The following is a 57,671-nucleotide window of genomic DNA, read 5'->3' on the forward strand; positions in this document are numbered from 1 at the left end:
CTGTTGTGGCGCGCGATCGCACCTCTGACCCTGCGCCTGAGCGTTCTGGAGTGGCGACAAAAGACTTTTTGTCGTTTAAATCCATGCTTCGACAGGCTGTGTCAAATTCTGCAAACCCGTCAGATTGAAGACTTTTTGCATCAACCATAAAACCCTCGCGATCCCGTTTTCTGAGCAGTTGCATTTTAGTAGACCTCCCTGAGATTAGTTGTTTCTTCTGTTTTGGAATTGATAACGGCGAGGCCAGTGATTGCCAAACCTGCAATTAGGAATCGAAACCCCATTGCCCGCCCTCCAACAAAGACTTTCGACCTCAAAAGCCACTGCTCCGCAAAATATCGTGATTAATGATTTGTGATTGGCGAGCCTCGGCCAACCTGCCGCCTGCCTGAAAGCGAGTTCTAATAGTCCTCCTTTCCGAGCGCCTGCTTTCGGGTTTGGCGAACAGACTCTATTTTGGTGAGGGGTCTTACCCATCATTTTGCTATTATCTCCGATCGGCGGTAGTTTGCAAGGGTAAGGATAACTACACAGCCGAATTGCCCAAATCGCAAAACTTACTTGCTGTCTGTAGTTTCACGCTTCACCTGTACTAAAATAGATTTAAATCATTACTCAATCTTTACAAAAACGCCACCAGCTTTGCAAGTTTTTTAAACAAAGATGGGGCGGCTCAAAAGAATCTAAAATATAACAGCGATTGAGGTTAGTTTATGCTTGTACCCCTCGGCTTCGGTCAGCGATCAATAGTTACTTCTCTCGGCAGAATGGTCTACTACACTGCTGAAAAAATGCCTTGGATGGGGTTGCCGACCTCAACTTCGGAAAATCAACCAAACTTAGTATTTTTTCACGGTTTTGGTGGCGGGTCGAGTGCCTATGAATGGTCGAAAGTTTATCCGGCTTTTGCGGCAGAATATCGAATTTTAGCACCTGATTTAATCGGTTGGGGGCGATCGGAACATCCGGCAAGAAATTATCAGGTAGAAGATTATATCACAACTTTGATCGAATTTCTCGAAAAAACTTGTGGCAGTCCGACAGAGGTGATTGCTTCTTCGCTAACAGGGGCGATCGCGATTCGAGCTGCGATCGCACGGCCGGATCTGTTCAAATCCCTAATTTTGACCATACCCAGCGGTTTGTCGGACTTCGGACAAGATTACGGCAGCAGTTTCTTCGCTAAGCTAGTCAACACGCCGATTTTAGATCGCTTGCTCTACAGTACCGGAATCGCCACAGACGGCGGCATCCGTAGCTTCCTAGAACAACGACAATTTGCCGATTCGCGTCGCGTTTACCAAGAAATTGTAGATGCTTACCTCGCATCTGCTTTGGAACCAAATGCAGAATATGCCGCCCTGTCTTTTGTGCGGGGAGATTTGTGCTTTGATTTGTCGCTGTACATTACTCAGCTAACAACACCGACAGCGATTATTTGGGGAGAAAAATCGCAGTTTACCGGACCCGATATCGGCCAGCGGTTGGCCAACCTCAACCCCGAAGCAATCAAAGTTTTTCAACCTCTGGAAAATGTAGGTTTGACTCCGCAGTTAGAACTTCCCGCTGTCACGATTGGCTTAATTCGGCAATATTTAAAGTTGCTTTCAGAAGGGTGAAGAAGTTCGGCAACGGATTTTTTAACGGATGCAAACGGATGTCACGGATAGAGGTTCCAGGTTCGAGGGAAGAAGGAAGATTAGTTCCCCACTACCCATAGATGTCAACTTAATCCTAAAGACCGCTGTATCTCTCGTTTATATCCAAATCTAGATCCCCCTAAATCCCCCTTAATAAGAGGGACTTTGACAATAATCTTGTCCCCCCTTTCTTAAGGGGGGCTAGGGGGGATCTAGACTATGCTATAAGCGAGATTTATCATGAATTTTAGTCTGAATTTGACACCAATGACCACTGAAAACTTTCAACTGTCAACTGACAACTGACTACTAATTATTCTTTGACTCGCACGTCGATAACGCTGGCGTTGAAAATGTACTTGTTGCCTTCAAGCTCTAGCGTAGTGCCAATTTTGACTTTCGTATTACCTAAAACCGGGCCATTTTCAGTAAGTTGACCTTTTCCCTCTAAGGTAAACATCATATTTTTGCTGAAGGCTTCTTCTTCTCTGGGATCGGGGAGAGCTTTCAGAGTGCCGTTGGGCTGAGGAACTGCTAGGGTTCTGGTGAGAGTTTTGACAGATTTGATGGTAATCTGACCGGATGGTTGATTGCGGATCACCACATTGATTTTATCGCCTGCTTTGAACAAATCTTGAACGTTTGTTCCTTTGAGACCGATCGCAATTGCATCAATTTCTACAGGTTTGACACTGGTGCCGACTTGGGCGACGGAACCGCCAGAAGTGCCGGGAAAGAAGAAGATTCCGACTGCAACTAGCAGTACGATTAGAGCGGCACCTACGTCTAGGATGCTGAGTTTGCCGAACAGCCGGCCTTGAGAATCCAAAATTTTCATAAATCGCCTATTATACTGATAGCGACAGGAGTATGTTTACAAGCTCAGGACTTACGCAGACATCGATGAAAAACAAATGCTGCTATTGCTGAGCTACCGCTGGCAATGACATACTTTATTGATGCGTAAGTCCTGAAGCTAAAAGATATTACCACAACGATCGCCCAAAATCCGCATGACTGGGGCACTTAACCCAGAAGGCTGTTAACGGCGGTTGGTTAGCCTTGGCTGGATCGCCCAAAAGCTGGTGGCGCCGTTCAAAATTGACAAAAAGCTAGAATAGCAACTAAGCAGCCTCAAATTACGTCTGCCTATTTAGTGACTTTTCGAGTTTTTCCTACAATTTTATCTAACTTCTGGCACGTATCACTCATGTTAAAAAGTTTTTGGTTGACTTGCCGGCGTACTTGCGGTCGAGGGATTTATCTGTTTCTGTCCCTGATTGTAGCTGCGGGTATCGGTGTGGTTTCCCCGGAACCGACTCAAGCATTTTCTTTGCCTGAACTGATTTTTCGGGGCATTCAAGTTATTCAATTGTCGAATATGTCCGATCGACAAGAGGTGGCTATTGGCCAACAAATTAATCAGCAGTTAACGAACAGCGAGTTTAAGATTGACCGCGATCGGGACACTACAGAATATATCAACCGCATCGGTCAACGACTCGCTCAAGAAAGCACTCGCCCGAATATTCCTTATACTTTTCAAGTCATTGACGACGACACGATTAATGCTTTTGCAACTATGGGCGGTTTTGTTTATGTAAATAAAGGCTTGATGGCAGCGGCGGACAATGAGGCAGAATTGGCAAGTGCGATCGCCCACGAAATCGCTCACATTAATGCTCGCCACGCGGTTAAACAAATGCGTCAAATGGCCATAGCTTCAGGTGTAGCTTCCGCCACTGGGCTCGATCGATCTCAGGCGGTTCAGATTGGGGTGGAACTGGCTTTGCGCCGTCCCCACAGCCGCCAAGCTGAGTATGAAGCCGATCAGTTGGGATTGCAAACTATGGGGCGAGCGGGCTACGCTCAATCTGGGATGGTTGATTTTATGAAAAAGTTGCTCGACAAACCTTCTCCTCCTAGCATTTTGAGCACTCACCCGGCAACTGGCGATCGCATTGCGGCTATTTCACAGGCTATCGATCCGGATCTTGCTAGCGGTGAAGGTTTGAATAATGAGGATTACAGGCTAGAAATCCGCAGACTTTTAGGTTCGTAGCAAATGTAAATCAGTCAGGCACTCTCTTATTTTCTCTTCTCTTTTCTTACTTCGCGATCTTCGCGTCTTCGCGGTTCGTTAAAAAATAAATCCAGTTATTAGGGTAAGTCAGCAGCAAGTTAATTTCGATTTAAGAGATCGGACTTAAGCTGACATACCCTACAAAGAAAACTTGATTTAACACTGCTGTTGAACAACAGAATCGATCGCAGGTTGCGAGGGTGCAATCGGCTGCGGCCTCAATTGCCTGACAACTTCGTCAAACGGTAAAATTCGGACTTGATTGTTAAATACATTTACTTGATAAACTCTGCGGTAGCTGAGGTCAAATCCTGTCAGCCAACCGCTTTTGGGATGATAAGCACCCGTGTCAATATCCAACCACCCTTCGCCCCTGACTAATTCGCCCGGTCTGACCCCATGAAAGGTAAAGGTAATCGTGTGACCGGTGATAATTAATTTATTGGGAAAATAGGGTTTCGACATCGTGTGAAATTCCCTGCGAATCCAACACAGTTGTTCGATCGACTGTTCATCGATCGACAGATGTGGGTCAACGCCGGCGTGAACCAGCCAGATGTCCCCTAAGTCCAAGTGCGTGGGGAGCGATCGCAGCCACTCTAAGTGTTTGTACGGCATCATCCCTGTATCTCTGTAGCTGGCTACTGTCGCATCGCCGCCACTGTAGAGCCAAGATTGCCACGCTCGCATATCCATCGGCGTCCCCGACAAAGCCTCCAGCATCAGTTGTTCGTGGTTGCCCAACAGAGTTTGGTATGGGCTTTGCTGCACAAAATCTAATACCTGAGCGCTTTTGGGGCCGCGATCGATTAAGTCTCCCAAAAAATAGACGCGATCGTTCGAGCTGGGGGCAAGTGCCTCTAGCAGGGTCATTAACCCGTCGTAATGCCCGTGTACGTCCCCGATAACAATGCGCCGGTGCTCCATTGTGTTTATCCGCTTCCCTGACTCAAAAGCCCCATCTCTAGCTTATAGCATCTGATTTTGCTGCTATTTGCCTCCCCTCTTTTACGGTGGAGGGGTGTCACCCATTATACTGCTTTGTATAAATGTCGTGTAAAGCTCGCCAGTGTCTGTTTGGGTAGCTACTGATAGAAACACAGGCAAGCTGTTAATTGTGGTTCTGCAACTGCTGTTAGTGAGTCAAAGCTTTGAGTTATTTCACGCTTTAGGGTGCATCAGCGATTAGACGACGGATTAAGTCGAAAATAATCCTAGCTGACACACCCTAAAAGACGATCGAGCCTTAACGATTGTCACTGAGTCAAAGCTTTGAGGAATGTCTGGAGTTCTGCCAAAAAACCTTTCTTTTTTACAGGTTTGGCAGGTGTGGAGGAGTCAGGATCGGCGCTTGGGAGAGAAGCGGCTAAAATGCGCTCTAAATCGTCTCCGACTGGTTTTTGGGCGGTTTCAGAAATTAGTTCGTATTCGTCGTTGGTTTCCAGCCACACTTGCCACGGTTGAGGGTAGCAGCGGAATAAAGCAGCAGTGTCTAGGGGTCTGATATAGTAGCAAGATTCAATTTTGCTGAGGAATCGATCGCGCAATTGGCGGCCCGCATAGCCTATACCTATGGTGGCAACATCTTCCAGGCGCGGGTTGAGTAGAATTACTGGGCGACCTGCAGCAGCTATGTAAATTTTTTCGACTTGGGCAACTTCTACGGCTGCTGGATTGATCAAAAGGAAAAGTTGATCTTCCGGTGCTATTTTATCTTCAACAGGGGTGCGACTGCTACCCAAATCAGTGACTTTAAAGGGTGTTTCTCCCCAGTCACGGCGCGCGAGGGCTGCCGCACCGGTGTCGGGAAAAAAGACTTTTACTCCGGGGTAGATTTCCTCAAATTCTGGGAGGAATTGTAAGGTGATAGACTGTGCTTGCAGGGCGATTTCTGGAAATACTAATTCGACTTGCAGTAGATTTTTGCCGTCCGAGAGGGCAGCGGCGGTGGCAATGCGGGATTGGGCGATCGCCTCGTTGAGATCCTTGGGCAGTTCTGTCATTAATCTTATTGTTTTTACTCGACTTCTCTCAATCTAATTTTACCTGAGATATTGCACCATTTTCAATTACCTGTTTAGGAACAGGCAAGATACCTGTTAAACAAGAAAATTCCCTCTTTCTGTAACAGGCATTTTGCCTGTTCTTGAGCATGGTGCAAGATGTAAGTTTTATTGCATTAAGCAACAAAAGCTAACACCGATACGGGCGAACCGGAACCTCCCAAAAGGCGCAATATTCCGATAACTAAAGTGATGTCAGCCGCAGGTAATAAGTCGAGATTTGCCAGATTTTCCAGCACTATTCGCTGCTGTTCCAATACCAATTTATTAACCGCAAAACTTTCATCTCGCCCAGTATCGACTCCGTGGGTGTCGGTTCCAATGCCCGCGATAGAGCGTTCTTCTAGCAAAAATTGAGTTGCTGCTTTGCCAAATCCGGGAAAGTGGCAAATTCCGCGATCGTCTCGGTTGAAAAATGCTCCCTGATTATCCCATTTTTCTTCCCAGCCAGTATACAATAAAACTAGATTTCCCGGTTCTATAAGTTTGTGCTGCCGTTCCCAAGTCAATATATCATCAATTGTTAAAGTGTAGTCGGGATTCGCAAGACTTTGCTCTCGGATGTCGATCGTAATTGCAGGGGAAACTAGCGACTGCGGGGAATAACTATCAATGCTGGCGCCTCCTGCATAAAAGCTGTTGGGTGCATTGATGTGAGTTGCGCTGTGTTCGCCCATCGAGAATTTTCGCAGGAAATACCCGTCTGTGTCTATTTGAGATACTGTGGCAATTTCTGTCGCTGGATCTCCGGGCCAGATGGGAATGTTGGGATGAATTACATGGGTTAAGTCTATAATGTGACTGTAGGCAATCGTTTTTAAGTTATGTGAGTTGAAGTTGTTTGTCATCAGGTTAAATATACCTATTATTTATTAAATACAGTTAAGTTTTTGACATTCTGCGCTCTCAATATAAAATCTAAAATCTAAAATTCGATTAGTCGATCGAGCGTTGCTTCCATAACATCCTTTGTTTGTCCGGAAACAGTATACACCAAAGCTTCTCGGTAAACTCTCCCGGCGGGGTGTAGCACACCGTTAGCAGCACCGCTAGAAACTGCAACCGCCGCGTGCCCGCAACGCACCGCTAAATCAATGGCTTGAGCTCGCAGCGCTAATTGTTCTGCTTTCGAGCTATGTTGAGATTGTTGGAAATTCTCTTTTAGGCGATCGAGCTTTTGCTCTAGTTTTTGGCAAGCCCCCGTTATAAAAGGCGAATTCTTAGCAGCCGCCGCTGCTGCAATTACCTCCAATCCCGCTCGAATACAGCCAAAAGTAGCCGGAACAAAATTCAGTATATTTTTGCTGTCGTTTTCCGAAATCCAGCCGACAGGTTTAACTGAAATTATTTCCGATTCATGCAGCAACCAATTATCGAGAGTGGCTGTCACAGTATTAGTCGAACTCATGGCGATTAACTGCATGATTTCGCTAAAAGCTATTTTCCCCGATTCGCGTTCAATGTTGGCAAAAGGCACTAAACCGAACACAGAGCGTTCGTCAGGAAGTACCGCCGCTACAATAAACTTTTGAAACAAGCCAAAACCTGTTACCCAAGGAACTTTTCCTGACAGTAAATAGCCTGCTTTTGTGGGAGTTGCGGTGACAGCAGGATTGCCCGATCGCCGCAAATGCGAAAACCCAATACCCAAGCGTAACTCTTTTTGGGAGATCGCGGGCAAGTATCTGCTTTTTAGCATTTCATTGTCGCTGTTGGCAAGCATTGCAGTTGCGCTGTGGTGCTGAGTTTGCAGGAAAGACAAAGCGCCGGAATATCGAGCCGTCAATTCTTGATATTGGTAAAAAATCTCCGGTGCAATTTCAGCGCCGCCCCATTTTTGGGGAACTCGCAACGCTAAGAGCGATCGATCTTCCAATCCCACAACTGCTGTTTTTAGCGCTTCCGAGTCGCTGTCGATAATTTCCGCGTGGGGTGCAACGCACTTTTGTAGGTAAGTTTTTGTACTGTTGAGAATTTCTTGCGAATCCATTTTTTATAATTATTTTATAGTGAGTTTTACCTTATTTGGAAAAGTTTCACTTCCTACGGATAGGGATCTATAAAAATCCAGTTACTACGATTTTTGCGACAACTCACGAAAAATCTACGAAGCAACCGAATTTATGAGGTAATTTTATAGTAATTTTTAGTCAAACTTGTGTGGGGCGGACATTAAATCTCGCCCCCAAACTAATTTATTTCCACACTTTCCAAGGAGCCTTCCCTTCATCCCAAAGTTCGTTTAAATACTTGTACTCTCGAAAAGTATCCATCGCAAAGAAGAAGCCCTCATGACGGTAAGCCATCAACTGTCCGTCTGCCGCCAAACGCTGCATCGGCTCTTGTTCTAAAATACAATCATCTCCCCCCAAATACTCAAATACCCGGCGGTTAAATATCATATATCCAACACTGATCCAGCCGTCGATTTGAGGTTTTTCAGTAAATTGAACTACGCGGCTATCGCTGTCTACCTCCAAAATTCCAAAGCGAGAAATCGGGCGAAATGTAGTGACAGTTGCCAGCTTCCCGTGAGATTTGTGAAAATCCATCAAGGCGTCAATATCGACATCAGCAACTCCATCGCCGTATGTCACCATGAAATTCTCGCGATCGATATATTTTTCTATCCGTTTTACCCGCCCTCCTGTCATGCTTGCGGCGCCAGTTTCAGCTAGTGTCACTTTAAAATCTTGTTCGAGATGTTCCTCGTGATAAGTGATGGTATGTTGGCGTCCCAGACAGATAGTAAAGTCATTGTTCATGGCTTCATAATTTAGGAAATATTCTTTAATCATGTTGCCGCGATAGCCCAAGCACACAATAAAGTTTTGGAAACCGTAGTGTGCATAGATCTTCATGATGTGCCAAATAATCGGATGCCCCCCCACCTCAACTAAGGGTTTGGGACGAAATTCTGTTTCTTCTCTGAGACGAGTACCGAGGCCACCTGCTAGGATAACTACTTGCATTTTTTCACATTTTTAAAGATAATAAAGTAACTTATCATCAATCATCAGGATTTTTTTCAAAGAATTATTAACATTTTCTCATAGTGAGTGAAGCTTTGTAAACCGCAGAAATCACGAACTATTATAAATAATTTTAGGGTGCGCGCAACCGCAGCGTGTATTTGAATGCTGCGCGCAATTTCTAACTAGCAGTAGGGTGGGTACTGCGAACCGTATATTTGAATACAGCGCATTTTCTAACTTACTAAGAGTCGATTAAGGAATAGACAAAACACCAACAAGTACCTATACTAAATATAAGAAATAGATTCAACCGCAATGAAAAATCAACTCGATCGCCTAAAAAAGTTTTTAGGTATCCTCTGTGCGATCGCCTCAATAATTATATTATTCCAATCGGCAATACCTGGTGTTTATGCCACGGTTGTTGCACCGGAAGGCTCAACTATAGCACCAACCACCCTAGCTTTTGTTCCGAACATACCGGGCGGCGGATTAGACTTTCACGAATCAGCAGGAGGGCACACTTTAGAGAGACACGTTGGTAAAACAGAAGCACAACTAGCACAGCGACTCGCAAGCGAAACAAGAATTTCTGCAGCATCTTCTTTTACCGATCGTTCTGTCGCCGAAGCGGCTATTGCAGAAGCAATGAACCGAAATCAAAGTGCGATCGACTCCTGGGTGAAAAGTCGAGGCAATCGTTATACGATCGACTACAATGCCAACAGAATCATTGGCATTACTCTGCGTCGCCGCGCATCCAAAGCAACTTCAACAACTAGCCTGAGAATCGTCCTCCAGCGCAGCGCCAAATTACCTCCCGGATACTTTATTCTCACAGCTTATCCCCAATGATCGATCAATTTCCTCATTTAACCCAATTTTTCAGTTCCTACTTTCACCAAGACTGGCCTTTAGAAGCTGACACTCCCAGTGATGTAGTGAACAACTACCGCAGCAGCGAACCACCCGAAAGTGTTGAAGCTGCATCGCAAGAACTCAGCCAATTGCTAGAAATGCCGATCGCCCCAGCCGATTTAGAAGCATTCATCCTCGATGAATTAGGGTGTTACTACGACCCCCAATCCGAAAATCAAACAGTCCGAGGGTGGTTGGAATCGGTGCAAAAATCTTTGAATAATCCCAGCTAAAATATATATCTTTGTAAGAACACGGCTATATATTTATAAGGACACGGCCGTGCCGTGTCCCTACAACTTGTCCGCAATTCAATAGGATAGCTAGCTCACTTACTAACCGTCAATAAGTAGCCTTCGTGGACGTTGAAATTAGGGATAACATAAGCCAAGCTGCCGCTACCTACCGAAAAACTTTCTTCTTTAACGGTGACAAGCTGTGGCACTGCTCCTTCTTGATTGTTGGGAATTTTCTCTAATTTTAGAGTTATTTTTTGACCTCTTTGAAGACCAAGCTGCTCCACATTTCCGAGGCTTAATGTTACCGTTGTTGCTGAGGAAAAATTGGGATCGAAATAACCTAAAAGTATCTGTGCTTTACCTTCCGAATTTGATTTGCTGGCTAAAGCGACAAGGCGATTGTTATTTGACCAGCTCCGCACCCGCGAATTAACTCCCTCAGCATATGCTTTGTATGTCCACCAAGCTGCTCTCGGTTCAAAATTATTAGGCGTGACCATCCCACTCAGCGTATTGTTGAAGCAATTGCTAACTTTATTTGGCCCTTTGCTCTCCCAACAAGCTCTGCAAGCACCGTCAGCTTTTGCATACTCTAAGTTGTACAAATAACCTAATATTTCTCCCGGCTGGTACTGCGCTAAGTTCCCCACAATTTCATTGACGTAAATTTTTTGCAATTTCAGTTCCTTGTAAGAGGGACTTTGCTGAAAATTGCGTTTAGCCTCAATTACGTGATCGTCAACAAATAAAATCATCGTGTCGTTAAGTTCGTGCCATGAGAGGAAGTTTACTTCAAGTTTGTTAGCCTTGCAGTAATCCAAAAAAGCGGCGAGATATTCTTTGCTGTAGCGGCCGAGGCTCGGCCCGCCAATCATGGCTGACGGTCCCAATTCTTCCCGCAAGATTTTGTAAGCTCTTTTGTAAGTTTCAAAGAATTGTTCTCTGCTTCCCTTCCAAAATGGATCTTTCAAATCTGGTTCATTCCATACATCCCAAATAATTTTTTTGCCTTTATTTTGCTGGGCTAACTGTCGGATGAATGCTTCCCACGCGGGGTAATTTTGATATGGCCAGCCATTGGGATTGCTACCGTAGCCCCACAAGTCGCTAACTACTAACTGAAACTCGGCTCCGCTGGCGATTACTCGATCGTAAATATCGAGTCTCCCCGCCCGCCAAAGTTTGGGCTGTAAGGGTTTTATCGAGCTATCCGGCGGTTTGGCAGTGTCGATTCCGTGCAGGATGCCACTCATGGAAATTGTACCGGTGGCAGGCTGTCCAAAATCTACTGTCACGTTCGATCGCAGTTGGGCGATCGCTTTTGCCTGTCCCAAATAGGCTATTAACAGAACAGTGACAATAGCTAAACCAATTGGCAGCAGTCTATGAATACGTGGGAAATTGAATTTAAGTTGCATATTTTTCTTTGGTTGGTGTTTGGTGGAATGGGCATCTTGCCCGTTCCTGAGAATGCTGCTAGAACTCAGTTTTAACGAACAGATGACAACACTTCAAAACCCTGTATTGATTCTATCACTTGTTGCCAGGAGCTGGAGTTAATCAGCTCGTTGGTATCGAACGGAACTGCTTTTTCCGCAGCGAAAATACCAAAATTTTTCACCCAATCAAAGATAGTTTCTGTGGTAAAATAAGGTGTGCAAGCCCAAGCAGATTGCAAATTATTCACCATCTCGTACATATCTCCCCGCTCGTAAGCCTCCCAAGCTTTCCACACTAAATAATAGTATTTCAGCAGGCTATCCACTTGCTGTACCTGCTTTTGGAGTTTCGGACTTATAGAGAAACTGTCGCTCTCATCACTTACAAATGCCTGTTCAATTATTTCTCCATATTCCCGAAGCATTCGTTCTTCTTTGAATAGTTCTTGAGCTCGCGCTTTGCAAGCTTGTCCTGCAAGCCTGCGCGCTTCGGGATTTTCGGCCCATATTTCGACCGTTTCTATTAACTCTTTTACTGTTCCTGCTGGATCGATTGTAGGATCGGGCAGTAGCTTTCCCGTGTCTCCCAATTCTTCGGGAATACCGCTGACTGCTGTGGCAATTACGGGCAATCCTTTCGCCATTGCTTCCATAATCGCTAGTGGCATTCCCTCAGCTTCGGAAGATAAAATAAAGATATCACTGGCGTCTAGCCAATCGGCAATATCCCAGCGCTGTCCTAAGAATTTAACCTGTTCTTCTACTCCCAATTGGCTCACAGTTGCTCTTAATTCAGGTTCCAGATTGTCGTGAGTAGTAGACCCAGGCCCGGCCCAAACAAAGTAAATTTGGGACCAAATTGGACGATTTTTCAATTGGGCGATCGCCTGCAATTGATACTGATATCCTTTAATGGGAGTCAATCTCGCCGCAGTGAAACAAACAACAGCATTTTCGGGGATTCCTTGTTCTTGACGCAGGCGTTGGCGAGTTGAAAGATTCGGAGGCTCAAAATAACTATTTGGTCTGCCATAATAGATTACTTTTCCCCGTTCTAGATGCGCTTTAAATAAACTTTGGAACAAGTTTAAATTCTCGTGGGAAACTGCTACTGCTGCTTTGGCTACCATGTACTGGTAGGCAACTGCATCGAAATAGGGAATTTGATCGCCGCGATCGAAAGTTTCATAATTGCGATTGATATAACCCAAACTGATTATGTACGGTATATTTTGCTCGATCGCAACTTGTTTAGCTGCAAAGTTAGCCATCGGCCAGCCGTCACTAAATATAATTAAATCCGGTCGAGCCTGGGCGTAAATCTTTTGAGCGTCATCTAAATTGTAAGCTATTCGCAAAAACTCTTTCATCGTGTCGAACTCTAGCCAAATATGTTCGATACCTAGCTGTTTTTGTTCGGTAATTAAAGGGTTAGAAGCTTGACTTTGAACGCTGGTAACTCGGTAGCCATCCGCAGCTAATTTACACATCAGCGAGTGGTTGAACTGAGCCAATCCGCCGACTCCTGAATCTTCTGTGTACAAGAGTACGTGCTGTCTTGGCTGCCGAGAAGTCGAACTGGGAGCCGATTGAAACTGATAAGGATTGTTCGCTGCGATCGCCACTATGTCTTGCCATTCCTGTAAATTGGTTAAAGCATAGGCATCAAAGTGGTAGCCGTACTGTTCCGAAACTCCCTTAAAAGTTTCCAACCAATTAAAAACAGTTTCAGTACCTGTCAGATTAGTGTAATGCAGAGATTTTTCCAGACATTCGACCATTTCTGCCAAATATCCGTCGCGATACATCCGCCATGCTATCCATACGAAACACTTGTAACGTTCCGCGCGTTTCAAGTCGCGGATGTGCTGAGGTAAATCTGGCCGAGCAAAAAATTGCTCCATCAAAATTTCCGTATTTTTCATTAATTTGGAGCCGTTAGACATGATATTGCTGTCGTGCTGACGATAGCAGGTTAATATCTCTTTTAACCAAACTGACTTGCAGCCTTTTAAAGCTAAACGTAGCACAAAATCTAAATCTTCGGTTGGCGGCAAGCGATGATCGAAACCGCCCAAGCGTTCCCACCACTCTCGCCGCAGCATCATGGCGCTGGGACGCACTGATTTGTACAAAACAAAACTTTCTAAATCTAATTTTGGTGCTCCTTCCCAAGGCTTTACTCCATAGATGCCTTTCTCGTTTTTGTCAACAATAACCCAACCTGTTTGCACCATATCTAATGTGGGATCAGCGTCAAAGCAAGTTACTTGTTTTTCTAGTTTTTCTGGTAAGAAGAAGTCGTCAGCATCGAGAAAAGCTAAAAATTCCCCTTTTGCTAACTTACAAGCATGATTTCGAGCAATTGCTGCTCCTTGGTTATCTTGATAGATGTATTGAATTAAATCGAGGTAAGGTGCTAAAACTTGGCGAGTGTTGTCAGTTGAGCCGTCGTCTACGACGATAATTTCCCAGTTTTCATAAGTCTGGCTGAGAACACTCTCTATGGCTCTGACAATGTAGCGCTCGCAGTTGTAAGCCGGGATAATGACACTGACGCGCACTTTTTTGGGAGGAATGATACTACCCATTAACTGTTTCCATTCGGGTATTTTTCTGAGAGCCATGCCATCAATTGGGCAGCCGTAGGTGTTAGAAATTCCGATAAGGCGCTTTACCCAATCTATTATAGTTAGTATCAGCGAGGACGGGGTATAATCTAAAGATTTTTGCAAATACTCAGTCATTTCTGCCGGATAGCCGCTGTAGTAAAGTTGCCACGCCATCCATGTCAGAGCTTCATACAACGCCTGCTTTTCTAATTGGCGGATGTCCTCTGGCAAGTCGGCTCTACTGAAGAAATTTTGCTTTAATTTAATACAAAGGTTTGCCTGTTTTAGCGCTCTCTGGATGGACACATTTTGCCCGTGCTGGCGGTAGCATACTGTCACTTCAGGCAACCAAGCAGCTTCGCAGCCAGATAGTGCTAAACGCAAGATTAAGTCGGCATCATCTACTGAATCATACTGAGAATCAAAGCCACCGACTCGTTCCAGCCACTGCCGCGAAAACATCATCGCACTGGGAAGTAGTGGCAGATAAACAATCCAGGTTTTTAAGTCTAGCTGAGGCAAGTATTCCCAGGGTTTGACATCGAAAATACTTTCGCCTTGCTCTTTAATCATTCGCCAGCCACTATTAACAATTCCTAATGATGGCTGAGCGTCAAATAACGCAACTTGTCCAGCTAACTTATCTGACAATAAAAAGTCATCTTGATCTAAAAAAGCAATTAATTCACCTCGGGATTCCTGAATTCCTCGGTTGCGGGCGGCAGCTACTCCTTGGTTTTCCTGATAAACATAGCGAATTTTTTCAACATAAGGCTGCAATGCTTGGCGGGTGTCGTCGGTTGAGCCGTCGTCTACGACGATAATTTCCCAGTTTTTATAGGTTTGGCTGATGACGCTTTCTACCGCTTGCGCGATGTAGCGAGATCCATTATATGCTGGAATAATTACACTTACTCGCGGTGTCGGATTTGCCATTGACATGAGTTTTATCGGTGATAAGGAAGGGTTCGGTAACTGATTCTGAAATGGAGGTAACGGAGGTAAGGCAGAAGGCATAAGGCAGATACAACTCTACTGCTGACAGCAATCCGAATTTGAAAGGTAAATCTGGTATTTTAGCGTGCATAAAATACAGATTCAATTCCCTGTACTTGCTCGACTAATTGTTGCCATTCTGCTGAATTAATTAGAGAATATGTATCTAAATTATGCCCTTTAGCTGACGAAAAATTGCCAAAATATTCGACCCAGTTTAATAGCGTTTCTGTAGTCAAAAAAGGTGTGTACTTCAAAGATTCTTGAAGCGACTTCTGCATTATGCTTAGATCTTCTTGACAGTAAGCCTGCCAAGCATTCCACACTAAAGAGCTGTAATGCACCCGGCTTTCTATCTTCGTTATTGACCTCTGAACCTCTTTTTGAGCAACAAATTGATCTGTTTGGTTATCATCGCAAACTAAAGCTTTTTCGATCGCCTCCATCGACTCTGCCAACATCCGTTCCTCTTTGAATAGTTTCTCTGCCCGCTGCTTGCAAGCTTGACCGATTTGATGGCGCAATTCTGAATTCATCGCCCAAGCTTCTACAGTTTTCGCCAATTCCCTCGCGGTTCCCTCTGGATCGGTATTCGGATCGGGCAACAATTTCCCAGTATCGCCAAGCCCTTCAGGAATACCGCCCACAGCCGTTGCAACTATCGGCAATCCCTTAGCCATCGCTTCCATGACTGCAAGAGAAGGCGCTGCATCTGCCAGAGAAGTCAAAATGAATATGTCGCTAGCATCAAGCCAATCTAGGATATCCCAGCGCTGTCCGATCAACTTTACGCGATCGCTCACCTCTAACTCTTTAATAGTTTTCCTCAATTCTATTTCTACATTGTCAGCGCTTCCCTCACCAGTTCCTGCCCACACAAAATACAGTTTATACCACACAGGAGACTGCTGCAACTGCTTGATTGCTTCGATCTGATATCGATGCCCTTTAATCGATGCCAATCGAGCCGATGTGAAACAGACAATCGCATCTTCAGGAATGTCTATTTCTTGTCGCAGGCGTTGACGAGCCGCAGCATTAGGAGGTGCAAAATATTTGGGAGAACGTCCCAAATAAATCACTTGTCCTCGCTCTTTTGGTAACTTGAAATCTTGGCATAATAAATTCAAATGTTCGTAAGCGCCAACAATCAAGGCTCTAGCTTGCAGGCAGTGGTAGAGCACTCCTTCTACATAAGGCACTACATCCCCGCAGGCAAAAGTTGCGTGTTCTGGCATAACTAACCCAATCACCATCATGTATGGTATTCCCATTTCAATAACTACCTGTTTAGCTGCAAAATTGGAAAAGGGCCAACCATCGCTAAAAATAATCATATCCGGTTGATTGCTAGCAAAAAGCTCTCGTGCATCCTGAGTATTTCTTAACACCCGCTGTAAATCTTTATGGCCGCTAAAATCCAGCCACAAATGCTCTATACCTAACTCTCGTTCTCGCTCCAGCAAGGGGCTAGAATGTTTGGTTTGCACGCAAGTGACTCGATAGCCTAACAAGGCTAACTGACAAAGAATGGCATGATTATACTGCGCTAATCCTCCCACGCCCGGATCGTCGGTGTTGTAGAGTAGAATGTGCGTTTCCCTACGGGGTAGCTTCGCTTCACGCGCGGGTGAAGCTGTGGGAATAGAACTCTGTTGAGATTGGGGTGGATTAGTCATCACCATCAGAATTATCTCTTGCCATTCCGCTAACGTACTCAGCGAATAAGCGTCAAAATTTTCACCATATTCTTCCGAAGCCATCTGAAAACTTTCTAGCCAATTCAAAACTGTTTTTGTTGGCGAAAAAGGCGTATATTGTAATGACTCTTCTAAACACTGTGCCATCTCTGCTAGATGACCGTCGCGATACATCCGCCATGCCAGCCACTTTAAGCATTGATAGCGTTCTGGGTTTTTTAACTTCCGGATTGACTGAGGCAAATCGGGTCTAGCGAAGAATTTTTTCATCACTATTTCTATATTCTTCATTACGCGAAAACCTATTGACATGAGATTAGAATTGTGCTGGCGATAACAGGTAAGTGTTTCTTCTAGCCAAACTGCTTTGCACCCCTTTAAAGCTAAACGCAAGGCAAAGTCTAAATCTTCTGCTAGTGGAAACTGAGAATCAAAACCGCCCAATTTTACCCACCACTTTCGGCGCAGCATTATCGCACTCGGCCGCACGCATTTATATAGAATAAAGCTTTCTAAATCTAATTTAGACGCTTGCTGCCAAGGCTTGACAGCAGAAATCTCTCGCCCGTTTTCATCGACGATCGACCAACCTGTTTGCACCATATCTAAGGTGGGGTCAGCGTCAAAGCAAGCTAGTTGTTTCTCTAGCTTGGATGGTAGGAAATAGTCATCGGCATCTAGAAATGCCAAAAACTCGCCTTGCGCTAGTTGGCAAGCAATATTTCTGGCGACTGCTACTCCTTGATTTTCCTGGTATATATAGCGAATTTTGTCAAAATAAGGCTGCAATACTTGCTGCGTGCGATCTGTCGAACCATCGTCTACAACTATAATCTCCAAGTTAGTAAAAGTTTGACATAGGGCGCTTTCTACCGCTTGTACGATGTAGCGATCGCCATTATATACAGGTATAATTACGCTGATGAGCGGTGTTTGATTGACTGTTGACATTATTTAGCTCGCTGTTAACCTATGATTATCTAGTTTAGATTAATGTGCCGGACATTCAGCATTATTTTGTGTTCGGTAGATCTACTTACAAAAGCTTGAACTTTGGCAAAGTGTAGCATATAATTTTACAGGGAATCATTACTCAAAAGGAAAATAAAAAATGAATTCGGAAACAGCGCAGGTGAATTTTCAGCAACAGGCAGAACTTTATTTAGCTACAGGCAACTTCGAGCGAGCGATCGCACTTTGCCAACAAGTTTTGGCATCTGAACCCAACTCTGCAGAGAGTTGCAAGACCTTGGGGAAAGCGCTGCAAGCTCAGGGTAAACTAGAAGACGCAAGGTATTGGTATAAAGTTGCGATCGCCCACCAACCCGATTTTGCCGAAGCTTTTGCTAACCTCGGCACTCTCAGCGCTACTTTGGAACAGTGGCAAGAGGCGATCGCCTGTTACCAAAAAGCCATCTCCCTGCAACCAAACTTTGCAGGATTTTACCGTAATTTAAGCCGGATATTTACTCAAGTCGGTCAAGCTGAAGAAGCAGCAGACTGTTGGTATCAAGCACTGATCGTGGAACCGATAGAAACAGCAGAAGAATATCTCGATTTAGGTAATACTTTGCTGAGCCAAAATAAGCCTGAAAAAGCGCTAGTTTGTTACCATCGCACCATTTTTTTAAACCCGAGTTGTTGCGAAGCTTATTGCAAAATAGCAGAAGCTGCTAGCGACTTGAAACAGTGGGACGAAGCTATTGTTAACTATCGCAAAGCGATTAAACTCCAGCCGGATATTTCGGAGCTTCATTACAAATTAGGAAATGTTTTGCAAGCTAAGGATCTCTGGCGCGAAGCGGAGGCTGCCTACCGAAAAAGTATTGATTTAAATCCCAATTCTTTTTTGTCATACTACAACTTAGGCAGCGTGCTGCTCAATTTAGAAAAATGGCAAGAAGCTGCGATAGCCTACCGCACGGCTGTTGAAATTAACCCGGATTATTCTTGGTCTTACTACAGCATCGGTGCAGCTTGCGATCGATTAGAGCAATGGTCGGAATCCGCTGCGGCTTACCAGCGCGCTACTGAAGTAGACCCAAATTTCTTCGCAGCTTTTCACAAGTTAGGAGATGCTCTTTTTAAACTAGAAAAGTGGTCAGAAGCTGAGGCTGCATACGAACGGGCGATCGCCCTAAATGCAGATTTATTTTGGTCTCATTATAACTTAGCTTTGACTTTAGTTAAACTTCAAAAGTTTGAACCAGCAACACTCGCTTATCGGCGGGCGATCGCACTCAATCCAGAATTTTCTTGGACTTACCACAATTTAGGAGAAGTGCTGTTAAAAACTCAACAGTGGAAAGCCGCAGCTAGCGCTTATCAACGTGCTATTGAACTTAATCCCCGTATTTCTTGGTCTTATTACAATTTAGGCGATGCTTTGAGTGAAAGTCACGAATGGAACGATGCTGTTTCTGCCTACCTTTGTGCGCTTAAAATCGACCCGTCTCTACCGAAAATTTACATGAAGTTAGGTAATGCTCTAATTAAAAGAACTCCGGTAGATTCAGATATAGCAACTAGCTACTATCACCACGAAATGCAGCCGCTGCACCCTCCTGAATTTTACTGCGAAATCGCCCAAAAGTTTGCTGAGAGCGATCGGCGTAACGAAGCCATAATGTTGTACTTGATGGCATTAGAAATTAGACCCAAAGATCCAGAAATCTCCCAAAAATTAGAAGAGATTTTAGAAAAACAGCGTCAAACAGGGGAATCTACTCTATTATTAGAGTTAGAAGCTAAGGATATTCGCGATCGTTACATTGCCCGAGTCGCCAAAGGCAAGACTTTTGCAGAAGTCGGTGGCTTGTGGGGAACTGTCAGCGAAAAAGTATCTGTAGCTAGCAAATACGGTGCAGTTTCTCTGACAATGATTGATGCCATGCCGGCATCCATGCACTGGTGGCAAGATTTTCACGATCGCATGACAAGTTTAAATATTGCTAATTATCACTGTATCAATCAAGATATCACTCAGATTCAGCTTGCAGACATTGGCGAGCCTTACGATGTAGTTCACTGTGCAGGAGTTTTGTACCATCACCCCCATCCGTTGCAGATTTTAGTTGCTTTGCGTCAGATAACTCGCGAGCATTTAATTTTCACTTCAGCTATTACTCAAGAAGTCATAGAAAATGACTTGGGACGCTATGAAATTCCCGCTTCTGGAGTAATGTTTATTCCGGCTTTGGACGACGCAGAACGAGCTATTTTAACAGCTTATTGGCGGACATACATCAACAACAACCAACTTATAGGGATAACTGAGAAAGCAGTTTTTGACATGAACAACTTTGCGGCGTGCTGGTGGCTGCCTACAGCTACTGCTTTAGAAGCTATGTGCAAAGTCGCGGGATTTAACGTTTTAGACAAAGGATTGACTTGGGACAATAATGCTTTGACTCTGCTGCTGGGGATTTGAGGATGGGTAAAGGAATAATAACAGGACTTGCTTGTTCACAAACGGCTAAACACCCGGTTTCTGAGCGGATTCCTCGTTTTATTTCCCCAATATTCCTACTAAAAACCGGGTGTTTTCCGTAAGTCCTAAATAAAATAGCTGCAAACATTTTTTGTGAATAAAAGAGGAACTGGGAAATAATTTAATGAACAATCACCAACCAGGGACGCCGTTAGGAAACATTTTAGTAGTAGACGATACACCAGAAAACCTGCGTCTGTTGTCTACGATGTTGACTCAGAGGGGCTACACCCCCCGCTGCGTGATTAACGGAAAAATGGCTCTAAGAGCCTGCAATTCTAATCCACCCGATTTGATTTTGCTCGACATAATGATGCCGGAAATGAACGGCTACGAAGTCTGTCAGCACTTGAAACTAGAAGCAAAAACTCGCGAAATCCCGGTAATTTTTATCAGCGCTAAAGATGAAGTATTTGACAAAGTAAACGCATTTGCTGTGGGAGCTGTTGACTATATCAGCAAGCCCTTTCAGTTTGAAGAAGTTCTCGCCCGCATCGAAAGTCACCTCAGCCTACGGAATTTACAAAAGCAGCTAAAAGAACAAAATATGCTGCTGCAAGAAGAAATCACGAGTCGCTTAGCAGTAGAAAAAACTCTTCAGGAGAAAAATCAAATTTTGCAACAAGAAATCAGCACCCGGCGCGCTGTAGAAAAAGCTCTGCAAGAGCAAAATTTGGTACTCCAACAAGAGATATCCCACCGCCAGCGCGCTGAATCTGCTCTATTAAAATCTAACCAAGAATTAGCACGTTCAAATGCAGAACTAGAACAATTTGCTTATGTGGCTTCTCATGACTTGCAAGCGCCTTTAGCAACCATTGCCAGTTACGCTCAACTTTTAGAAAAACGCTACAAAGACCAACTCGACAGCCAAGGTAGTAAGTTTATCGGCAATATCGTTCAGGGCTGCACCAGAATGCAAACTTTAATTGACGATTTACTCGAATATTCGCGCGTTGGCCGGAGTCGGAAACCTTTTGAACTGATAGATTGCAATCACGCAGTCGAGCAAGCACTCGCGAACCTGCAAGGGGCGATCCGCGAGACTAAAGCCGTTGTCACATACAGCGAATTACCTGCGGTAATGGGGGATATTTCTCAACTCGTACAGCTATTTCAAAATTTAATCAGCAATGCGATTAAATATCGCCACGATGCACCGCCTGTGGTTCATATTACCGCTTGCAAACAGGAGGAAAACTGGTTGATTTCTGTCTCAGATAATGGAATTGGGATTGCTCCCCAGCATCAAAAACGTATCTTTCAAATTTTCCAGCGCTTGCATACTCAAAGAGAATATTCGGGGACAGGTATTGGTTTAGCAATTTGTCAAAAGATTGTGGAACTTCACGGCGGATGTATCTGGGTGGAATCGGAACCGGAGCAAGGTTCAACTTTTTACTTTACTATCGCTTAATTGAGACATAATTTCTGCAAAATGTAGAAGCTATAAGCTAGGTAAAATTAAATAATACTTTCTCTGTTAGAAATCATAACCTAAAAGATATAATCTAGAAGTTGATAGTATTTAATAGGGCAGATGAAAAGATTGAATAACTGTGACTATCCGGGTGGGGAGATGGGCTACCGTTGCATTTTTTTTAAGTGGTATAAATGTCAGTTAGAATAAAAATTATTTTCTGTTGACAGTAGAGTGGGTGCGTGATAAAATCTTAATTAAAACATAATTATTGTAGCGCTTGCTTACTCTCCCCAATCTGACGCTCGATGTATGTGTAAGTGAATTGAATGACAGCCCTTAAAATAAAAGGTAAAATTTAAGTTAGTTTAATATTTCGTTAGTCAATAAATATTATGAAAGCAGTTTTTAACTTAGCTTTGCCTCCTATCTGCTTTAAAGTTCTGTTAGTAGAAGACAACCCTCATGAAGCTGAGCTGATTGAAGATTTGCTGTCAGAAATAGGCGGCGCGCAGCGTATAGTGCTGACGAAAGTAGAGCGCCTCAGCGAAGCGCAGCAGCGATTGAATCAAGAAACTTTTGACATAATTTTATTAGACCTTTCACTGCCAGATAGTGTGGGAATCGAGACGGTGGCTCGGGTACAAGAGTACGGGGTAAATGTGCCGATCGTAGTTCTGACCGCCCAAAACGACGAAGAACTTGCCCTGCGGTTGATTTCGGTCGGCGTACAGGATTATTTGGTAAAAAGAAAAATCGACAGCGAACTGTTAATTCGATCGCTCCGTTACGCCATAGAACGCCAGAACAGTCAAGATGCTTTGCGAAACAGCGAAGAAAAATATCGTTCGGTGGTGGAAAATTCCCTGATCGGAATTGCCATCATCGCTCCAATTATTGACTGCGAAATTCCTCAAAATTGCAATTGGATAGAAGTTAACGATGCCCTGTGCAATTTGCTGGGCTACGAACGCTACGAACTCATGCAGAACAATTGGCTAGAGTTGACTCATCCAGAGGATTTTGATGCCAATCTTGCAAAATTGTCTCAAATGTTAGCAGGTACGATCGACGGTTATATCTCAGACAAAAGGTGGCTCAAAAAAGACGGCGAAATAGTTCATACGCGAGTTTCCCTGCGCTGCATCCGCCGCCAGGACGGGTCAATCAACCGGATGATCGAAGTAGTGTTGGACGTGAGCGATCGCTACCGCTACGAAGCAAAACTGAAAGCGTCAGAAGAATTTTTAAACCACACAATAAATGCTACGCCAGACCCAATTTTTGTCAAAGACGAGCAACACCGCTGGATGATATTAAATGATGCTTTTTGTCAGTTGGTCGGCAAATCGCGACAAGAACTGATTGGCAAATCAGATTATGACTTTTTCCCCCAATCAGAAGCTGCTGTTTTTTGGACAAAAGATGAAGAAGTATTGAGAACGGGTGTCTGCTTGGAAACAGAAGAAAAATTTACCGACTCTGCCGGGAGAGAACACATCATTTCTACCAAAAAAAGCGTCTTCCAAATAGCAGACGGCAGTAAAGTAATAGTGGGTACAATTAGAGATTTTACCGAATACAGACAGCAACAAAAAGCCCTGGAGCAAAGCGAAGCTCGCTTTCAAAAATTGGTAGCTAACCTGCCGGGAATAATTTATCAATTACGAATGTCAGCAACTGGAAAAATGTTTTTCCCCTACATTTCTTCAGGCAGCAGCAAACTCTACGAATTAGAGGCAGAAGCAATAGAGGAAAATGCGGAACTGATTTTCAATGGAATTCACCCAGACGATCTCTTAGATTTAAAAGCATCGATCGCAATTTCAGCCACTAAGCTGGAACCTTGGCAGCAGCAGTGGCGGCAGACTTTACCATCTGGAAAAGTTAAGTGGCTGCAAGGAGCTGCGAGACCAGAAAGGCTCACTAATGAGAGCAAATCTAGCAGCGAAGGCGATATTCTCTGGGACGGTTTAGTGATGGATATTACTGAATTAAAGCAGGCACAAACAGAGCGCGATCGTTTTTTTACCATCTCATTAGATTTGCTTTGTATTGTTGGTTTTGACGGCTATTTTAAACGTTTAAATCCAGCTTGGTCAACAGCTTTAGGCTACAGTATTACTGAATTGTTTGCCAAGCAAATGATCGAATTTGTTCATCCAGACGATCGAAAAGCTACTGCGGCGGAAGGAGCGAAACTAATCGCGGGTACGTCCAGTATCTCCTTTGAAAACCGCTACATCTGCAAAGACGGTTCTTACAAATACTTCCTGTGGACGGCATCGCCATTTAGCGAAGAAGGTTTAATCTACTCAGTTGGTCACGATATTACCTCTCGTAAACAAGCAGAGTCCCAACTCCAGCGACAAGCAGTAGCAATGGCCGCTGCTTATGACGGTATCGCCATTTTTAATAATAATAAAGAATGTATTTATTCCAACGACGCTTATCTGAAAATGTACGGTTTGACCAGCCCTAGCGAACTGTATGGGAAGAAATGGAAAATGCTCTACAGCAAAGCAGAAAATATATTTTTTGAACTACAAATAATGCCGATGCTCTTGCAAAAAGGGTACTGCAATATAGAAGCTATCGGTCAGCGCCAGGACGGTAGTAAGTTCCCTCAAGAATTGTCGCTGACAATGCTTGTCGGTGGCGAAATTATTTCTATAGTCCGCGATATAACTAATAGAAAACAGGTAGAATCAGCCCTGCGATTGAGCCAGCGTCGTTACCAGACTTTAGCAGAAGCATCGCCAGTTTGCATCTTCCATACGGATACCTTGGGAAATTGCCTTTATGTGAATAAACGGTGGAGTGAAATTACGGGATTAAAGGCAGAATTAGCAGCAGAAATTGGCTGGATGAATGCCATACATTCTGATGATGTCGAGCGGGTAAAAAATGAATGGCATCGCGCAACTATTGAGAAAAGACCTTTTAAATCTGAATACCGCTTTCAGCATCCAGATGGTCGGATAATCTGGGTGATAGGTCAGGCAATTGCAGAAATCGGAGACAAGCAGGAGATTAAAGGCTATATCGGCACTATTACTGATATTAGCGATCGCAAACAAGCAGAATTAGATTTGCTGCGAGTTACTCAAGCAGTGGAAAGCACCAGCGATGCGATCGGCATTGCTGACTTGACAGGGCGATCGTTCTACCACAATCAAGCCTTTATTCAACAGTACGGCTACACAGCAGAAGAACTAAACACAGCAGGCGGATTAACAGCAATTTACCCCCAAACTAAAGTGCTGTTAGAAATGTTTAAAACGATCCGTAAAGGCAAATCTTGGCAAGGCGAACTCAAAATCAACACTAAAAACAACGCACTGGTAACAACTTTATTTCGCGCCGACGGCATTAAAGATGAAACTGGTAATTTAATCGGGTTAGTGGGAGTAATTACCGATATCACCGAACGCAAACAAGCCGAGATGGCCCTGCAGCAGCAATTAAGGCGAGAACGGCTGGTAGTTGCCATGCTCGATCGCATTCGCTCTTCTCTCAATTTAGAAGAAGTCCTCAGCACTGCTGTCGAAGAAGTGCGGCACTTTTTGCAAACAGACCGCACAGTTATTTACCGTTTTAATCCCGACTGGAGTGGCTTTGTCGTTGTGGAATCAGTGGCAAAAGATAGAATTTCGCTGCGAAATTTCAACAATCTTGATGGCTGTTTTAAAGAGAAATTTGTTGATATTTATCAGCAAGGCGGTATTAGATCTATGGAAAATATTTACCAAGAAAATTTGACGGAATGCCACATAAAGTTTCTCGAAGGATTGGAAGTAAAAGCTAACTTAATAGTGCCGATTTTAAAAGCACGAGAAAGCATTTCCCAGACCGAACTGACCGCAAAAAATCAGCTCTGGGGACTGCTAATCGCCCAGGATTGCAGGGGCCCCCGCCCCTGGGATTGCTCAGAAATAGAATCCCTCCGGCAATTGTGCGTGCAATTGGCGATCGCGATCCAGCAATCGACGCTATTTCAACAAGCACAAACCGAAATTGCCGATCGCAAACTTGCAGAATCTGCCCTCCAACAAGCCAAAGAAGTCGCAGAAAGCGCCAACCGCGCTAAAAGCGAATTTCTCGCCAACATGAGCCACGAATTGCGGACGCCTTTAAACGGCGTTTTAGGTTACGCTCAAATATTGAAAACCGACAAAGACTTAAACTCAGATCAGCAAGAAAGTCTCAGCAATATTCAACAGTGCGGTCAACACCTGCTGATGCTAATCGACGATGTTTTAGACCTTTCCAAAATCGAAGCTAGAAAAATGGAACTCTACCCAGAAGAGTTGAATTTTCTAAATTTCACAAAAAACATTGCCGATCTCTTTCAGATGCGGGCCTCGCAAAAAGAAATTTTATTCAATTACGAACAAGTATCTCCCCTACCTAGCTGCGTTTGTATAGATCCAAAAAGATTGCGCCAAATTCTCATAAACTTACTCAGCAATGCCGTTAAGTTTACTAACAGCGGAGGTGTGACTTTTAAAGTCGGCTATGTAGGCACACAGGCCTGGAGTCGAGGGCAAAACGAAAACTATGAATTATCGATTTTGAGTTCGGAACTGAAAGAAAATTATCTGCGATTCGCCCAAAATGCGAACCCAGCCCAACACACTTTAAAAATCCGCTTTCAAGTCGAGGATACTGGCACAGGAATAGACAAAAGCAAGTTAGAAGAAATATTTTTGCCATTCCACCAAGTAGGAGGCAATACATTTGTTGAAGGTACGGGTCTCGGACTCTCGATCAGCCAGAAATTAGCAAAAATGATGGGCACCCAAATTGGAGTAAACAGCACTTTGGGAAAAGGCAGCACTTTCTGGCTGGATTTAGAAGTGCCCGCAGTCCAACGGTACTTAGAGGTGTCTCCTTTGCGGAAAAAACGCTGGGTTGTTGGTTTTGTTGGCAACAAGCGGAAAGTGCTAATCCTGGATGAAAATCAACTAAATCGCGATTTGTTGTGCAGGTTGCTGAGGCGTTTGGGATTTGAAGTTGCAGAAGCACAAAACCGTCAAGAATCCCTGTACAAATCAGTTGAATTTCAACCGGATGTGATTTTTATTGACTTGGGTATTTCTGTAATGGATGGCTTAGAAACTGTTAGGAGATTGCGGGAGTTACCGGAAGTAAAAAATATCGTGTTAATCGCTATGTCAGCTAGCGTTTTCGATGCGGCGCAGCAAGAGAGACTCCTTGCAGGGTGCGATGATTTTCTTCCCAAGCCGATCGAAGCAAATCACTTTTTGGCACAGTTGCGCGTGCATTTGGGTTTAGAATGGATTTACGGGGAAACTTCGGAAAACAAAAAGCGCAAAACTCCCTGTTTGTCACCCGCATCGGATTTTCCTGCTTATTCTTCTCTGTTACCTGCGGCTTCTGAGTCGGTAGCAAAAATTTTGAAACTCGCTGCTATGGGCGACATTGAAGAAATTTTTGAGGAGAGTGCTAAGCTGGAGAGTTTAGAACCTAAATTAGTACCGTTTATCTCGAAGCTGCGCCAACTTGCTAAGGGATTTCAGCTCAAACAAATTCGGAATACTTTAAAGCAATATATCGAGGGGAAGTAGTCCGTAGTCAGTGGTCAGTGGTCAGTAGTGATATCATGTCCGGTCGCTCGATCGGACATGATATCACTCTAATAGCCAACCAAATAATTCTCCTACTGTCAGTTGCAATTCCATGGCAAAAGATGGCACGGGCAATAACTGTTCCGGTTCGTCGAACACCTCCGTTGATTGAGTCGGCAGATATACAAAAACCGATTGCTCATCTGGATCGATTAACCAACCCATTTGAGTTCCGTGTTTGAGACAATGTAAAATATTTTTAGTAACTTTAGTTTGGTTTTGGTCGGGGGAGAGGATTTCAATTGTCCAATCCGGGGCGATCGCAAACACATTTGCCACACCGCCATTTTCTTTACGGGGAATGCGCTCCCAAGTGAATACAGTTACGTCTGGAACGATCGCTCGACCGCCAAAAATGCACCGTAATTCTGGAAATGCTCGCGCCACCTTTTGAGGTTTGAGAGTAGCATTAGCAGCACTTGTCAACTCGCCTTGAATGACACTATGTTCTCCTTGAGGCGTCGGTTTTTGAATGATTGCACCGTCAATGTACTCGCTGGCTGGTGTGGTTTCTGGCAACTTCAGAAACTCTTGGAGTGTCAAAGATTTTCGCAGGGTTTGTACCATCCGATTTTACCTAAAAAATAGAGTTTCATCTGCTATTTTACCCAAAAGTCCCGGACTCGTGCGATCGGCGCTCCACTTACTTCTTCCTTCGGCTATACCACCTTGCATCCTGCGGCTAATCTTGCTTCTATATATTCAGAGACAGTTTTTGAGAGAGTTGGGATTGAAATTACTTTGCCTCAGTAACGGCCACGGAGAAGACGCGATCGCCCTTCGCATCTTGCAGGAACTGCAACAGCACCCGCATCCGCCAGAATTAGCCGTGTTTCCGCTAGTGGGTGAAGGGCAAGCTTTCGCTCAACTAGAAAACGCCCGCATCATCGGCCCGGTGCAGCGGATGCCTTCGGGCGGCTTTATTTACATGGACGGGAGGGAATTTTTGCGCGATGTCAAAGGCGGCCTGCTTCAGTTGACTATCGCTCAGTTTAAAGCCATCCGCGCTTGGGCGCGATCGCAACAACAGTCTGGGAATCAAGACGGCTTTATTTTAGCCTGCGGGGATATTGTACCCCTGCTGTTTGCTTGGGTCAGCGGCGCGCCCTATGCGTTTGTCGGTACTGCCAAGTCAGAGTATTATTTGCGCGACGAGAACGGGCCTCTGGCTCGCAAATCCCGAGTCTTGGGTTTGTGGGGTTGCCCGCGATCGGTTTATTTGCCTTGGGAGCGCTGGTTGATGACTCGATCGCGCTGTCGGGCCGTTTTTGCCAGGGACGCGCTCACCGCCGAGACTTTACAAAAGCTGGGAATTCCCGCTTACAATCTGGGAAACCCGATGATGGACGGACTCGAACCGGAAAACCCCGCCGCTTTTTACGGCCCTGACGCAGAGTTTCGGGAAATGTCGCGATCGCTCGTCATCACCTTACTCCCCGGTTCTAGAGCGCCGGAAGCCTACGCTAATTGGCTGCTAATAGTAGAGGCTGTAGCCGGAATTTTGTCCCTGTTTGCCGATCGCCAATTGTTATTTTTCGGAGCCATTTCTCCAGAGTTAAACTTAGAAGCTTTGCGACCTAGTTTAGAATTTTTCGGCTGGCGACAAGACGGGGAAACTAGAACGCAGCGGCGAGAAGGAAGTATTTTGCGACCTCCTATTTCTAGCGGTCAAGAAATTCGGAAAGAATCTCCTAATTTGCTATTGCCCTTGACATTTGTGCAGAGAAACGCCACGATGATTTTGACTCAGCAAAGTTTTAACGATTGTTTGTACGAAGCCGATTTAGCAATAGCAATGGCCGGGACTGCTACAGAACAATTTGTAGGTTTAGGAAAACCGGCGATCGCCATTCCCGGAAACGGCCCGCAATTTACTCCAGCTTTTGCAGAAGCTCAAAGTCGCCTGTTAGGCCCGTCATTAATTTTAGTCAAACATCCTGCTGAAGTTGCAGGCACCGTGCAGTCTTTGCTCCGCGACCCAGACAGGTTGCAGCTAATCGCTGAAAATGGCTTGCGGCGCATGGGAGAACCCGGTGCAGCAGCCAGAATTGCCGAGTGTTTAATTCAGCGCTTCGGCGGTGAATCCAGCAATTCTCAATTGGCTGCAATAGACTAGGGACAAAACGTTGTTTTGTCCCTACCAAGTATGTTTAATTCTACTTGATTTAAAAATATTGTTCACTAACTACCTACTAATTTTCGTAGGTGCGCCTAGGCGCACCTTACTAATACTGCATTCGCAGAAAATTTCAAGTCGCCGTTTTTTCTGATGATGGAACCCAGAAATTAGCTTGAGGAATTTTAAAATCCGACTTAACCAAAACTCCCGGTTCTCGCTGCACAGGCAGCACATCTAAAGTATCCGTTTGCGCGCAATATTTTAAATCTTCAATAACACCTAAACCGAGGAGGCGCTGGCCGTGACTTGCCTTTTCCAACAATTCATGCAACCGATCTTGCCAGTGTAAATAAAGAGCAATAGCCCCAAATACTTCATCATTACCAGCAAAATCGCTCGCAGGAATACCGCTTTCTGCTAGCAGACTTTGGGCGATCGCACCAGCACAAACCGTATCTTCCAACGAATAACTCCCTTCCCAACCAGAACCCACAATCCAAATAGTTTCCGGCTGTTTATTTAACAAAAACTGCACCACAGATTTGCGGTTTATCAAAGCCGCCGTTAACACAGTTGCAGCAGCTTGCACTCGCTGCAGAGCCCGAGTACCGTTAGTTGTGCTGATAAAAATTCGCTTCCCAGTCACCTTTTCTGGCGTGCAGTCGAAGGGGGAATTCCCCATATCAAATCCGTCAACTTTGCCGCCGCCTCGCTCTCCGGCGCGAATCCGCTTATCTGCGGGCCATTTTTCGCTCTCGGCCATTAGCTTATCTAAGTCGCTGAAAACTTGGACAGCTTCCGCCCCATTATTCAGGGCCGTTGCCATTGTCGTAGTCGCCCGCAGCACATCAACTGCGATCGCGCAAGCCGGCATTTTGTCGGCTGGCGTAAGTTCCGGGGTATGGTAAATAAAAAGCTTCACTTTTGGGCAACCTGCGATAAATCCTCATCATTAATAATAATGGAAAGTGGATAATAGAAAATAGAGTCAAGTCCTCAAAAGCAGAAAATATGTCTAAACAGCTCAATTCAAACCCCGCCCACGCCGCCATTACCGCACCAATTGGACTCCTGGCAGGTTTCACCTATCCTTTGCGAGCTTTCACGCTGATTTTGCAAACTCCCAAGCTGTGGACTTATGTATTAGTTCCCGTGGTGCTAAATTTTATAATTGGTATCGGTCTTTATTTAAGCTTGCTATTTCCCAGTTTGGCAGGAATAGACGTTTTGGTTGCCGATTTGTCGGTCCGATTTAATACTCTAATTGCGAGTTTTCCAGCTTGGCTGAGCTTTCTTGCCGTGTTAACAGTTGCTTTCGGCTGGCTGCTGCGCGTACTCCTAGTGTCAGGACTTTTGCTGATAATTGGATTTTTGTTAGTGCAGTTTGGCGTGATTTTAGGTTCGCCCTGGTACGGCAAACTTTCCGAACAATTGGAACTGCTGCGGAACGGTCAATTGCCCGCAGAAGCACCAATGAATTTGGCGAGTAGTTTTGGGGATATTCAAAGGGCGATCGCCTTTGAACTGCGAAAACTACAAATTTTGTTGAGCGTCGGTATACCCCTGCTGCTGCTAAATTTTATCCCTGGTGTCGGCTCTATTCTTAGCACTTTGGGTGGTGTAGCTTTGGGCGCGACTATTGTCTGTTTGGACTTTTTAGATGCACCTTTGGAGAGGCGGAGGCGACCTTTTCAGGAGAAGTTGGAGATAATTCGGGCTAGTTTGCCGGCCAGCGGGAGTTTTGGTTTGGTTTGTTTGGGTTTGGTGAGCATTCCGCTGTTGAATCTGTTGGCGATTCCGCTGTGCGTGACGGCGGGAACTTTGTTTTTTTGCGATCGCATTTGGCCGGCCCACTTTGCCCCAGAAGAAACAAAGAGCGATGGAGAAACTAACATTACCAATTAAAAACTAGGGAGATGCTTCTTCCTTCGGCTGACTCTGGGAGTTAAGACCCAAAAACGGGCTTAACAACAGCCAGCTAATGAAGAAAAAGGATGCTGTAAATAGCTGGACAATATCGATCGCCGACAAATATCCGTCAGATAATAGTGCAATAGTTCTATCTGTCAGCCCGAATATCCAAGAGAGAATCCCAAACAGCCAAATGCCTTTTTGGAGCATGGGCAAAAATGCTGAAACTTCGGAGTTTTGCTGCTTGTTCATTGATTTAGCCCTTGTTTGCGAAAAGTCTGATTAACCGGGCACCCCAAGGGCTTAAGGATTTTTGGTGTCTCCTCGGATTCCCTTTGTTATCTATATGTTAAGAAATATTTCTCAATGTGACAACGCGCCCTGGGAGGTATTTCCGCATCTATCTCAAGAGGTAGTCGCAGCGCTAACAAAGAGTGATATTTGCTACACTTTGGTAGGATGCGCGATCGCGATCGGGTTCTGGGCTAGTCTTGCCATTAGTCCCAGGCGGTTGATATAGTGGGTCACAGGCTACGTAAAAGAGCGAAATCACAAATTATGTTATTTAACAGTATTGAATTTTTAGTATTTTTTGCGATTGTTTTCGCCATATATTATTTCCCTCCGTCGCAAAAAGTGCAGGTTCCCATCCTGATAATTGCCAGCTTTATTTTTTACAGTTGGAGCGCCCCCGCACTGTTGCTGATCCTGCTACTTTCCATTACGATCAATGCTACAGTCAGCTTTCAAGTTGCCCGAATTTCTGACAAGAAACAGCGATTTTTTTGGGCTTTATCGGGAGTCGTTCTCAATGTATTAATTTTGAGCTTGTTTAAATACGCTGGTTTGCTAACTAACTTTGTTACCGATGTTTTTAATATTGCTCGTTCCGAAGGCAGCATTGCTTATTTATTCTTAAAATTACCTCTGCCCATCGGCATTTCTTTCTACACATTTGAAGGCATAAGTTTAATCGTAGACGTACTGACTCAAAAAAACAAAAGCGAAACCGAAGCAAACGCTTACGTCTCGCCCAACTTCACCCAACACCTGCTAAATACTTCATTTTTTATTAGCTTTTTTCCCAATTTACTATCAGGCCCGATTTTAAAATCCAAGACTTTTTATCCCCAGATTGTTCCTAAATATTTTAAAGATATTCCTTGGAATTTCATTTTTCGCTCGCTCGTTGTCGGCTACTTCCTAAAAATGGTCATCGCCGACAACTTAAAAGACTATACCTTCTGGATCAGCTTTCCCTACTACCAAGGATTTGGAACTATTACCAACCTGACACTGCTGTTTGGCTACTCAATCCAAATTTTCGCCGATTTTGCCGGTTACTCCTTAATTGCGATCGGTTTTGCAGCCGCTTTGGGTTACAGAATTCCCGACAACTTCGACTTTCCCTACATCTCGCGTTCCCTTTCCGAATTCTGGAGAAGGTGGCACATTTCCCTCTCAACTTGGCTCAGAGATTATCTATACTTTCCCCTCGGCGGAAACCGCAAAGGAAAAATCCGAACTTATGTTAACTTAATGATAGTCATGACTTTAGGAGGATTATGGCATGGGGCTGCTTGGAGTTATGCAGTTTGGGGAATTTATCACGGATTAGGTTTAGCAGTAGAACGCTTTTTTGGGTTCGACAAATCCAAAAATAAATTGCCAGAACCACATCAAGTAAAAACCAAACCCATCTGGCAGCAATTATTATTGGACAGCCTTAGCGTTTTAGGAATTTTCTCTTTTGTTTCGGTGGGATGGCTGCTTTTCAAGCTGCCTCGATTTGAAGAAGCGGTTGACTTCGCAGTTACTTTAGCTCGCAACTATCAAGTCAAGCCCGGTTGGAGTCACATTATTCCGACGCTAATTTTTTCGCTACCAGTAGTGATTTATCACATTCCCCATTTTCCCACTTGGCAAAATAGGATGAAACAGGATTCAAATAAAAACGGCCAAAAAGTCTGGAGTCTTTATCAAGATTTAGTTTTAGGAATTATGCTAGCAATGATATTCCTCAACAGTGGCAGCTCGAAACAATTTATTTATTTCCAATTCTAGAAGGTGTTCTATGTTTGTCAAATTCCCGTTGCGACCGATTTTGCGCCCGGTACTAATTTTTCTGTTTATAATGAGTTTTTATCAAGTGCTAGTCAGCGGCGGAGTTTTGCCTGCTTCCGATGGAGTTAGCCTGCTTCAAAATAATATTGTTAAAACTCAAAGGTATGTATATCAGGATAATTCCGATCTAAAAATGCTAATGGTAGGTAGTTCTCTAGCTGCAAACCTTAATATTAAAGACATTGGAGAGGGCGTAAAGAGCATAGCTATGGGGGGAGGAGCGAGCCAAACTGGTTTAGAAATAGTTAAAAGAAGTAAAAGCAAGCCTCCTATTGTTTTGGTGGAAATTAACGATACTATTGTTCGGAAAATAGATACAGAATTAATGGATTCTTTGTATCATCCTCTTTTTTATTGGTTACGCCAGTATCTACCGATAATGAGAGAGGAATACCGTCCGATTAGCATTTTTGTGGATTTTTTTAAAAGTCGCTCGAAGCCGAATCACAAAGTGACGCGAGAGGCTCTAGACAGATTAGAAGGTAGATATCTTACTCCAGACTTATCCCAAAAAGCTATCCAAACGGTAGTTGATATTCAAAATCAACCTTTGTCTGAAAAAGATGCAGAAGCTATAAAAAAAGAAGCTGAGTTTATTAAAAGTCAAATCGCAGAAATAAAAAAAAATAGCGGGGCGAAAGTAGTTTTATTTGACATACCGCAAGAGTCACGAGTTAACGCTGCAATCAGGAGAAAACAAGTCCAAGAATTGGCTAAAAAGCTGTTTCCGTCCGATCGTTTTGAGTGGCTGCCACCTCCGAAAGAGCGAGAATGGCGTACCAATGACGGCGTTCACTTGATCCGCAGCGACGCTAGAGATTTTGCCGAGTTTTTGAGAGAAAAATTGCTGAGTACGGTAGCGGCGGGATCTGTTGACACGGCGCCTAGAAAAGAAAGCTTGTAATTTCAATTGAAGTGTGGCATACTACATAATGAGCAAGTCGGGTTAAAGAACGATCGTGAGGTTTGTACTGAGGAGGGAAAGTTATCAAAGCCCTAAAAGCCACAGGACAAACAATTTGATGATCGTCGGTATCAACCCGGCTTGATATGAGTTCAGCCTCAATAAAATCGAACAATGCCACGCTTAAATCAGATTATTGCGATCGAAAAAGGCATCAAAAGCCGCTCGGTTCAAGAACTAGCAGAAGCTCAAAAAGCACTCCAGAAGCCCGCTGTGCTTTCTGGAATCTCCCGCACTTACCGCCCCAAAGACGAAGAAGGCGAACAACTACCGCCAGAGTCCAAAAAAGTTGAAGTCAAAGCAGAAGAGATTATCCGCAAAACGACTGAAGTTTTGACCAAACTCTTCGACGTAACCGCAACCAAAGATTGGACAAACTGTAGCGCCCGCGCGGACGTAACTGTAGACGGAAACGTGCTTTTGAGCCAAGTTCCCGTCAGCTATTTGCTATTCATTGAAAAGCAGTTGGCAGATTTGCAAGCATTTATCAAGAAACTTCCTGTCTTAGATGCTTCCGAGACTTGGAACTTCGATGCTTCGGCAGACTGCTGGGCAACTGAACCGGTGCAAACTCTCAAGACTTTTAAAACTCCGCGCAATCACGTTAAAGCTGAAGCTACCGAACACCATCCGGCTCAAGTCGATGTTTATTACGAAGATATTACTATCGGCTATTGGCGGACTGTCAAGTTTTCTGGAGCTTTGCCAGCGCGGCGGATCAATGAGTTGCTGCAAAGGGTGGAAATCTTGCAGCAAGCTGTTATGTTCGCCCGCGAAGAAGCTAACAATTCTGAAGTAGAGGAACAGAGATTGGGAGAGCGAATTTTTCAATTTATTTTCCGCTAAGAGCTTGCTTTTTTGATAGTTATGGTTTAAGATATAAACAGAGTACAAGTTCAATCTAAAACTTCAACTTAAACCGTACAAATGTGATAGTGCAGGTTCGACTCCTGTCCCTCCTACGCAAAATAGGCCCAAAATAGGGGGGTAGCCCAATTGGCAGAGGCAGCATTGCGTACAAATTCAACAGCAAGTTATTACTCTAAACTCAGCATTCTCCGCCGATCGCTAAAACGAATGTCAGGAAAATCACATCATCGAGGTTGCTGGCTCATATCCAGCCCCCTCTACCAAACGCAGGGGGGTAGCTCAATCGGTAGAGCGCGATGCTATTAATCTTAAATCCTTGACTTAAATGTGATAGCGTGCCCAAATGGGCGGTAAATATAAACCCAGTAGTAAGGTCAGAACTGCTGGGTTTTATGCTAATAATTGATTCAATTCGTTAAATCCGTCAGTCCTGGACGTATCAAGACAGATGATTTATTGCATCAATCCTCAATGCGAACAACGCGAAAATCCTGCTGCTGCTCAAAATTGTCAGGCTTGCGGCACGGATTTGTTAATTGGCGATCGCTACCGCATCCTTAAACCAGTGCGATCGCCCAATCCCGCACGCCCCACAGACATCTTTGAAGTTGAAGATTTGGGAACCGGGGAAAACGAATGGGGAACTGTCAAAATTTTAAAAGTCTTGAAACACACCCACAATCCCGATTTAGTTCACTTGTTCAAGCAAGAAGCGCGAGTTTTAATTTGGCTGGCCGGAAATGGCTCAGTTCCCCAAGTCGAACCTGACGGTTATTTCCCAATTAAACTCCCCCATAACTTCCAGAAATTGTCTTGTTTGGTGATGGAAAAAATTAGCGGAGAAAACTTGGCAGAATTCTTATCTAAAAAACAGTACGTTTGTCAAAAGCTCGCTCTAGATTTGCTGCAACAAATGCTTCATATTTTGCAGGAAATCCACAAATATCATGTAGTACATCGGGATATTAAGCCATCCAACCTGATGGTTGAAGCCAATGGGAAATTGAGATTAATTGACTTCGGCGCCGCCACAGAAGCAGATATAGATACCGCACCCATAGGTTCTGCTGGATACGCCGCACCGGAACAAATTTTAGGTAAAGCAGGCGTGCGATCGGATTTTTTTGCCCTGGGGCGTACTTTTGTACATTTATTAACAGGCATACAGCCGATCGACTTTCCCGTTAATGAAAAAACTGGTAAAATTAATTGGAGGAACCAGGCTGTAGATATTGACCCGTTACTCCTAGACTCGATCGACGAATTGATCGAACCGCTACTAGAAAATCGACCTGAAAATACCCAAGTTATTTTAGAAAAATTAGAAAAATTAAAAATTTACGACGCAGACCCCCTGAAAAAGGGGGACGCAACATCGCTTCAATAAATCTCTTCCAGCCGGCGAAAATCCCGCTCAACTTCTGCCCACAAAGCCCGATTGTGAGGGTCAGTTTTCACAGCCTTTTTCAAATAAATTCTCGCCTTATCCACCTGCTTTTCTCCGATCAAGTGCCGTCCCCAGCGCTGATAGGCGATCGCCTGCCACTGACGCACCTCCAAATCCTCGGGAACCCGCTGGGCCAAACCCTCAATCAAGGCGATCGCCCGCGGAAACCTCTGATATTTCAGCAACTGTTGCAACTCAACATAAGCATCTTGCTTTAACTTTTGTTCCACCGCCGACAGATCCGCATTAGATTGAACCGCGGCCTCTTTTCGAGTCACTTTAACTGCCTGCGGTTGAGCTTTCACCCTCCGATCCGGCGGTGTCGAAGTAGGCGGCACAGTTGAGTTGGCAACTTTCGACCCCGCAACATGGTGGGGGGCAACATTCACCAGGAACTTATAAGCCTCAGTAATAGCAATAAACTTATTCTTAGCCTGTTCGTTTCCCGGATTCACATCGGGGTGATACTGTCTGGCTAACTGCCGATAAGAGGCCTTAACTTGCGATAAACTCGCGCCAGACCTCAGTCCTAACTGTCGGTAATAGTCTGCAATATCCATTTAGCATGAATGAGCGTTTATAATACCATTAAATATGGCAGAATCCTTAAATGTAAAGATTCTGCCAAAATTTACTGCGAACTAGGTTGTAGTGCGAGGGTTGCCCGCACTACTGAGGCGAACAAACAACTTACGGACGCTCTTCGATCACTCTGTCAATCAAGCCGTATTCCTTAGCTTCCTCAGCGGACATGAAATAGTCGCGATCCATGTCCTTCTCGATTTTCTCGATCGGCTTGCCAGTATTCTTAGCATAGATATTATTGAGTTCGTGGCGCAGCCGCAGAATCTCTTTCGCCTCAATCTGAATATCCGTTGCTTGTCCCCGCGTGCCCCCAGAAGGCTGGTGAATCATGATTCGCGAGTGAGGCAAAGCTAACCGTTTCCCCTTCGCACCGGCAGCTAACAGGAAAGAACCCATCGAAGCAGCCAAGCCCACACAAATCGTCACCACGTCCGATTTAATGTGCTGCATGGTATCAAAAATAGCCATGCCTGCCGACACCATCCCGCCTGGGGAATTGATGTACAAAATAATATCCTTACCTGAATCTTCCGAATCGAGATAGAGCATCACAGCGATGATTTGATTGGCAATTTCATCGTCAACGTCCCTGCCCAAGAAAATAATTCGTTCCCGGTAGAGGCGATCGTAGATATTAATCCACTGAGTATCATAACCACCCGGCATTTTGTAGGGAACTTTTGGCACACCTATAGGCATAATTCGGAACTCCGTTTAGTTGGTAATTGGTGAGCGGGCAATTGGTTATGGTTTATTAGTTATTTGTTACTTGTTATTTCAGGTTTTTTAGTTTTTGGCTATAATGACCACTAAACCATAACCAATAACTAATAACTAATAACTAATAAGCAATAACCGAATTAGATGACTCCTGCAGGCAGCGGTTTCGGCAATTCTTCCGAACTTTCAAGAACGCGATCGATCAAACCGTATTCTTTAGCTTCCTGGGGCGTCATGTACAGCAACCGATCCATATCTTTAGTAATCTTTTCGATCGGTTGGCCAGTACAGCTTGCAAAAATCTCAAGCATCGTCGCTTTATTTGCCAGCACTTCCTTAGCCCGAATTTGAATGTCGCTTGCTTGACCCCGCGTGTAAGCCTTGGGTTGGTGCAACACAATCGAAGCGTGCGGCAAACTCGCCCGAAAGCCTTTTGTACCAGCCGCTAACAGCATCGCAGACATCCCCATTGCCGAACCGAGGCAAATAGTGTGCACGGGCGGCTTAATGTACCTGATCGTATCGCAGATAGCGAAGGCTTCTGTTTCAAAGCCGACGGGTTCGCCACTGTAACCAGAAGTGCCGGTCGAGTTGATGTAGATTTTGATCGGCTTATCCGGGTCTTCGTACTGCAAGAACAACAGTTCAGCGATAATTAGTTCTGTTACCGCAGGCACCAGAGGCATCCCCAGATAAACGATCCGCTCCTTCAGCAACAGGGATGGCAAATCGGGAGGTGGCGTCCGAGAGTTCCCTTCCCCGTAGTATGGCGATTGCACAGCTTTAATTGGTGTGTTCATATAACCGAAATGTTGCCTGAACTGATGGAGCTATTCTTAAAGAAATACTAACGCAATCTTTAGGTATCCCGCATGAAAGTTAGTTTGCTCCCGGTTTTAAACGACCCTAACCTTGACGCTGCTGCGCCCTCAACGCAGCGCCAGCTAGCGATTTCGGTGTCTGCGACGGCAAGCTCGATCGACTCCAGCGTACCCTTAAACCTGTGCCTGATTCTCGACCACAGCGGTTCGATGGGTGGACGCCCCTTGGAAACCGTCAAACAAGCCGCCGGACGGTTGCTAGACAGGTTGAAGCCCGGGGATCGCTTTTGCGCGGTGGCTTTCGACCACAAAGCCAAAGTCCTCGTCCCCAATCAAATTGTAGGAGATCCCAGCAGCATTAAACGGCAAATTGAGCAATTGCGCTCGGCCGGCGGCACAGCAATTGATGAGGGCATTAAGTTAGGTATTGAAGAGTTGGGCAAAGGCAAAAAAGAAGCTATATCTCAGGCGTTTCTGCTGACTGACGGCGAAAACGAACACGGCGACGACAGCCGCTGTTTGAAGTTGGCTAAATTGGCTGCCGACTACAACATGACTTTAAATTCTTTGGGATTTGGCGATAACTGGAACCAGGATATTTTGGAAAAGATTGCTGATGCCGGCGGCGGTGCTCTGGCTCACATTCAGCGTCCCGAAGATGCGGTTGACGAGTTTGGTAAACTATTTACTCGCGTCCAAGGTGTAGGTTTGACTAATGCTTATTTGCTATTTTCCCTAATGCCAAAAGTGCGGTTAGCCGAACTCAAACCGATCGCCCAAGTTTCCCCGGATACGATCGAATTACCGGTACAGCAAGAGGGCGATCGTTTTATGGTACGCCTGGGAGATTTAATGAAGGATATAGAGCGAGTAGTTTTGGCTAATATTTATATTGGACAGTTGCCCGAAGGTACACAGACGATCGGGCAATTGCAAATTCGCTACGACGATCCGACTGTCGGTCAAAGTTTGCTTTCCGATCCCGTTGCACTTTCCGCTAATGTCCTGAAAGTTTATCAGCCGGCACTTAACCCGACTGTGCAGCAGCACATTTTAGCTTTGGCTAAATACCGCCAAACTCAACTCGCAGAAACTAGATTGCAACAGGGCGATCGCGCCGGCGCGGCAACGATGCTGCAAACAGCAGCTAAAACTGCTCTGCAAATGGGCGATCAAAGTGCCGCAACTGTGCTGCAAACTTCTGCTACTCGTTTGCAGTCTGGCGAACAATTGAGTGAAGCCGATCGCAAGAAAACTCGGATTGCTTCTAAAACTATTTTGAAGTAATCGCGCGATTTGAAATTTTAAATAATTTTAAATTGGGCGATCGGACAATTCGGCGATCGCAAATCGATCCTACACAAACGCAACCCGCGCCCAGGCGGGTTTCACTATTCTGAGTCTCGCTTTTTGCAGGCGAGACTCTGTGTAGCCCGATTGTTTCCAGCCGTGGAGCGACAAGAAGCTCGATCGTTTAGAATGTTTGTATCACCTATCAAGAGTGCTTGTATGAACCAGACAATATCTGATAAAGTACGCTGGACTACCGCCGATTTAGAACTATTGCCCGATAACGGCGATCGCTACGAAATTATTGATGGAGAGTTATTTGTGACTAGAGCACCACATTGGGGTCATCAACAGACTTGTGGCAGATTTTTCTCTGTGCTTGATACTTGGTCGATGTCTGCAGGTTTAGGACGAGCGGCCATCAATCCCGGTCTTATTTTCACGGACGATGATAACGTTATTCCTGATGTAGTTTGGGCCAGCAATGAACGCTTAGCTATCTTGCTAGACGAAGCGGGCCATTTAACCGCCGCACCCGAGTTAATTGTTGAAGTATTATCCCCCGGTGCAGACAATCAGAGACGCGATCGAGACTTGAAACTCAGACTCTATTCGGTGCGAGGAGTGCAGGAATACTGGGTGGTGAATTGGCAATTGCAGCAAATAGAAGTTTATCGCAGGGAACAAGCAAGTTTAAGGCTCATTGCTACGCTGTTGAGCGCTGATGAATTGACCTCGCCTTTGTTACCTGGTTTTAGTTGTTCTGTCGCTCAAATTTTTGCCTAGATTATGAAATCATCATTTTACACTTTAATTGCTACTATAGGAATCTTGACTATCTTGGGTAATGTATCCCCTGCTGTTTCTGCTGAATCTTCAGCTTTAATAGTTCAAAGAAGTCTTGTTCAAAATACTGCTGAAGATTTATTCAATAGTGCTTTAGCTAAATCACAGGCTGGAGATATTCAAGGGGCGATCGCCGATTACACCGAAGCTATTCGCCTCAACCCCAATTACGCCAAAGCCTACAACAAACGCGGCATCATCCACGGCCGCAATCTCAAAAATTACCCAGCAGCTAAAGCAGATTTCGATCGCGCAATTGAAATTAACCCCAACTACGGCGACGCATACTACAACCGCGCTAGAGTCCGCGAGTTCTTAGAAGACAAACCGGGGGCGATCGCCGATTATCATAAAGCAGCCGAACTCTATCAAAAAGATGGTAATACCAACGATTATCAAGATGCCATCAAGCACCTTGAAATGCTGCAAGAATAAATGGCTTTTGAAAACATAGTATAATACCTGCGATATGCGTTCATCCGCGTTCATCTGCGGTTAAACACTCCAAATTAACTATTCAAAAAATGTCCGTAATCTCTACCGTCACCGTTACCGTACCCGCTACAACCGCCAACCTGGGCCCCGGATTCGACTGCATCGGCGCCGCTTTAAGCCTCTACAACCGCTTCCAATTCTCCCTACTCGAACCCTCAGCAACCGAGAAACTAAAAATTACTGTTACAGGTAAAGAAGCCGCCAAAGTCAAGACAGACAACAGCAATCTCGCTTATCAAGCTTTTCTCAAGTTATACGATCGCCTCAACCAATCGCCGCCCCCTGTAGCGATACATATAGATATGCAAGTTCCGCTGGCTAGAGGTTTGGGGAGTTCCGCCACAGCTATTGTCGGTGGGTTAGTCGGTGCAAATGAATTAGCCGGAAAGCCTTTGAGTCAGGTGGAAGTGATGCAATTGGCGATCGAACTTGAAGGCCATCCCGACAACGTTGTCCCCGCTTTACTCGGAGGTTGTCGTCTCGCTGCTAGCAATCCACCCCCCCAACCCCCCCTTAGTAAGGGGGGTCAGGAGGGGGGTGCTTGGGAGATTTGCGATATTCCCTGGCATCCAAATATTGTGGCCGTGGTAGCCATCCCGGATTTTGAACTGTCTACAGCCGAAGCCCGCAAAGTTTTGCCAGCAGATTACAGTAAGGCTGACGCGATTTTTAATGCGGCACACCTCGGTTTGCTAGTGCGGGCTTTAGAAACTGGCAATCAAAACTGGTTGCGCTGCGCCCTCCAAGACAAAATTCACCAGCCTTACCGGCAATCTCTGATTAAGGGATATGAAGCGGTGCAACAAGCTGCCCTGAATGCAGGGGCTTGTGGAATGGTAATTAGCGGTGCAGGGCCAACGCTTTTAGCTTTAACGGATGTGGCTAACGCTGTTGCGGTTGAGAAAGGGATGGCGGCTGCTTGGATGGAATTTGGGGTAAATGCTGAGGTAAGGGCGATCGGTCTCGATACTAAAGGCGGGCAAGTCTCCCTTTAGTTGTTCCACTCCTAGACACACAACATCTACATAACCGTGTTTTGTAGGGGCAATCTCCCGTGGTTGCCCCTATCGATGGAATTATTCATATTTCTATTCTCTTCCTCTCTCCTTCAAATCTCTTGAATATCAACTCAAGTCTGTTTTCGATAACTTCTGCCATTCCCTCTACAAAATTTTACCTTAAAAAAGTGCAGTCATTGTAGGGGCGGATTCACAACAATTTCCGGCTAAAACCAACAAATTTAAAAACCCGCCCCACCAACTGTAAATACTGTTAATTAACTATGACGCAGCGGAATTTCTATCTGAATTTTAGTGCCTTTACCCGGTTCGGAAAAACACTTGAACTCTCCTTTGTGCTGCTCTACAATTATCCGATAGCTGAGAGCAAGTCCCGGTGATATCGGTGGTTCCGCAGGTTGGGAAACCAAAAATGGCTCAGAAAGTTGCGCTGTGATATCTTTGCTAATTGCCATGTCGTTATCAGCAATCTCAATAGAAATTCGCTGACCATCGACCACCTGAGTGCTAATCAAAATCACAGGCTTAAATTTGCTCGATTCCAACTCTGCCAACTCTTGAGCAGACTCTTCCAAAACATCGATCGCGTGATTGATGATATTCAGAAAAGCTTGATTGAGCAGACCTGCATAACACTCAATTTGTGGCAAATTGCCGAATTCTTTCATCACCTTGATGTCTCGCCTTCCCTCGCGCGCCGGCAAGCGGTGCTGTAACAACAACAGAGTATTTTCTAAACCGTCGGAAACATCGAATAACTGCCAGCCCGATCGATCGCTGCGGGAAAAATCCTGTAGTGACAAAATTATTTGGCGGATGCGATCGCTCCCGGTACGCATGGAACTCACAATTTTTAATAAATCGTCGAGTACGAATTCCACATCCATATCTTGTTGTTTTTGCAGAATTTCCGATCCGGGATTGACTAGCTCTTGTTGATACAATCGCAGTAGTTCAATTAAATCGGTCGTGTAGCTTTGGACGTGAGTTAGATTGCTGTAAATAAAAGTAATTGGGTTATTAATTTCGTGGGCTATCCCAGACACCAATTCGCCCAAACTAGACATTTTTTCACTTTGCAGAATTCGCTCGCGCGACAGTTGCAATTCTTGCTGTGTTAACTCCAACCGCGCCCTCAACTCGTGCGATCGCTTAGACGCGCGCACCCGCGCCAATAATTCGTGCTTAACTATCGGTTTAAACAGAAAATCGTCAAAGGGTACATCCAATTCTTGAATTTCATCAAATTGGTCCGGTGTTGTCAGCAGAATAAAATAGGCTGTTGCCAATTCTCGTGAAGCGAAGCTATCCCGTAGGGAATCGGCTTTCACCAGCCGGCACACCTCCAAAAAGTTGATTTGAGGCGAAGTCCCGTCGCAAATTATCACATCGGGGGACAACTCCCTCGCCAAGTCTAAACCCTCCTTGTCGTCGGGAACGACTCTCACCTGATGTCCCTGTTGGGTGAGTAACTCTTGGACAACTTGAAAAGTCACAGTATCCGCGATGATCGCCAGAATCTTTGCCATACTTCTACCACCTCCACAAATTACTTTTTAGGATACAACCGCCAGAATTGCGCTGACAGATTTAAAATTCCAAAATAGTTCAATTCCACCAAAAAACAGCCCATCCCCGCTCCCTCAAAACCCAAAATAGCCCATACCATTTTACAATTTATATTTTAGAGTAAAAAATTGGGAATGACTTACTGTATAATAGTTGGGAGCTTGCCTAAAGTTGCATATTTTTTGGGGAATGGTATCACGAGAAGGTATAATTTGAGACGGGTAATGCAAAAATGCAAATTTTCTCCTTCGTAATTAATGTTACATCAGAGCTTTCGGCCGAAAGACTGCTGAGGGCGATCGCAGATACTTTCTCAAATTGCGCCAGGAAACAATAAAAAACTTTAAAATCAATTAATAGTATCGTTAAATTCACCTTCTCGGTCAGCGCCTGAGAATGCCAATTACCAACACCACCTCAACTTTGATTCAAGCCGAAACACTAGAACTATTAGAATGGCCGCGCCTGTGTCAGCACTTGGCTACCTTCGCGGCCACCAAACTCGGCGTCGCCGCCGCCCTCGACCTCGAAATCCCGGCAACTCAAGCTCAAACAGCCGAACTCCTAGCCCAAACTCAGGAAGCTTATCAGTTAGAGAGCCGCGCTGGCGGTGCTTTGAGTTTTGAAGGAATCCAAGACATCGGCACTTCCCTGCAGCGAGCCGAACTGCAAGGTTTGCTCAGCGGCGAAGAATTGCTGGCAATTGCTACTACCCTCGCCGGAGCAAGGCAATTGCGCCGGATAATTGACTCTCAGGCAGATGTGCCGACGCTCCAAGAACTGGCTTCCCAATTGCGGACTTATCCCGAACTAGAGCAAGAAATCCACCGCTGTATAGACGATCGCGCTCAAGTAGCAGACAGAGCCACTCCTAAATTAGCAGGAATTAGAGTTCAAATGCGGCAGTTGCGCGATCGCATTTATCAAATATTGCAGGGAATTTTGCAGCGCCAATCCAACGCCGTACAAGAACAGCTAATTACCCAAAGAAGCGGACGCTTTGTCATTCCCGTCAAAGCTCCCCAAAAAGATGCCATACCGGGCATCGTTCACGACTCCTCGGCCAGCGGCGCGACACTGTACGTAGAACCCCACAGCACAGTCAATCTTAACAACCAAATGCGGCAGTTGCTGAGGCAAGAACAAGCGGAAGAAGAAGCAGTCCGCCGCGCCCTCACGGAGCAAGTCGCAGCAGTAAAACCCGATTTAGACAGATTGGTGGTGGTAGTTACAACTTTAGATTTAGCGGTTGCTAAAGCGCGTTACAGTTATTGGTTGCAAGCAAATCCGCCAAAATTTATCGAATTGGGAGAGCCTGAATTAGCACCAAAAAATCCCGAAACAGAAGATGAGGAAAAAGAAGATGAGGAAAACTCAGAAAACAGTCAATTATTAATTCGCAACCTGCGATCGCAAATTACCCTGCGCCAGTTGCGGCATCCTTTATTAGTTTGGCAGCAACAGCACGAGCAAGGCTTTCCAGTCGTGCCGGTCGATTTAACGATCGGGCCGCACATCCGCGTCGTCGCCATCACCGGCCCCAACACCGGCGGCAAAACTGTCACCCTCAAAACCTTGGGCTTGGCAGCTTTAATGGCGAAAGCAGGAATGTTTGTTGCCGCCCGCGAACCCGTTGAATTGCCTTGGTTCGACAACATTTTGGCCGATATTGGTGACGAACAATCTTTGCAGCAAAGTTTGTCTACTTTCTCCGGCCACATCCGCCGCATCAGCCGCATTTTAGAAGTTTTACACAATAAATCGCAGGCTGAGGGGGAAGAAAATTCAAACCTTCCAATTACTAATTCCCAGCAGCAAGACCAAGAAGTCACAGATACACAGAACACTCTTTCTGCTCTCCCAATTCTCAAACCTAAATTACAAATTCCCCAACCCCAATCCCCAATTACCAATCCCCAATTACCAATTCCCAAATCTTTAGTTTTGTTAGACGAAGTAGGAGCGGGAACAGACCCCTCAGAAGGCAGTGCATTGGCGATCGCCCTGTTGAAATACCTCGCCCAACATTCCCTATTAACAGTTGCAACTACCCACTTTGGCGAACTCAAAGCCCTCAAATACCAAGACTCCCGCTTTGAAAATGCCTCAGTAGAATTTGACGACAATTCCATGCAGCCAACCTATCGCTTGCTGTGGGGAATTCCCGGACGTTCCAACGCCCTCACCATTGCCAAAAGACTCGGTTTGCTAGCATCCATAGTCGAAGAAGCTCAAACCTATGTCGGGGGGGCCTCTCAAGATGTTAATCAAGTAATTGCTGGACTCGAAGCACAGCGCCGGAAACAGGAAACCAAGGCCAGAGAAGCAACTCAACTGCTACACCAAACCGAAAAACTGCACAGAGAAGTTTCTCAAAAAGCAGCCGCTTTGCAAGAGCGGGAGCGAGAACTAAAAATAGCTCAGGAAGTGGCAGTAAATGAGGCTATAGGCTCGGCAAAATCAGAAATTGCTCAAATCATTCGCCGCTTGCAGTCGGGCAACCAGACGGCTCAAAATGCCCAACAAGCGACAGAGACTTTAAATCAAATTTCTGAAAAACATCTCCCCTCGCGGCAACAACCGGCTAAACCCAAACCGAGTTTTATGCCGAAAGTGGGCGATCGCATCCGCATTCCCAGCTTGGGCCAAACCGCCGAAGTCCTCAGCGGCCCCGACGCTAACGAAGAGTTGAGCGTCCGGTTTGGGATTATGAAAATGACTGTCAAACTGGGAGAAATTGAATCCCTCGACGGTCAAAAACCGGAAACTAAAGCTCAATTAGCCAAGGTAGCAGCCCAAGCACAAGCACTCGCTACGGCTAAAGCTAAGCAAGCAGCGTCGGAACCTGCAAAACCCAATCCCGAAATTGCGATTCGCACTGCTAATAATTCGATCGACTTACGGGGTGCGAGAGTCTCCGACGCGGAAATCGAAATAGACAGAGCTCTTTCCAAGGCCGTGGAATACGGAGTTCTGTGGATAATTCACGGCAAAGGTACGGGACAGTTACGGCGCGGGGTTCACGAGTTTCTAGATTCTCACCCGCAGGTTTCTCGCTACGAGCTCGCCAGTCAAAAAGAAGGAGGTGCAGGTGTGACGGTGGTTTATTTGAAATAGTCAGATTTTCGCATTTCCGGTTGACTCGTAATTATATATTTGTATGCAGCCAAACAAGTCGCAACGAACATATCATACTAATGCAACCGGAATGGATTATACTGCAAATGTGGCATAATTAAGAGTTGATTTACCACTTTAGTAACTGCCTGACTAATGACGTAATGCTCTCTATTGCTAAAACCGAAGGTGGTTTATCTCACCCCGAAGCAGTCGGGTTCTTCGACAAAATGAAGCAAGAAAAGCGCTTCACGAGCGATGTTTGGGGCGTACAGTTGAACTTCAAACAAGCTATTAAACAAGTGCAAAAAGATAACTACTCCCAAGCCGAAGGGTGGCTGATTCGGGTGCAGCAGCCAGATGACCGTGAAGCACCTGTCAAGGAATTGGTGCAACCGTTAACAGTTTAAAGTGAAGGATCTCACCAGTTAATTAAGAGCAGCGAAAAGATGACCCAGAATCCTATCAATCAGCTTAGCGAAACTATCCCCCAAACACTAAATGGTTATGATCCTAATGTGTTTCCAGCTTTTCATCAAATGCTCACTACTCACTTTCCAGGGGCATTACCCATGAGCAAGTACATGAGAAAGACGTTCCAAAGCTTGAGTACCTACGGTTTTTGTGATGAAAATACGATGGGAATGATAGCAATTTGTCGGGATGAAATCGCCGAACCCCTATTCGCCGAAGTAATTCGATACTGGGGGAAAACCTTTAATTGTTGCAGTTTAGCTGGATTTGTGATGATGGGCAAAACTGGGTTAGCTTCTGCGACAGACCATACCCCTATAGTTGATGGTATCCGTCGTTTTACCTTTTATGCCATGCCCCACATCGCTATTTCTAGACATGGCGATATTGGCATGGTTTATCGAGATGGTATTCAAAAGGCTTCCCATGCCTGTGGAGCATTAGAAGCGATTGTTGAAGAGTTGGCAGCGGGGCACCTGAAGCTAGAAATGGATATGCAGGATATTGAACAAACAATTATTCGGCAAAAAATTCTTTCAACCATTACCTATGGAGATAAACCCGATTTAATAGAAATTACAAAATTGGCATCTCGAATTATTTCTGAGGATGTCGAACATCTTTTAGATACCCTGGATCGATCTATTTTTACCTATGCCGTTATGACCGGCATTCAAATTCACGGTCCCCTGGGCACCCAGTGGATTTATCCGCAAGATTTTTATGTTGTTAACAGCGATATACCGGGAGGGAAAAGAACACTTCAAGCTGTTCGATAATCTCCACTAAAAGGAAGATTCAAGGATGTCAGCAGCAGTTAAAAAGGCAGCACAACCGCTGAGGATATCAGCGGAAGTTCCCCCTTTGATTGATGCTAATTTATGGGCGGGTAAATTATCCATTACTACTACCGCTCCTTCCCATAATTGAGGACATAAAAAATGCTGAATAAATATAGCAAATGCCTGTCCATCCATTGAATCATTCCTTGTCATCAATGCCAACACTTTATTCATACTAATTTCGCCAATATCTGTGACTTTGGCACCCCGATAGAATGCTTTTTTTTGTATACTCTTGTCCCGTGCTGGGAGCGGGCATAAGTTCTACTCAAACGAGCGTAGAATACCAGTTTCATCCAAAAATACTAAGTTTTTCGGCTCGATATTTTTGATCTTTTCCCAATATTCCACCCTGAATTTTTGGACTCTTTCAGTCCCGCCTTGGCTACTGTGCCATGTTTTTTTTTACGATTGAGTCCTAATTTCTGTAAGTAGCGACACATCGCCGTCCGACTCACCCAATTTCCCGTCTTAATAGCAAATAATTCATACAACTCTACCAAGGTAGCATCTTGATGCTCTGCCACCAGTGTTCTGATGAGTGCTTCCGCATTTGTCAGGTGACGCTCGTTGTGGTTGACCCCTCTGTTTAGGCTGTAAATCACCCTCGGTTTGTTGTTGTTTCACCAATTTTTGGACGAGGCTTTTGCTCACAGCAAACCTGATGGCTACTTTCCTAATTGACATCTTTTGGGCCAGATGTGCTGCTACTATTTTTGATCGGAGATCGAGCGAATATGCTTTCATTAGCGTTGAATACAAAATGATATTTTATTGTTATCTATTGTACCACATTACAGCGGTTCCCGCTGTATGTCCCGGCTGTCCTCCGGGTTTGCGATGCAGGCTCTGTTTCTGATTCTTTTGAGTTATCAACTTTGGCGAGTTCTGATTTCTGTATGAGATTGCTCAATGGGGGTTTCGATGATGTTTTGCTATTGCTTGGCTGTCTCTCTTTGAGCTTTTCGAGTTCTTCTTGTAGTTTTTCAATCAGCTTCTGTTGAGTCAGCACAATTTTGACCGGTTCCTCACGGCTGGACTGCTCAACTATTCCTAATTGTAGTGCTGCCGATCGCTCGGGTTTTTGGCTCATCTGAACATTACCATATTTTTCGGCTCTCAATCAATTATTTTTCACCTGAATCCTTACGAAATGACTTTAAATCAAACCCGCTTATTGTTTTTATGAACTGAAACGAATCGTCCCCAGTGTAAACTTTCCAAGTCCCTACTTGGCACGCTGTAATAGCTGCGGGCAGATTATCTTCTCTAAGTATTAAAAATACGGGTTCGTAATTATAAGTACGAAGTAGTGGGCCATAATCTTTGAACTTCTTCAGTGTTCCAGAATCTCCTGAACCAATACGATATTTTGTATCTATTGCGTACCCATCAACAATCAGATCGCACCGCACGGCTCATCGCTTCCAACTTTAAATGCTGGCTGAAAGCTACTGCAATATGTTTTACACGTTTCAGTAACTAACAATTGCCAACACATACCTAACTCACGTCCCCAATATTGCCTATTTTCTTTTTTTATTATTGGAGAAATACCAAATACATCCATTAAAATATCGTGTTCTTCATTCTCTTCTGCATAAATTTTTTCGGTAAATGAGTTTTGGTATCTTGCTAAAATTTGCTCGAGTCTTCTTTCAGTCATCATCAATTACCAGATCAGCTAGGCTAACTGATAATGCCTTGGCTATTTTGCTGGCATTAAGTAGCGTTATATTCCTTTCACCTCGTTCAACTGAACCAATATAGGTGCGATGTAATTCCGATAGTTCTGCAAGCTGATCTTGGGAAAGATTTCTGAGCTTTCTGAAATGTCTAACTTTTTTACCAAATTGCTCCGTAATATCCATAAATGGCGCCAGATGAAGCAATGACCACTATAGTCTGACAGACTATAAGTAGCGACAGACTATAAGTAGCACTCGCTCTCGCTAGGATCGATATAAGCCCCGATAGTTTCAGAGCACTGATTTGATTTCGGTCACTGTGTGGCGTAGGATGGTTAGGGGTGAAAATCTATGGGTTTTGCGGATTGCGATCGATCGAACTTGAAGCCGCAACTTTTAGCCCGCAAATCCGTCCAGCAGTTAGGATTGCCGGAATCAAAGCAACGAGCTATGGAGACAACTTAACAGATGTGCTGTTGCCCACAGGCCCAAAAGCTTTAATCAGTGCATACTGTTTGATATCCTGCCTCAACCAGTCTTAATTTCCCGTGCTGAAGCCATGCGCTCGACCGTAAAGTCCTCCGCTCCCACAAACGAAACGGGCCCATCTCCCAACTGGGAAGAATTGACCCAAAAAGCACCAGAACCTACCCAGTTGGACAACATTAAAGCCCAACTGGATTTAGTGCTGTTAGCCCTAGAAGCACTGGCAGAAATTGGCTCAGAGGCGATGCTTAAGGTAGCAGCCGAACTGAATTTAGAGCCAATGGTAGCCGATCGGGTAGCTTTGTGGCGGCTGCGCCAATCTAACCCGCTGCGGAAAGGCCACGGAGGGCGCAAAAAACTCGATGTGGAAGAAGCTCGATCGCTAGTTTTGATAAGCTGTCATTTGGCAAAACAGCACCAAGCTTTAATCCGCCGCGCTGTTGCTTTGCTCGAACAAATGGCAGAGCAAAACCGCGAACCTCACACAATCGCTTTGTTGGGAGATTATATTGACAGGTTCAGCAACACTTATGGCTCGCGCATGGAAGATGCAGAAAACTTATCGGCCCGAGAACTGAGTGATTTGGCCCTCAAACTCCTGATCGATTTGCTGTTTTACAGCAGTCCCGGCGGCCACCGCCGCCTCTGGCTGGCTCTTCTAGACCGTGCTAAAAATTAAACAACACTCAGTAGTCAGTAGTCAGTAGTCAACAGACTTTCGGCTCTAAGAATTAAACCACAGTCAACAGTCAACACTCACCAGTCAACAGTCAACAGTCAACAGTCAACAGACTTTCTGCTATGGTTCTCAAACGGTACACGCCCCCCACTTGCACGCTGGAAATCACAGCCAAAAGTTCGCCTCTATCTCGCTGGGCGGGCCAACCGGTGTTTAAATCTTTAAGTTTTGAGCTGCGACTCGACGACCCCAGGCTGCCAGATACCCAACACGTTACTCTCAGGGGCGATCGAATTCAACTCGAAACCCTCCACGAAGCTGTCAGCAACTACGTCCAAAACTTGCTCGGCGAATCCCGCGATTGGGAAAGCAACCTCACATCTCAAACAGGCCGTATCCCTGCGGGATCAGACTCGCCAGAAGTCGCGCGTAACGCCGTCATATTCGATCGATCCGTCAACAGTTCCGAACTAGCAACCTCAAACCCCTACTCTCTCCCAACCTCCTACCTTCCGGTTCCCCCCCGCTTAGAACCCCGCGGCTTGCTTGCCCACAACTTGTTTTTAGGCTCTTTAAGCGCCGTAGAATCCGGGCCAGTAGTTCCTTTGAGCACCCTGCAACTGTTTGACTTGGCCACAGCACTGGATGACTGCGCCGCCGAAGTGATGGCGCTTCCCAACCTCAACCGCGAGCCCCGACGCCCGCTGTCCTCCCCCTGGCTCAAGGTGGCAGCAATGATGGTCGCCAGCGCGGGCCTGACGACAGGAATTATCAAAATGCTCGATCGATCCGCCACCTCCCCCCAAACTGCCACAGCCCCCGATCCAGGAAACCCCCAGTTAGCGGCCGGCGTCTCCCCCAGTCCTGTTGCCGCCCTACCGACACCCCCAGCACCAACACCCGCCGCCACACCCACTTTACCGCCCCTGCCGCCCCCGCCCATCAACACCGCCGCCTCCCCCAGCCCCAGCTTGCCCCCCATCGCCCTCGCCCCAAATCCCCCCACCAACAGACCCAGCCCCATCCAGCAGCCACCCCTGCTATTTCCCCCCAACGGCAGCGCACCCAGCGCCCCACAGAGCGCCCCAGCTTTCCCTCAAGGGCAAACAATCACTATTCCCGCCCCCGAAGAACCGCCCATTTCCGCCCCCCAAGCACCCGCACCAGTACCCTACGTGCTGCCCCCCCTACCGCCGAGACTAGCTCCCACCGTACCGCCCCCCCTGCCGCCCTCGCTGTCGGCTTCCCGATTTCCCGTTCCCCCGCCGCAGCCCTTCCCCAGCCCCATCGAGCCGATTGTCCCCCCCGCCAGTACCGAACTCCCACCCCTTGAGGACACTCAACCAACCACCGAGTCCGAGGACAACAACCAGGCTGCGGCGAGCCAAAAAAACCGCACTTTATTTGATACAATTCCTCAAGTTTCAGAAGCTAGAACTTACTTTGAGGAACGCTGGAAGCCGCCAGAAGGAATGGAACAAACTTTGGAATACAGCGTGCTGATCGATGAAAATGGGTCAGTTCAAAGTATTGTGCCGATGGGAAAAGCAGCAGCAGATTATATCGAGCAAGCTAATATGCCATTAGCCGGCGAGCCTTTTGTTTCTGCCGTTTCTAATGGCAAAAACCCGAAAATTAGAGTTGTTTTGCGACCAAGCGGTCGAGTACAAACCTTTTTGGAAGAGAGTGATTGAAGGCTCTCAAACACATTGTCCAGATGGGAAATCTCGGTAAATTGCTAATGTTAAACAATTTCAAAAAAAATTAAATTTTCACTGCGGTAGCCGCCGCCAGCGTATTGACAGTTGCTCCCGATTGTGGTATACATATCTATTAACCCGTGCGGGCAGAGTCACCAGTAAAAAAAAGTTGTTGATACTCGTCAACAGGTTCGCATTCTGCACTCTAGAAACTTCCGACTTCCATCGAACTGACATCCGTTACATCCTCAGAAAGCGAATCCGTTGCCGAACTACCTTCTTCCTGACATCCGTTACATCCGTTACATCCGTCGAGCGAATCCGTTTCCGAACTTCCTTCTATATCATCAATGCCCTTTTTTTCTATCCCAAACTTCTCCAATCCAATAAAAAACTGCAATCCCGCAAAAACTATATAAAAAATCTTCAATACTAGCAGTACGATTTGGTAAAATGGCTTGCAGCATTTCTTCTGCCGCAGTGAACATAGTAAAAATTGCGGGACCGAAAGGAATTGAATAATTAAACAAATTGATCTTTTTTTTGCCTGTTGCTCTATGGCACAAAAAAGATGCTATTCCGTACAAAATAAAGTGACCTAGTTTGTCATAAGGCGGATGAGCGAGAGGAAAGTTGAGCAATTTCCCCGTACCTGCTAAAAGCATAATACTGAGAAGAATTAAAACGTACACAAAACAAGCAACTATCCAGAATTTTTTTGAGAACTTCATCTTTTTTTGCGGATACCCACTAGGGACAAATCAATTATGCGCCGCCCCAAAATAAAAACAAATCTTTAATTGCGTATTGTATTTGTAGGCGTATGCCTAGCAGTAGCAGCAACTCAGATTTAATGGGTTTTCACTGTCAAAACTTGCGGTGGCGACGCATCGGGCGGATAAATAAAATCCACTTCTACAAATCGCTTTTCTCCCGATTTCATCTCTAGTTTTACTAAAGGTTCCCCCTGCTGTCCCCGCCGCTGGACTAAATGCACGTAGCGAGTTTGAGGCACTTTACTGTCATCAGTATACCGCACTCGAACCGTTCCCCTAAAAAAAGTTTGAGGTGCCGGAGGTTCTAAAAAATTAAGTCCTCCTGAAGCTAATTTGTCTGTCTTAATTGGAGTTTGAATGGCGACAGTTACAGTTTGATTTTTGCTGGTAAAATTGTACAGCGGCAAGCTGAGACTGTATTGAATTCCGTAATTGCCGTGAGCGCGGTATGCTGTATCTGGGTAGCGGACTAGCATCCTCGCACTTTGCACTTGATTTGTGCCCAGCATTCCGCGCGGGAGGGTGCTTAATGGGTAGGAAAATGCTGTTCCGGGTTGTGGAATTGCTAGGTTTGAGGTGGCGGGGTTGTCTGAGAGAAGTGCTCGCCATTCTGAACCTAATGCTACACCGGCAACTCGGCCGTAAATTAGTTGACCTTCGGTGATTTCGGGCGGTGTGGGAGCTCGATCGCGCGGCCCGGCTATATTACCATTGTCTAATAAGTTTTGCCATTCTGCTAAGTTGGGCGATCGCTCGTTTCCCTGTCCGTTTCCCTCTGCGTCAACTCGGGCAAACATCGCCAGACTGGCAACATAGACTATACCATCGCTCCGCAACCGCATCAAGGTCGATCGACCGTTTAGCGGCGGTACCAATCCCCGCACCGGTATCGGATGATTCATCAACAGTTCGCTTTTTCCCGGTGGAATAATTAACTGCGGCTCAAAGTCAGACTGTCTCCTTCCTCTGAGAATATCATTCACAGCGCGACTTCCCGGCCCCGCGTAAATATTACTGTTTGAATTATCGACTTGTGGCGGCAATTCAATAAAAGGTGCATCGGGTTGACTGAGATAACTCGCAGCTTGCAATATATCTAATGTTACAGGTTTATTGCCCGGATTATAAACAATTACTCCTTGATACAATGTTCGTAAATCTTCCGGGGAAGGTGCGCGGGCTATGTGATGGGCAAATATGTCGAAACGTCCTTGAAACGGAAAGTTTAAATGTGCCGCCGGAAATCTTTTCCCATCTGGGGGAAATGTCGAAAGCAAAATTCCTTCTTGCAGCACTAATTCTGGACTGTTGCTGTTAAATACTGGTATGTTGTCTAACTCTCCGGGGAGTGGTCGCACTTCTTGGATTTGGAGGATTTCTTGAGGTGCGGGAGGGGTTTGGGCTAAGGGGATAATTGATAGAATTGGCAGCATTTTTTGAGATGAGTTTTTTTTACCGCAGAGGGCGCAGAGGACGCAGAGGAAGAGAGGGAAGAGAAGAACCCGTAAATATTTGCGTCAGGGCGGGTTTTGTACGGAGATTTCGCCCACCGTCCCTAGCAAATATTGTGAGGTTTACCGCGCCCACTGTTGTAATATGTAATTGTAAAATTTTGCGGTGTCTACTTTATCCATTGCTTGAATTTTTCGCCCTCCACTTTTAACTTTTGTGCGTCCTTGGCTGAGGCCTTCGGTAATAATTTCGGTTTCCCATTCTCGCAGTTGATAAAATTCTGGATGCGCTAAATAAGCGGTTGCCAAAATGTCCCAAAAATAGTAATCTTGAGATATTGCGAGGGCATAACACTGTCCTGCTAAGTCGGAAATTGGATATTTGCGCTGTTTTGCTAAGATATTAGAAAATTCGACAGTCAGCGGTACCTTATTTGTGATGTCTAAAGGACACATGACAACGGGAATTTGTGTTTGCCAAATTCTCTCGATTGCTATCGGGTCCCAGTAAGCATTCCATTCCGCCGACATATCTTGTCCTGGTTCCATATCTTTGCTAACATTGCCGATAACATTGAGGGCGCCTCCCATCCAGACAATTTCTTGAATTTTGCTTTCAATTTCTGGCGCGATATCTAAAGCTTGCGCTACTGTTGTTAACGGCCCCGTTACCATTAATGTGACTGGTGCGGCTGCATCTTGCAAAACTCGCACCATAAAGTTTTGTCCGGGTTCTGATATTAACCGCGTGTCAATGGTTCCTTTTTCATTTAGAATGGGAAGTCGATCGACTGCAAAGGAATCTCGCCTAAATAACACCGGAAATGGATTCAGTCCCCGCACCGTACTCGCCGCCACTGGAACTTCTGAACGCCCCATCAAATCGAGGATTTTGCGCGTTGCACTCACAGCCGGTTGAATGTAGCAGTCCGCAGGAGTTACAATTACTCCCAGAGTTTCGACTTCCTCCATTGTCATCAGCAACACGACTGAGAGATAGTCGTCAACTGCACCGTCGTGATCCATGAGTACGAGTTTTTTGGACATTTTGCTTCCCCAGTGACTGAAGTAGTGTAAAGTACAAATATTAATTTTTTTGTGCGAGAAACACAACTGCCTCAACTATATGAATAAAGTATCACCTTACGGCTCTTGGAAATCGCCTATTTCTTCCGATTTAATTGTTTCTGGAACTGTCGGACTCGGACAAATTGCTATTGACGGCGATGATATTTACTGGGTTGAGGGAAGACCTTCGGAAGCGGGAAGAAGCGTCCTCGTGCGGCGCACTCCAGATGGTAAAATTAGCGACGTGACACCGCATCCTTTTAATGTTCGCACTCGCGTTAACGAATACGGCGGCGCTTCGTTTGCAGTTGCTGGCGGTGTTGTCTATTTTTCTAATTTTGCCGACCAACGTATTTATACTCAAACATTAAATTCTCAACCAGAACCTCTGACACCTACTGCTAATTCTCGCTATGCAGATGCGATAGTTGACAAGCAAAGAAATCGCCTGATTTGCGTGCGCGAAGACCATGCAGGTGAGGGCGAACCTGTCAATACTCTTGTTAGCATTAATTTAGATAACGGCGAAGATATTCAAATCTTAACTCAGGGCAATGATTTTTATGCTTCCCCTCGTTTAAGTCCAGACGGTTCTCAACTTTCCTGGATTTGTTGGAACCATCCAAATATGCCGTGGGATGGCACAGAATTGTGGGTGGCAGAAATTAATGCTGACGGTTATTTAGGTGAAAAATACTTAGTTGCTGGCGGGGTTGAGGAGTCAATTTTTCAACCGGAATGGTCGCCAGATGGAGTTTTGTATTTTGTTTCTGACAAGTCCAACTGGTGGAATTTCTACAGAACTGTCAATCCCCGCTTGTCGAGGGAACAGCAAGAGGTCGAACCTCTGTGCGAAATGGCGGCTGAATTCGGACTTCCTCAGTGGGTTTTTGGAATGTCTACTTATACCGTTGTCTCGGAAAGCAAAATTATTTGCACCTACACTCAGCAAGGCCTGTGGTATTTAGCGAGTCTTGATTTAACGACAAAGCATTTGACAAATATTGAGACACCATACACTGATATTTCGTCTGTCAGAGGCCGGGGAGAAACTGTTGTTTTTATGGCAGGTTCGCCGACTGAATCTACTGCTATTGTACAACTAAATCTAGCAACAAATAAACTAGAAATATTGCGCCAATCGAGCAACTTAAGCATCAATGCGGGTTATCTTTCAGTACCTGAACCGATTGAATTCCCCACGGAAAACAATTTGACTGCTTTCGGTTTCTTCTATCCTCCGAAAAATCAAGATTTCGCAGCACCTGCAGGTGAAAAACCGCCGCTTGTTGTTAAAAGCCACGGCGGCCCAACTGCTGCTACTTCTAGTAGCATGAATTTGAAAATTCAATATTGGACGAGTCGCGGTTTTGCCGTGCTCGAT

48 protein-coding genes (2 of these 48 cut by a window edge) are annotated in these 57,671 nt (G+C 45.3%); 23 read left to right on the forward strand and 25 right to left on the reverse strand.

Annotated elements, in window-relative coordinates; all coding sequences use genetic code 11:
* Positions 1-184, reverse strand: partial view of a hypothetical protein gene (locus QUA33_RS04110; protein ID WP_333073219.1) — the 5' portion only. 434 nt of this gene lie to the left of the window's left edge; only the first 184 of its 618 coding nucleotides appear in the window; the start codon lies at positions 182-184; its stop codon lies beyond the left edge, outside the window.
* Between the two features lie 529 nt (positions 185-713).
* On the opposite strand from QUA33_RS04110, the gene QUA33_RS04115 reads away from it, so the two are divergent.
* Complete coding sequence (locus tag QUA33_RS04115) at positions 714-1,619, forward strand: alpha/beta hydrolase (RefSeq protein ID WP_333146694.1); 906 nt, start codon at positions 714-716, stop codon at positions 1,617-1,619.
* A gap of 334 nt (positions 1,620-1,953) precedes the next feature.
* On the opposite strand, the gene QUA33_RS04120 is transcribed toward QUA33_RS04115, so the two are convergent.
* Complete coding sequence (locus tag QUA33_RS04120; RefSeq protein WP_172188290.1) at positions 1,954-2,478, reverse strand: DUF4330 domain-containing protein; 525 nt, start codon at positions 2,476-2,478, stop codon at positions 1,954-1,956.
* Between the two features lie 372 nt (positions 2,479-2,850).
* On the opposite strand from QUA33_RS04120, the gene QUA33_RS04125 reads away from it, so the two are divergent.
* A complete protein-coding gene (locus QUA33_RS04125; RefSeq protein ID WP_333146696.1) occupies positions 2,851-3,702 on the forward strand; it encodes a M48 family metallopeptidase in 852 nt (283 codons plus the stop codon).
* Positions 3,703-3,879: 177 nt separating this feature from the next.
* Here QUA33_RS04125 and QUA33_RS04130 read toward each other — a convergent pair whose 3' ends face one another.
* The 5 genes from QUA33_RS04130 to rfbF all read right to left on the reverse strand — a co-directional run bounded on the left by QUA33_RS04130 (position 3,880) and on the right by rfbF (position 8,758).
* Entirely contained in the window at positions 3,880-4,650 is a 771-nt protein-coding gene (locus QUA33_RS04130; RefSeq protein WP_333146698.1) for a metallophosphoesterase family protein, read from the reverse strand.
* A 329-nt stretch (positions 4,651-4,979) separates the two neighbouring features.
* Positions 4,980-5,726, reverse strand: coding sequence for a DUF1995 family protein (locus QUA33_RS04135; protein WP_333146700.1), 747 nt, complete (start codon positions 5,724-5,726; stop codon positions 4,980-4,982).
* 176 nt (positions 5,727-5,902) lie between these two features.
* The gene (locus QUA33_RS04140; protein ID WP_333146702.1) at positions 5,903-6,634 is read right to left on the reverse strand and encodes a cyclase family protein; all 732 of its coding nucleotides are present in this window, start codon (positions 6,632-6,634) and stop codon (positions 5,903-5,905) included.
* A gap of 77 nt (positions 6,635-6,711) precedes the next feature.
* Positions 6,712-7,776, reverse strand: a complete 1,065-nt coding sequence (locus tag QUA33_RS04145) for an acyl-CoA dehydrogenase family protein (RefSeq protein ID WP_333146703.1) — start codon at positions 7,774-7,776, stop codon at positions 6,712-6,714.
* A gap of 205 nt (positions 7,777-7,981) precedes the next feature.
* On the reverse strand, positions 7,982-8,758 hold the full coding sequence (rfbF, locus tag QUA33_RS04150; RefSeq protein ID WP_333085176.1) for a glucose-1-phosphate cytidylyltransferase: 777 nt from the start codon (positions 8,756-8,758) through the stop codon (positions 7,982-7,984).
* A 318-nt stretch (positions 8,759-9,076) separates the two neighbouring features.
* Between rfbF and QUA33_RS04155 the strand changes: the two genes are divergently transcribed.
* Complete coding sequence (locus tag QUA33_RS04155; protein WP_333146705.1) at positions 9,077-9,616, forward strand: RNase A-like domain-containing protein; 540 nt, start codon at positions 9,077-9,079, stop codon at positions 9,614-9,616.
* Positions 9,613-9,912: a contact-dependent growth inhibition system immunity protein gene (locus tag QUA33_RS04160; protein ID WP_333094907.1), complete on the forward strand. Its 300-nt coding sequence runs from the start codon at positions 9,613-9,615 to the stop codon at positions 9,910-9,912. Before QUA33_RS04155 ends, QUA33_RS04160 begins: the two co-directional genes overlap by 4 nt.
* A gap of 95 nt (positions 9,913-10,007) precedes the next feature.
* Here QUA33_RS04160 and QUA33_RS04165 read toward each other — a convergent pair whose 3' ends face one another.
* The 3 genes from QUA33_RS04165 to QUA33_RS04175 form a co-directional block, all read right to left on the reverse strand.
* Positions 10,008-11,336 (reverse strand): GH39 family glycosyl hydrolase, encoded by a 1,329-nt coding sequence (locus tag QUA33_RS04165; RefSeq protein ID WP_333146707.1) that lies wholly within the window; start codon positions 11,334-11,336, stop codon positions 10,008-10,010.
* A 71-nt stretch (positions 11,337-11,407) separates the two neighbouring features.
* Positions 11,408-14,905 (reverse strand): glycosyltransferase, encoded by a 3,498-nt coding sequence (locus QUA33_RS04170; RefSeq protein WP_333146708.1) that lies wholly within the window; start codon positions 14,903-14,905, stop codon positions 11,408-11,410.
* A gap of 140 nt (positions 14,906-15,045) precedes the next feature.
* Positions 15,046-17,616, reverse strand: a complete 2,571-nt coding sequence (locus QUA33_RS04175; RefSeq protein ID WP_333146710.1) for a glycosyltransferase — start codon at positions 17,614-17,616, stop codon at positions 15,046-15,048.
* Positions 17,617-17,776: 160 nt separating this feature from the next.
* Here QUA33_RS04175 and QUA33_RS04180 point away from each other — a divergent pair, with 160 nt between their 5' ends.
* From QUA33_RS04180 to QUA33_RS04190, 3 genes are all read left to right on the forward strand, one after another.
* Positions 17,777-20,095, forward strand: a complete 2,319-nt coding sequence (locus QUA33_RS04180) for a tetratricopeptide repeat protein (protein ID WP_333146712.1) — start codon at positions 17,777-17,779, stop codon at positions 20,093-20,095.
* A gap of 184 nt (positions 20,096-20,279) precedes the next feature.
* Positions 20,280-21,572 (forward strand): ATP-binding protein, encoded by a 1,293-nt coding sequence (locus QUA33_RS04185; RefSeq protein WP_333146714.1) that lies wholly within the window; start codon positions 20,280-20,282, stop codon positions 21,570-21,572.
* Positions 21,573-21,970: 398 nt separating this feature from the next.
* Positions 21,971-27,166, forward strand: coding sequence for a PAS domain S-box protein (locus QUA33_RS04190; RefSeq protein ID WP_333146716.1), 5,196 nt, complete (start codon positions 21,971-21,973; stop codon positions 27,164-27,166).
* A 63-nt stretch (positions 27,167-27,229) separates the two neighbouring features.
* Here the strand turns inward: QUA33_RS04190 and QUA33_RS04195 are convergent, their stop codons facing one another.
* Positions 27,230-27,793: a Uma2 family endonuclease gene (locus QUA33_RS04195; protein ID WP_333146718.1), complete on the reverse strand. Its 564-nt coding sequence runs from the start codon at positions 27,791-27,793 to the stop codon at positions 27,230-27,232.
* Positions 27,794-27,956: 163 nt separating this feature from the next.
* On the opposite strand from QUA33_RS04195, the gene QUA33_RS04200 reads away from it, so the two are divergent.
* On the forward strand, positions 27,957-29,342 hold the full coding sequence (locus QUA33_RS04200) for a lipid-A-disaccharide synthase-related protein (protein ID WP_333146719.1): 1,386 nt from the start codon (positions 27,957-27,959) through the stop codon (positions 29,340-29,342).
* 133 nt (positions 29,343-29,475) lie between these two features.
* Here the strand turns inward: QUA33_RS04200 and QUA33_RS04205 are convergent, their stop codons facing one another.
* Positions 29,476-30,267 (reverse strand): 2-phosphosulfolactate phosphatase family protein, encoded by a 792-nt coding sequence (locus QUA33_RS04205; protein ID WP_333146721.1) that lies wholly within the window; start codon positions 30,265-30,267, stop codon positions 29,476-29,478.
* An 89-nt stretch (positions 30,268-30,356) separates the two neighbouring features.
* Between QUA33_RS04205 and QUA33_RS04210 the strand changes: the two genes are divergently transcribed.
* The gene (locus QUA33_RS04210) at positions 30,357-31,250 is read left to right on the forward strand and encodes an EI24 domain-containing protein (RefSeq protein WP_333146723.1); all 894 of its coding nucleotides are present in this window, start codon (positions 30,357-30,359) and stop codon (positions 31,248-31,250) included.
* Positions 31,251-31,253: 3 nt separating this feature from the next.
* Here QUA33_RS04210 and QUA33_RS04215 read toward each other — a convergent pair whose 3' ends face one another.
* Positions 31,254-31,508, reverse strand: a complete 255-nt coding sequence (locus QUA33_RS04215) for a hypothetical protein (RefSeq protein ID WP_333084919.1) — start codon at positions 31,506-31,508, stop codon at positions 31,254-31,256.
* Positions 31,509-31,814: 306 nt separating this feature from the next.
* Here QUA33_RS04215 and QUA33_RS04220 point away from each other — a divergent pair, with 306 nt between their 5' ends.
* The 4 genes from QUA33_RS04220 to QUA33_RS04235 all read left to right on the forward strand — a co-directional run bounded on the left by QUA33_RS04220 (position 31,815) and on the right by QUA33_RS04235 (position 36,601).
* Positions 31,815-33,320 (forward strand): MBOAT family O-acyltransferase, encoded by a 1,506-nt coding sequence (locus tag QUA33_RS04220; protein ID WP_333146725.1) that lies wholly within the window; start codon positions 31,815-31,817, stop codon positions 33,318-33,320.
* A 10-nt stretch (positions 33,321-33,330) separates the two neighbouring features.
* Entirely contained in the window at positions 33,331-34,284 is a 954-nt protein-coding gene (locus QUA33_RS04225; protein WP_333146727.1) for a hypothetical protein, read from the forward strand.
* A gap of 174 nt (positions 34,285-34,458) precedes the next feature.
* Positions 34,459-35,190 carry a DUF7873 family protein gene (locus tag QUA33_RS04230; RefSeq protein ID WP_333146729.1) on the forward strand — a complete coding sequence of 244 codons (732 nt, stop codon included), beginning with the start codon at positions 34,459-34,461 and terminating at the stop codon, positions 35,188-35,190.
* A gap of 472 nt (positions 35,191-35,662) precedes the next feature.
* Positions 35,663-36,601 carry a serine/threonine-protein kinase gene (locus QUA33_RS04235; protein WP_333146731.1) on the forward strand — a complete coding sequence of 313 codons (939 nt, stop codon included), beginning with the start codon at positions 35,663-35,665 and terminating at the stop codon, positions 36,599-36,601.
* Here QUA33_RS04235 and QUA33_RS04240 read toward each other — a convergent pair.
* The 3 genes from QUA33_RS04240 to QUA33_RS04250 all read right to left on the reverse strand — a co-directional run bounded on the left by QUA33_RS04240 (position 36,595) and on the right by QUA33_RS04250 (position 38,766).
* The gene (locus QUA33_RS04240; protein WP_333146732.1) at positions 36,595-37,221 is read right to left on the reverse strand and encodes a J domain-containing protein; all 627 of its coding nucleotides are present in this window, start codon (positions 37,219-37,221) and stop codon (positions 36,595-36,597) included. The genes QUA33_RS04235 and QUA33_RS04240 overlap by 7 nt on opposite strands.
* Positions 37,222-37,351: 130 nt before the next feature.
* Positions 37,352-37,945, reverse strand: a complete 594-nt coding sequence (locus tag QUA33_RS04245; RefSeq protein WP_190741966.1) for an ATP-dependent Clp protease proteolytic subunit — start codon at positions 37,943-37,945, stop codon at positions 37,352-37,354.
* Between the two features lie 161 nt (positions 37,946-38,106).
* Positions 38,107-38,766: an ATP-dependent Clp protease proteolytic subunit gene (locus QUA33_RS04250; RefSeq protein WP_333038231.1), complete on the reverse strand. Its 660-nt coding sequence runs from the start codon at positions 38,764-38,766 to the stop codon at positions 38,107-38,109.
* A gap of 72 nt (positions 38,767-38,838) precedes the next feature.
* Here QUA33_RS04250 and QUA33_RS04255 point away from each other — a divergent pair, with 72 nt between their 5' ends.
* The 4 genes from QUA33_RS04255 (at position 38,839) to thrB (ending at position 42,413) form a co-directional block, all read left to right on the forward strand.
* Positions 38,839-40,074 (forward strand): VWA domain-containing protein, encoded by a 1,236-nt coding sequence (locus tag QUA33_RS04255; protein WP_333146734.1) that lies wholly within the window; start codon positions 38,839-38,841, stop codon positions 40,072-40,074.
* 222 nt (positions 40,075-40,296) lie between these two features.
* Positions 40,297-40,863, forward strand: a complete 567-nt coding sequence (locus QUA33_RS04260; RefSeq protein WP_333146736.1) for a Uma2 family endonuclease — start codon at positions 40,297-40,299, stop codon at positions 40,861-40,863.
* Between the two features lie 3 nt (positions 40,864-40,866).
* The gene (locus tag QUA33_RS04265; protein WP_333146738.1) at positions 40,867-41,358 is read left to right on the forward strand and encodes a tetratricopeptide repeat protein; all 492 of its coding nucleotides are present in this window, start codon (positions 40,867-40,869) and stop codon (positions 41,356-41,358) included.
* Between the two features lie 89 nt (positions 41,359-41,447).
* Complete coding sequence (thrB, locus tag QUA33_RS04270) at positions 41,448-42,413, forward strand: homoserine kinase (RefSeq protein WP_333146740.1); 966 nt, start codon at positions 41,448-41,450, stop codon at positions 42,411-42,413.
* 281 nt (positions 42,414-42,694) lie between these two features.
* Here thrB and QUA33_RS04275 read toward each other — a convergent pair whose 3' ends face one another.
* Positions 42,695-43,966, reverse strand: coding sequence for an ATP-binding protein (locus QUA33_RS04275; RefSeq protein ID WP_333146742.1), 1,272 nt, complete (start codon positions 43,964-43,966; stop codon positions 42,695-42,697).
* A 463-nt stretch (positions 43,967-44,429) separates the two neighbouring features.
* Between QUA33_RS04275 and QUA33_RS04280 the strand changes: the two genes are divergently transcribed.
* The 3 genes from QUA33_RS04280 to QUA33_RS04290 all read left to right on the forward strand — a co-directional run bounded on the left by QUA33_RS04280 (position 44,430) and on the right by QUA33_RS04290 (position 48,376).
* Positions 44,430-47,123 carry an endonuclease MutS2 gene (locus tag QUA33_RS04280; RefSeq protein WP_333146820.1) on the forward strand — a complete coding sequence of 898 codons (2,694 nt, stop codon included), beginning with the start codon at positions 44,430-44,432 and terminating at the stop codon, positions 47,121-47,123.
* Between the two features lie 164 nt (positions 47,124-47,287).
* The gene (locus QUA33_RS04285) at positions 47,288-47,533 is read left to right on the forward strand and encodes a hypothetical protein (RefSeq protein WP_041622530.1); all 246 of its coding nucleotides are present in this window, start codon (positions 47,288-47,290) and stop codon (positions 47,531-47,533) included.
* Between the two features lie 39 nt (positions 47,534-47,572).
* Positions 47,573-48,376 (forward strand): hypothetical protein, encoded by an 804-nt coding sequence (locus QUA33_RS04290; RefSeq protein WP_015176537.1) that lies wholly within the window; start codon positions 47,573-47,575, stop codon positions 48,374-48,376.
* 6 nt (positions 48,377-48,382) lie between these two features.
* Here the strand turns inward: QUA33_RS04290 and QUA33_RS04295 are convergent, their stop codons facing one another.
* The 4 genes from QUA33_RS04295 to QUA33_RS04310 all read right to left on the reverse strand — a co-directional run bounded on the left by QUA33_RS04295 (position 48,383) and on the right by QUA33_RS04310 (position 50,310).
* Positions 48,383-48,670, reverse strand: coding sequence for a transposase (locus QUA33_RS04295; protein WP_333146822.1), 288 nt, complete (start codon positions 48,668-48,670; stop codon positions 48,383-48,385).
* 550 nt (positions 48,671-49,220) lie between these two features.
* Positions 49,221-49,532 carry a hypothetical protein gene (locus tag QUA33_RS04300; protein ID WP_333146745.1) on the reverse strand — a complete coding sequence of 104 codons (312 nt, stop codon included), beginning with the start codon at positions 49,530-49,532 and terminating at the stop codon, positions 49,221-49,223.
* Positions 49,533-49,838: 306 nt separating this feature from the next.
* Positions 49,839-50,108: a hypothetical protein gene (locus QUA33_RS04305; RefSeq protein ID WP_333146747.1), complete on the reverse strand. Its 270-nt coding sequence runs from the start codon at positions 50,106-50,108 to the stop codon at positions 49,839-49,841.
* Positions 50,098-50,310, reverse strand: coding sequence for a helix-turn-helix domain-containing protein (locus QUA33_RS04310; RefSeq protein WP_242715747.1), 213 nt, complete (start codon positions 50,308-50,310; stop codon positions 50,098-50,100). The genes QUA33_RS04305 and QUA33_RS04310 overlap by 11 nt, the downstream gene beginning before the upstream one ends.
* 376 nt (positions 50,311-50,686) lie before the next feature.
* Between QUA33_RS04310 and QUA33_RS04315 the strand changes: the two genes are divergently transcribed.
* Together QUA33_RS04315 and QUA33_RS04320 are read left to right on the forward strand one after the other, a co-directional pair.
* Positions 50,687-51,292 carry a DUF3038 domain-containing protein gene (locus QUA33_RS04315; protein ID WP_333146749.1) on the forward strand — a complete coding sequence of 202 codons (606 nt, stop codon included), beginning with the start codon at positions 50,687-50,689 and terminating at the stop codon, positions 51,290-51,292.
* Positions 51,293-51,414: 122 nt separating this feature from the next.
* Positions 51,415-52,986, forward strand: coding sequence for a DUF4335 domain-containing protein (locus QUA33_RS04320; RefSeq protein ID WP_333146751.1), 1,572 nt, complete (start codon positions 51,415-51,417; stop codon positions 52,984-52,986).
* Between the two features lie 211 nt (positions 52,987-53,197).
* Here QUA33_RS04320 and QUA33_RS04325 read toward each other — a convergent pair whose 3' ends face one another.
* The 4 genes from QUA33_RS04325 to QUA33_RS04340 form a co-directional block, all read right to left on the reverse strand.
* Positions 53,198-53,374 (reverse strand): hypothetical protein, encoded by a 177-nt coding sequence (locus QUA33_RS04325; protein ID WP_333146753.1) that lies wholly within the window; start codon positions 53,372-53,374, stop codon positions 53,198-53,200.
* Entirely contained in the window at positions 53,340-53,723 is a 384-nt protein-coding gene (locus QUA33_RS04330; protein ID WP_333146754.1) for a VanZ family protein, read from the reverse strand. Before QUA33_RS04330 ends, QUA33_RS04325 begins: the two co-directional genes overlap by 35 nt.
* 119 nt (positions 53,724-53,842) lie before the next feature.
* Positions 53,843-55,201, reverse strand: a complete 1,359-nt coding sequence (locus QUA33_RS04335) for a DUF3370 domain-containing protein (RefSeq protein WP_333146756.1) — start codon at positions 55,199-55,201, stop codon at positions 53,843-53,845.
* Positions 55,202-55,342: 141 nt separating this feature from the next.
* On the reverse strand, positions 55,343-56,266 hold the full coding sequence (locus QUA33_RS04340) for a nucleoside hydrolase (RefSeq protein ID WP_333146758.1): 924 nt from the start codon (positions 56,264-56,266) through the stop codon (positions 55,343-55,345).
* 79 nt (positions 56,267-56,345) lie between these two features.
* On the opposite strand from QUA33_RS04340, the gene QUA33_RS04345 reads away from it, so the two are divergent.
* Positions 56,346-57,671, forward strand: the 5' portion of a protein-coding gene (locus tag QUA33_RS04345) for a S9 family peptidase (protein WP_333146760.1). It continues 618 nt past the right edge of the window; the window shows 1,326 of its 1,944 coding nt (coding positions 1-1,326); the start codon lies at positions 56,346-56,348; the stop codon falls past the right edge of the window.

Source organism: Microcoleus sp. Pol14D4, assembly GCF_036701245.1.
In the GTDB taxonomy this organism is placed as follows: Bacteria; Cyanobacteriota; Cyanobacteriia; order Cyanobacteriales; family Microcoleaceae; genus Microcoleus.

Coding starts and splice junctions, on each gene's coding strand:
- QUA33_RS04115 (WP_333146694.1), top strand. CDS start 714: ATGCTTGTACCCCTCGGCTTCGGTCAGCGATCAATAGTTACTTCTCTC.
- QUA33_RS04120 (WP_172188290.1), bottom strand. CDS start 2,478: ATGAAAATTTTGGATTCTCAAGGCCGGCTGTTCGGCAAACTCAGCATC.
- QUA33_RS04125 (WP_333146696.1), top strand. CDS start 2,851: ATGTTAAAAAGTTTTTGGTTGACTTGCCGGCGTACTTGCGGTCGAGGG.
- QUA33_RS04130 (WP_333146698.1), bottom strand. CDS start 4,650: ATGGAGCACCGGCGCATTGTTATCGGGGACGTACACGGGCATTACGAC.
- QUA33_RS04135 (WP_333146700.1), bottom strand. CDS start 5,726: ATGACAGAACTGCCCAAGGATCTCAACGAGGCGATCGCCCAATCCCGC.
- QUA33_RS04140 (WP_333146702.1), bottom strand. CDS start 6,634: ATGACAAACAACTTCAACTCACATAACTTAAAAACGATTGCCTACAGT.
- QUA33_RS04145 (WP_333146703.1), bottom strand. CDS start 7,776: ATGGATTCGCAAGAAATTCTCAACAGTACAAAAACTTACCTACAAAAG.
- rfbF (WP_333085176.1), bottom strand. CDS start 8,758: ATGCAAGTAGTTATCCTAGCAGGTGGCCTCGGTACTCGTCTCAGAGAA.
- QUA33_RS04155 (WP_333146705.1), top strand. CDS start 9,077: ATGAAAAATCAACTCGATCGCCTAAAAAAGTTTTTAGGTATCCTCTGT.
- QUA33_RS04160 (WP_333094907.1), top strand. CDS start 9,613: ATGATCGATCAATTTCCTCATTTAACCCAATTTTTCAGTTCCTACTTT.
- QUA33_RS04165 (WP_333146707.1), bottom strand. CDS start 11,336: ATGCAACTTAAATTCAATTTCCCACGTATTCATAGACTGCTGCCAATT.
- QUA33_RS04170 (WP_333146708.1), bottom strand. CDS start 14,905: ATGGCAAATCCGACACCGCGAGTAAGTGTAATTATTCCAGCATATAAT.
- QUA33_RS04175 (WP_333146710.1), bottom strand. CDS start 17,616: ATGTCAACAGTCAATCAAACACCGCTCATCAGCGTAATTATACCTGTA.
- QUA33_RS04180 (WP_333146712.1), top strand. CDS start 17,777: ATGAATTCGGAAACAGCGCAGGTGAATTTTCAGCAACAGGCAGAACTT.
- QUA33_RS04185 (WP_333146714.1), top strand. CDS start 20,280: ATGAACAATCACCAACCAGGGACGCCGTTAGGAAACATTTTAGTAGTA.
- QUA33_RS04190 (WP_333146716.1), top strand. CDS start 21,971: ATGAAAGCAGTTTTTAACTTAGCTTTGCCTCCTATCTGCTTTAAAGTT.
- QUA33_RS04195 (WP_333146718.1), bottom strand. CDS start 27,793: ATGGTACAAACCCTGCGAAAATCTTTGACACTCCAAGAGTTTCTGAAG.
- QUA33_RS04210 (WP_333146723.1), top strand. CDS start 30,357: ATGTCTAAACAGCTCAATTCAAACCCCGCCCACGCCGCCATTACCGCA.
- QUA33_RS04215 (WP_333084919.1), bottom strand. CDS start 31,508: ATGAACAAGCAGCAAAACTCCGAAGTTTCAGCATTTTTGCCCATGCTC.
- QUA33_RS04220 (WP_333146725.1), top strand. CDS start 31,815: ATGTTATTTAACAGTATTGAATTTTTAGTATTTTTTGCGATTGTTTTC.
- QUA33_RS04225 (WP_333146727.1), top strand. CDS start 33,331: ATGTTTGTCAAATTCCCGTTGCGACCGATTTTGCGCCCGGTACTAATT.
- QUA33_RS04230 (WP_333146729.1), top strand. CDS start 34,459: ATGCCACGCTTAAATCAGATTATTGCGATCGAAAAAGGCATCAAAAGC.
- QUA33_RS04235 (WP_333146731.1), top strand. CDS start 35,663: ATGATTTATTGCATCAATCCTCAATGCGAACAACGCGAAAATCCTGCT.
- QUA33_RS04240 (WP_333146732.1), bottom strand. CDS start 37,221: ATGGATATTGCAGACTATTACCGACAGTTAGGACTGAGGTCTGGCGCG.
- QUA33_RS04245 (WP_190741966.1), bottom strand. CDS start 37,945: ATGCCTATAGGTGTGCCAAAAGTTCCCTACAAAATGCCGGGTGGTTAT.
- QUA33_RS04250 (WP_333038231.1), bottom strand. CDS start 38,766: ATGAACACACCAATTAAAGCTGTGCAATCGCCATACTACGGGGAAGGG.
- QUA33_RS04255 (WP_333146734.1), top strand. CDS start 38,839: ATGAAAGTTAGTTTGCTCCCGGTTTTAAACGACCCTAACCTTGACGCT.
- QUA33_RS04260 (WP_333146736.1), top strand. CDS start 40,297: ATGAACCAGACAATATCTGATAAAGTACGCTGGACTACCGCCGATTTA.
- QUA33_RS04265 (WP_333146738.1), top strand. CDS start 40,867: ATGAAATCATCATTTTACACTTTAATTGCTACTATAGGAATCTTGACT.
- thrB (WP_333146740.1), top strand. CDS start 41,448: ATGTCCGTAATCTCTACCGTCACCGTTACCGTACCCGCTACAACCGCC.
- QUA33_RS04275 (WP_333146742.1), bottom strand. CDS start 43,966: ATGGCAAAGATTCTGGCGATCATCGCGGATACTGTGACTTTTCAAGTT.
- QUA33_RS04285 (WP_041622530.1), top strand. CDS start 47,288: ATGCTCTCTATTGCTAAAACCGAAGGTGGTTTATCTCACCCCGAAGCA.
- QUA33_RS04290 (WP_015176537.1), top strand. CDS start 47,573: ATGACCCAGAATCCTATCAATCAGCTTAGCGAAACTATCCCCCAAACA.
- QUA33_RS04300 (WP_333146745.1), bottom strand. CDS start 49,532: ATGAGCCAAAAACCCGAGCGATCGGCAGCACTACAATTAGGAATAGTT.
- QUA33_RS04305 (WP_333146747.1), bottom strand. CDS start 50,108: ATGATGACTGAAAGAAGACTCGAGCAAATTTTAGCAAGATACCAAAAC.
- QUA33_RS04310 (WP_242715747.1), bottom strand. CDS start 50,310: ATGGATATTACGGAGCAATTTGGTAAAAAAGTTAGACATTTCAGAAAG.
- QUA33_RS04315 (WP_333146749.1), top strand. CDS start 50,687: ATGCGCTCGACCGTAAAGTCCTCCGCTCCCACAAACGAAACGGGCCCA.
- QUA33_RS04320 (WP_333146751.1), top strand. CDS start 51,415: ATGGTTCTCAAACGGTACACGCCCCCCACTTGCACGCTGGAAATCACA.
- QUA33_RS04330 (WP_333146754.1), bottom strand. CDS start 53,723: ATGAAGTTCTCAAAAAAATTCTGGATAGTTGCTTGTTTTGTGTACGTT.
- QUA33_RS04335 (WP_333146756.1), bottom strand. CDS start 55,201: ATGCTGCCAATTCTATCAATTATCCCCTTAGCCCAAACCCCTCCCGCA.
- QUA33_RS04340 (WP_333146758.1), bottom strand. CDS start 56,266: ATGTCCAAAAAACTCGTACTCATGGATCACGACGGTGCAGTTGACGAC.